The organism is Brevirhabdus pacifica, from assembly GCF_002797755.1.
GTDB lineage: Bacteria > Pseudomonadota > Alphaproteobacteria > Rhodobacterales > Rhodobacteraceae > Brevirhabdus > Brevirhabdus pacifica.
Genome location: NZ_PGFI01000011.1, coordinates 55,324 through 110,646, shown reverse-complemented (window position 1 = coordinate 110,646; position 55,323 = coordinate 55,324). Strand labels below are relative to the sequence as shown.

Sequence of the window (55,323 nt, the reverse complement as noted above, 5' to 3'; positions counted from 1 at the left end):
GCGCGACAGGTTGGAGCAGATCCCCGCGACCGACGCGCGCGCCCCTTCCATCGTTCACGACGCGATCTCTGCTTTCGAGATGTTCCACGACCTTGCCCTGCGCATATCGCGCGAACTGGCCGCCCCCGACGCGCAAGCGGGCAATGCCCAGGCTGATGCCGAAGGCGACGCCATCTTTGCCGGATCTGGCATGGTGGTCGAGGATGACGTCGTCATCGCGCTGGACACCTCGGACCTGCTGGAAAGCATGGGGGCCGGCAAGGTTCATTGCGCCTCCACCGTGCACCAAGCCCGCCAGATCATGGAAAAGGCCGACATCGGTTACGCCGTGCTGGACGTGAACCTGCGGGGCGAAACATCGGCCGCGCTGGCCCATTCGCTGCGCGCGGCGCGGGTGCCTTACGTCCTTGCCTCGGGCGAGGGCGACGGCTCCCAGATCGACGGTTATCCCGATTCGGTGATCGTCGCGAAACCCTACGATGTCTCGACCCTGCGTCGGGGCCTCGAGGCGGCGGTGGGCAAAATGCGCACCTCGGCTGCAACGCCCGCAGACTGACTGCGCAAGCCGCCGCCGATCACGGGGGATTTCGTGGAATCTTCTCCGGGTGTCGGCTAGTCTTTGCCGAAACGATCGGGCTGTCGAAGGTGCGGCCCATGTGGCAGGCAGTCTGTGACAGGCAGGTGGGGTGACTTCAGAATGATCGGTGGAATTTCCCGGACGCGGGCATCGCGGGGCGCGGCACCCATCGGCCTGCCGTGCCAGGCCCGCACGGCTGTCCACGCGGCCGCCCGGACGGCCGCGCGCACGGTGGTCATGCTGACGACCCTTCTATTGGCGGCGCCGGCCTGGGCCTTTTCGGTCGATCTGAACCTGACCCGTGACGATTTCGAAGGCGCCGTCGACCTGCGCGAGGGTCTGCGCGCGGCCTCGCTGTCCTACGCCGCCGAGCGCGACAAGCTCGACACTTCGCAAGAGATCATCGCCGCCGCCCGGGCCGATTACAGCCGCCTGCTGGGCGTGCTTTACGCCGCCGGGCGCTATGGCCCCGTCATCCGCATCAGCGTCGATGGCCGCGAAGCCGCCGGGATCCCGCCCCTGAACCCGCCCACGCAGGTGGAGCGTGTGGACATCCGCGTCGATCCCGGCGCGCTTTTCCGCTTTTCGCGGGCAACCATCGCGCCGCTGGCCCCCGGCACCGAGCTTCCGGACGGCTACCGGGTAGGAGAGCCCGCCCCCAGCGGCACGATCCGCGACGCCGCCGGCGCCGGTGTCGATGGCTGGCGCAACGCGGGCCACGCCAAGGCCGACCTGGCGGGCCAGAAGATCGTGGCCGACCACGCCAAGGCGCGCATCGCCTCTGACATCGCCCTTGCCCCCGGCCCGCGCGTGACCTTCGGAAACCTGGTCGTGAAGACCGGCAGCGCCGTGCGTGAGCGGCGGCTGCGCACCATCGCCCAGATCCCTACGGGCGAGGTCTATGATCCGAAGGCGCTGGAGATGTCCGCGAACCGCCTGCGACGCACCGGGGCCTTCCGCTCGGTCGTCCTGCGCGAGGCCGATGTCCTGGGGCCTGGCAACACGATGGACGTGGGCCTGTCGGTGGTGGACGAAAAGCCCCGCCGCCTTGGGTTCGGGGCCGAGATCGCGTCGACCGAGGGGATCACGCTGTCGACCTTCTGGCTTCATCGCAACCTTCTTGGCGGGGCCGAGCGGCTGCGCCTTGAGGCAGAGGTCAGCGGCTTGGGCGGCGAGACGGCCGGCACCGACTATCACCTGCGTAGCCGGTTCAAGCGGCCCGCCACCTTCAATGTCGACACGGACCTGACGGTCCTGACCGAGATCGAGCAGCTGGACGAGCCGCTGTTCTTCTCGCGGCAGGTCAACCTCGAGGTCGGTGTCAGCCGCATCTACTCCGAGGAAATCACCGCCGAGGCCGCCATCGCCTATCGTTACGCCGACGTGCGCGACGGGCTGGGCGAGCGCGAGTTCCAGCACCTGACCCTTCCTCTACAAGTCATCTGGGACCGGCGTGATGACCGGCTGAACCCCACCGAGGGCACCTACCTCAAGGCCCGGGTGATGCCCTACCTGGGGCTGGACGGCAGCGCCTCGGGCGGGCGGATCACAGGGGACGCGCGCACCTACCTGGGCTTTGGCAAGGACGATCGTTTTGTGGTCGCCGGGCGGCTTCAATTCGGCTCGATCGTAGGATCGGGCATCGCCGAGACCCCGCCGGACCTTCTGTTCCTGTCGGGCGGTGGCGGCACCGTGCGCGGACAGCCCTACCAGTCGCTGGGCGTCAACACCGCCGGCACGCGCACCGGCGGACGTTCGTTCCTGGGCCTTTCGGGGGAATTCCGCGCCGGCGTGACCGAGAAGATCCAGGCCGTCGCCTTCTATGACGCGGGCTTCATCGGGCCGGACAGCTGGATCGGCGATACGGGCAACTGGCACGCCGGGGCCGGGCTTGGCCTGCGCTACAACACCGGCATCGGCCCCGTCCGCCTGGACGTGGCGCGGGCGGTGTCGGGCAATACCGGCGACGGGTTCCAGATCTACGTGGGCATAGGGCAGGCATTCTGATGCGCCGTTTCTTGTATCTTGCGATTTTCGCCCTTCTGCTGGCGGTTCAGGCCCCGCCCCAGGCGCTTGCCCAGACCGAGGCCGAGACAACCTCGGACAAGGGCTGGCTGACCCGCACGCTGGAGGATCTTTTGTCCGGCGCCGGCCGCGAGATCCGCCTTGAGGGGTTTCGCGGCGCACTCAGTTCGCGCGCCACCGTCGACCGGATCACCATCGCCGACGACGAAGGTGTGTGGCTGACCATCAACGACGCGGTGCTTGGGCTGAACCGTTCGGGCCTGCTGACCGGTCGCGTCGACATAACCGAGCTTTCCGCCCGCGAGATCCTGCTGCCGCGCCTTCCGGCGAGCGAGGGGACCTCGCCCGAGGCGCCGACATTCGCCCTGCCCGAGATCCCCGTCAGCGTGGTGATCGAGAAGATCGCCGCCGACCGGGTCGAGCTGGGCGAGGAGGTGGCCGGCATTGCCGCCGCGTTGAGCGTGGCGGGCAAGCTGTCGCTGATCGACGGCGAGGGACAGGCCGATCTGGAGATCCAGCGCCTGGACGGGCCTCAGGGCCGGTTCTCGTTGCAGGCGGGCTATTCCAACAAGACCACGCGGCTTGCACTGGCCCTGGATCTGGAAGAGGCCGCCGACGGTCTGGCCGCGAACCTGCTGGAGCTGCCGGGGCGCCCCTCAGTCCGCCTGTCGATCAATGGCGACGATCCCATCGCCGAGTTCCGCGCCGACCTGGTGCTGGAGACCGACGGCGTCGAGCGGCTGGCCGGTTCGGTCGCGCTGGGGTCTGAACGCGACCCGAACATGCCGGCGCCGGAAAACGGCCTGCAACCGCCGCCCACCCGGACCCTGCGGGCCGACATCTCGGGCGACCTCGCACCGGTCTTCACCCCCGAATACGGCGCCTTCTTCGGTGACCAGGTGTCCCTGAAATTCTTCGCCCGCCGCTTTGCCGACGGGCGGGTCAAGGTCGAGGAACTGGCCGTCGACGCCGCCGCCGTGCGCGTCAAGGGAGAGTTGGGCCTGGCCGCCGACGGCCTGCCCGAGGCGTTCCGTCTGGACCTGCAGCTGGGCAATGCCGATGGCACCCCCGTCCTTTTGCCCCTGCCCGGCGAGATCGAAACGCGGCTGGGCAAGGCCGACCTTCTGGCCACGTTCGACGGCTCCGAAGGGGACCGCTGGTCCCTTGCCGGCACGGTCGAGGGGTTCGACCGCCCCGAGATCCGCGTCGCCCGCATGAAGCTGGACGGCGGCGGCGTGATCCAACGCGGATCGACCCGGCAGGTCACGGCCAAGGTCGACATCTCGGCCCAAGGCGTCAGCCCGACCGATCCCGGCCTTGCCCAGGCCCTGGGCGAGACGGTGGACCTCTCCACGAAGATGACCTGGCGCGACGGCGTGCCCCTGCGGATCGAGGCGCTTCAGGTCCAGACCCAAGGCCTGGACCTGGTCGCCGACGGCACGGTTGACGGTTTCGGCACCAATTTCGCCCTGAAGGGCAAGGCCAAGCTGGATGTTCTGGACCTTGGCCGCCTGTCCACCCTGACCGGCCAGGAACTGGGCGGCCGGATGGAGGCCAACCTGACCGGCGACGCGCAGCTTCTGACCGGTGCCTTCGACCTGATCCTGGACGCGCGGGCGGTGGATCTGAGCATCTCGAACCCGCAGGTCGACCAGCTTCTGGAGGGCAAGAGCGAGCTGCGCATCTCGGCCCTGCGCAACGAAAAGGGCCTGACCCTGCGCTCGGCCACGGTGGTGACCAAGGCGGTGGATGCCTCGGCCACGGGGCGGATTGCCACCAACGACAGCGAGGTTGAATTCGCGGTCAAGCTCGACGATCTGGCGCGCTACCTGCCCGAGCTTTCGGGCCCCGTCGCCCTGACCGGGCGCGGGCGCCAGGACAAGACCGGCTGGACTATCGACCTGGATGCGACCGCGCCCGACGACGCGCGTGCCGACATGCTGATCAGCCTGCCGAAATCCGGCAATCCGATCCGGATCACCGGGCTCGACGCCTCATTCCGCGGGATCGAGCTGAAGGGCGAGGCGACCGTCGATCGCACCGAGACCGACACGCTTGTCACCACCGACGCCCGCCTTGTCATCGCCGATCTGGGCCGCGTCTCGGACATCGCGGGGCGGCCGCTGTCGGGCAGCCTCGATGCACAGCTCGACGCCTCGGGCGCGCTGAAGGCGGGCACCTTCCGGGTAAAGCTGGACGCCGACGGGCAGGACCTGGGCATCGGCATCGACCGGGTGGACGAGCTGATCGGTGGCAGCAGCACCGTGCGCGTGACCGCCCAGCGCACCGAAAAGGGCCTTGAGATCGAGCGCGCGCTGATCGAGACGAAATCCCTGCGCGTTACCGCCAGCGGCGAGTTGACCGACGTCGGCAGCAGCGTCGAGTTCGACGCCCAGCTTGACGACGCCCGGCGGGTGGCCCCCGGCCTTTCGGGACCCGCACGCGTTGCCGGCAAGGCGGTCGAGACCGGCAGCGGATGGCGCCTGGACGTGAATGGCACCGCCCCCGAGGGCGCCCGCGCCGACCTGGTCGTCACCGCGCCCAAGGACGCCAAGCTGATCAAGGTCGAGACGCTGGACGCCAGCTTCAGGGGCATCACCCTGACCGGCAGCGGCACCGTGGACCGGTCGGACGAGAACCTGCGCCTGGCCGGTCAGGCGCGCCTGCGGGCGCCGTCGCTTGCCCCGCTGACGGACATCGTGGGGCGGCCCATCCGCGGCGCGCTGGATGCCGACATCGTGGGTTCGGCCGACCGCAATGCCGGCACGTTCGAGGCCGAGGTTTCGGCCAAGGCCAACTCGGTCGCCGTGGGCATACCCCAGGTGGATCAGCTTCTGCGCGGTCCCGCCACGCTGGAGGTTTCCGCCAGCAAGTCCGAGGCCGGGCTGACCATCCGTCGCGCAGAACTTCAATCCTCGGCTCTGCGCGCGCAGGCCAGTGGCACCTTGACCGAAGAAGGCTCGACCATCGACTTCGACGCGCGGCTCGATGACCTGTCGCGCTTTGTTCCGGGCTTTGGCGGCCCGGCGCAGGTGCAGGGCACCGCTCGCCAGACCCCCGCCGGCATCGTTGTGACGGCCAATGGCACCGGCCCCGACCGCACCGCCGTTCAACTAAGCGCGACCCTGCCCGCGGGCGGCGGCGACATTTCGGCCCGGATCGCCGCCAGCATCGGCGACCTCGGTCGGCTTGTGCCCGACCTGCCCGGCCCGGCCTCGGTCCGCATGGACCTGCGCCAGTCGGGCAAACTTTATGTGCTGGACGGCACCGCCAACGGCCCCTCGGGGACCACCGTGCGGTTCGACGGCAATGTCGCCGCCGATCTCAGCCGGGCGGCGATCGATCTTAACGGCTCTGCGCCGCTGGGCTTGCTGAACCGCCGCCTGGCCCCCCGCTCGATCCGGGGCATCGCGGCCTTCGACCTGCGGCTCGACGGGCCGCTGGCCCTGTCGTCTCTTTCGGGGGGTATCAGCGTCGCGGGCGCCAGCGTGGCGCTGCCGAACCTGCGCAACTCGCTCTCCGGGCTGGACATCACCGCACAGCTATCGGGCTCAACCGCCCGCATCGCGGCCACGGCGGCGGTCGGCAGCGGCGGCTCTCTGGGCGTTGCCGGCACCCTGGGGCTTGAGGGCGGTCTGCCCGCTGACCTGACGGTCAACCTGAACAGCGTCGGCATCGTCGATCCGAACCTCTACACCACCTCGGCCAACGGCACCCTGCGCGTGACCGGGCCGCTGGCGGGGGGCGGGCGGATCGCCGGCACGGTCGTGCTGGACGAGGTGGAGCTTCGCGTGCCCTCCTCGGGCTTTGGCGGGACCGAACCGCTTCCGGACATGGTGCATTTGAACGAACCTGCGGACGTACGTGCGACCCGCGGGCGCGCGGGTCTTCTGAGTGATGGCAACGGCGACGGGAATGGCGGGGGCGGCGGTGCTGCGTCCAGCGCCCTATCGCTGGACGTCCTGATCATCGCCGACAACCGCATCTTCGTGCGCGGACGCGGTCTGGATGCCGAACTCGGTGGCCGGCTGCGGATCACCGGAACCACCAACGATGTGATCCCCGTCGGCCAGTTCGAGCTGGTGCGCGGCCGTCTTGACCTGCTGGGCCAGCGGCTGACCCTGGACACCGGCATCATCCGCCTCGAAGGCAATTTCGAGCCGCGCCTGAGGCTCATTGCCTCCACCAATGTCGAAGGCACGACCGTGCGCATCGTGGTGGAGGGCGCGGTCTCCTCGCCCGAGATCAGCTTCCTCTCCGAGCCCGAGCTGCCCGAGGACGAGGTGCTGTCGCGGCTTCTCTTCGGCAAGGATGTGACATCGCTTTCGGCCATCCAGGCCGCACAGCTGGCCTCGGCCGTGGCGACACTGGCGGGGCGTGGCGGCGTCGGCATCATCAGCCGCATCCGCGACCGGACGGGCCTGGACGATCTTGATGTCACGACGTCCGAGGAGGGGAACGTCGGCGTTCGCGCGGGCAAATACCTGTCCGAGAACGTCTATACCGACGTGACCGTCGACAGCGGTGGCGAGGCCGAAATCAACCTCAACCTCGACATTTCCCCCTCGGTCACGGTGAAAGGCGGCATCGATTCCGAGGGGCAGACCGGCGTCGGCATCTTCTTCGAGCGGGATTACTGACGGAATTACTGACCGGGCCGGTAGGGCGCGCGCAGCATCCGCCATGCACAAAGAAAAACGGATCCCCGAGGGGATCCGCTTTCCGCACCTTAAAACGTGGCCTCCGGCCCGGCAGGTCTGTTAACAGACCTGGTCGTCACCCCCGGCGACAGCACGCTTGGCGTGCTCTTGGGGGCGAAGCTGATGGCGGGGCTCGGTCCGGCCGAACAGCGGAAAGCTGATCACGCCGAGCAGGGCCAAACCTGACAAGATGCCAATGAACGATCCGGCTTCCATTTCCCAAACTCCACTATACTCGATTTCACCGGACCAACCCGGATCAACACGATATGGTTCCATGGAACCGGCCGGAAATTGCGGGCTTTTGTCCCTGGAGGACCCAATCATGATGACACCCATTTCCAAGCTGATCGCCCTTGAGGCGGACGTCGACGGCGAGCGTCTGGCGATTAACGAGATCTTCTTCGACAGCTCCAGCGGCGCGCTGCGCCACTTGGCCCTGCATGTCGATGACTGGATCAGCGGATCCGAGGCGCTGGTGCCCACCGATTTCGTCGAGCGGCCGCGCCCGCAGGACGGTCTGTGGCCCGTGAACGTGGACCGCGACACGGTCGAGCAGGCCCCACGCTGGAGCCACGAGGATACCGAGCAGCACGACGACGCAGGCTCTATCTTCGATCTCAGCAACTGGCCGCCGCTGATTGTCGGTCCATTCGGCGGCACCTATGCGCCGATGCTGCTTCAGGCACAGCTGGCCGACGAAGGTGTCACCAATTCCCCCGGCACGGCCGAGCGGGAGCTGGTCGATCCCGACAGCGACCCCGCCCTTCTGCGCGGGCTGGCCCGGGCCTCGGAATGGCTGGGGCGCGAGGCCTTCGGCGATGACGGGATGCTGGGCACGATCGCCGACCTGCTGGTCGATACCGAGGCGTTCCGGGTGACCCACCTGGTCCTGCGCACCGCCGACGCGGGCGAGCGGGCGGTGCCCCTGTCCCGCTTCCGCTACACCGCCAAGGGCGGCAGCCACGCTGTGTTGAGCGGCGGTATCGCGGGCCTTGCCCAGGAACCCACGCCCGAAAGCCTGACGGGCAGCACCTGAGCCCACGCGCGCGGGCCTGCGGGTTAGCGCGCGTTCGCCCCGGCCAGTCCCGCCTCCATCGCGGCGATCTGGTCGCGCTGGAGGCGGTGGGCGCGTGCGGCCTCCACCAAGGCCGCGAAGATCAGGCGGTGGCGGCGGCGATAGAAGAGGTGCTCGGGGTGCCACTGGACGCCCATGGCGAAGGGGTCGGCGATCCGCTCGACCGCCTGGACCATGCCACGCTCGTCCCGGGCGGCGACCCGAAGGCCACGGCCCAACTCCTCTACCGCTTGGGAATGCAGGGCGTTCACCTGCATCGGCTCCTGCCCCGATATGCGGGCAAGCTGGGTGTCGGCGCAGATCTCGACCCGCTTGCGCGGCAGGATGGTGTAGACCCGTTCCCCGGACCAGTAGGTGCCGTAGGCGTCCTGGTCCAGCGTCCCGCCCAGCGCGATGTTGAGCATCTGTGCCCCACGGCAGATCCCCAGAACCGGCACGTTCAGCGCCAGCGCCTGCTCGATCAGGCCGCGCTCCAGCGTGTCGCGGTCCGGGTCCAGCCGCGCCGAAGTGACAATGTGACCGCCGTAGAGGTCGGGCGAGATGTCGTCGCCACCGCCGATGACCACGCCATCGACCGCCGCCACGTTGGCCGGGCTGCCCGCTTGCCAGCGTAAGGCACGGCCCCCGGCCAGCCAGATGTTGAATGCGATGAGGGGAAAGATCCGCCAGCCCGAACGCTGGGAAACCGTGACCCCGACCACGGGTCGGGAGGATGCTGGCCTCATGCCCGCACACCCCCGGTATCGGACTGGGGACCGGATCCCAGCGGTGCCGCCAGAAGATGCGCCACCGCCTGGGCCCAGTCCTTGCGCCTGTCGAAGACCGAGGCACGATGCGCCTGCCAGGCCGCCGACAGCGCCGAGATCAAGGCAGGGTTCGCGGCGACCCGCTCGACGATGACCCAGCTGTTCCATTCGCGCGCGAGGGTCCAGTCGACCTCGTCCACGCGGCTTTCGGGCAAACGGTAGTGATAGGTGGGGCGGGCGCCGACGTTGTCGGGCAGCTTGTCCTTGAGGCCCATGCCCCCGCCCCCTTCCTCGTCCACGTGCAGAAACAGGGGCAGCATGTCCAATGAATGGTTCCGGCTACGGGTCTCGGCCAGGTAAGCGTCGATCAGCTCGTCCCAACCCCAGGACGCCGCCTCGTCCACGCTCAGCCGGTCGACCAGCCCGGGGGGCCACGGCTCGATAAACGGAAGCAGGCGCCTTGCCTCGGTCAGGTTCTCGTTCTGGCGCAACCAGTCTTCCATCAGGGCGAACGCGCGGACCACGGGCACCACGTCGGCGGCGTCCAGGCTGGGCACCTCAGGATTCAGGTGAAGGCCATAACCATGCATGAACCCCTCGCGCGTGCCGGTGGCGCCCCGTTCGCGCAAAGCATCGAACAGCGCTTCGATCCGGTCGAAATCCTGCGGATCGACCGGGTCGGTCACCAGCTCCAGAGGGATCAGGTCACCCGCCAGCCGCAATCCGGCCTGCATCAGTGCACCACCCTTCTTGCGCAGGGCGACATCGCGGAAAATACGCACCTCGCCCAGCGCCGTGCCCTCGACCCGCCATTCTAGATGGCCCACATCCCGGGCCGTACCACCTAGGCAGGACATGACGCATCGGGCCACACTTTCGGGCTCGAGATCGGCGAACTCGACCTCTATGCCGACCTTGCGGGGCCTGCCGGCACGGGTATCGGGACGGGGCAGCATAAATGTGCCTTCGCCATCCAATATGCCTCGCCAATGGCTCGAGTCGGCTGTATACTTGTCAATATTAATGCTCATGATCGGCCAACGTCAGCCGACCCGGCAGGTTCCGCGCTTTCCTTGGTGGGAAAGATGGAACTTCGGGCGGCACATGCACGTTTATTGCTCAACGGCACCGAGTGAGCGTGCTACAGGACAGGAGTTCCACGTGATACATGCGATCGCCATTCTTATTGCAAGCACGGTACCGTCGGCGGCCAACGCCGTTTCGGTGGCGCAGCTTGACGGGAATGCGCACGGGTATTGCGCCACCTGTCCTGAATCTATTTCCGAAGGCTCTGTCGCGGCACTGACCGCCACGGGCGTCCCGGGGGTTGTTCCCGCCGGGGCCGAGCCTTTCGACCCCGCCATGCCGACCTTCGGCAGCATGACCCCCGAGCAGATCCGCGCCTACGAGGCCGAGATGCACGAGACCGCCTCCCTGCCCCAGGGTGTTGACCTGCGGGGCGCGCCGGTCTTCGACCGCGCCGACGACCCCATCGGCCATATTGCCGAGGTCGAGTCCCGTCAGGACGGCACCATCCTCAGCGCGCTGGTGATGATCGAAGACAGCAGCAAACCCGCCTATACCGTGCGCATGGAGGCCGAGCAGCTGACCATCGTGCTGGGCGAGGAGCCGCAGGCCTTCGAGGTTTTCCTGGACCTGCACCGCGACGCGCTGCTGCAGATCGATCCGCAGCCGCTGCCGCCTGCCCGCTGAACCCCGTGAGGGGCCTCTGACCAAGATTGCAAAAGCCGCCCGCGGGGCGGCTTTTTTCGTTTCCGGGATGTCGGGGCGCCAGGCCCCTCAGACCATTTCTTCCGGCACGCCGGGCAGGGCCCGGCCGAACAAGCGTGCGGGGCGGTCGGCGTAGGGCAGGATGAAGCCCTGGCGTCCGCCGGGACGGCGCACAAGGTTCTCGTTCGCCAGGACACGCCAGGCCTGCACGGCGCCGCTGCCCTTGAAGAACTTCTCGTCCGCATCATCGGGCAGCCACGCGCTCATCACCTTGCGCTTGACCTCGGCCACCTCGTGGGGGGCGGTCAGGCGCACCCCCACCTCAGTATCCCAGTAAAAGCTGCGACCGTTCAGATTGGCGGAGGAGACGATCGCGGCGCGGTCGTCGAATACCGATACCTTGGTATGGACGTAGATCAGCGGCGCCTCGGCCAGCCGGTCGCGGGACAGGTTCTCGCCGTTGGGGTTCTCTCCTTCGACCACGGGCCGGTTCTGGGCGGGCGATCCAACAAAGATGCGGTGCCCGAAGGCCTTGCGCAGCTTCTTCAGGCAGCGGGCCTGAAGGAATTCGCCATAGCGCGCGTCGGCACGGCGCCGGTTCTCGAAGGCGACCTCCTCGGGGGCGGCGGGCAGGACCAGCACAAGGCCCAGGCGCTTGTTGCGCCGGGCGGCATCGGCCAGCTTTCGCGCCAGCTCCCGCTCGCGGAAGAACTGCGTCTCGAGGTAGATGAACTCCTCGGCGCGGGCGACTTCCTCGTGGTGGGCGTCGGCGATCTCGTGGACCAGCCGGCGGGGCGAGAGGAAGGGCAGCGCCAAGCGGCGCGGTGCGGACAGGGTGCGCAAGAGCGGCGGCCGCGGCGGCGGCACCGAGCGTCCCCCGGTTTCGGAAATGAAATGGTGCAGATGCCCCTCGGTCGCGGCGCCCAGCTCGGGATCGTCGACCATAAGCTGCACGTCCTGCCAGGTCAGGTGCGCGGGCTTGCGATGATTGAGGTCATCATACCGCCGGTCGTCCAGGTCCAGCCCGCCGATATAGGTCCGCTTGCCGTCAAAGACGGCGACCTTCTGGTGGTGAGTGGCTGGCACCAGGGGTGGCACCGGGATGCGCCGGGCGCGGTAGCTGCCGTCGCGCACCGCCAGCAGCCAGCGCGAAAAGCCCGGCATCTCCTTGAGCATGTTGCGGCGCAACGCCTCCTCGAGGTCGTTGAGCGACTTGGCGGTGCGCGTGACCTCGCCGGTCACGCGGCTCCAGAGCATCAGGCGCGGCCCCAGGCCGACCCGGGCCGAGTGGAGGGCCGGGATAACCCGAAGGCGGCCAGCACCCTCGCGCGCAAGCTCCCGCGCCGCAGTCAGCCGCCGCAGCGAGGCCCAGGTGTCGCGGTGGATCTCGTGGGCCAGCAGCGGGTCGAAATCGGCGATCGCGATGTCGAACGAAACCCCGCGGTTGAGGGTGTGCACGATCAGGTCCAGCCAGGTCTCGCCAATCTCAAGCGCCTCGGGAGAGTGCAGCTTGGTCATCGGATCGAAGATGCGGAAACCGGCCACGATGCGGTCTTCGGCCTTGAGGAAGGCGCGTTCCAGCACGGGGTAGGCCTCGAAGGCGGTGACAAGCACCTGCACCCGGTCGGGCTTTGCCGTTCCGGGTCGCATGTCCTGGCCAAGGTCGTTGGTCGCCCCGTTGTCCGGGCCGGAGTCGGATTGTGTCACTTTTCCCTCTGGTATTCGTCGAATTCGCGAACGTTGAACCTAAGCACAATGCCGTAGCTTCGTTTACGTTCCTCGACTTGGACCTCTCCGAGCAATTGCTGCGAGAAAGCGGCGATCAGGCGAGCGCCCAATCCACCAGAGGAAACCGGCGCGGGTTCGACCAGCGGCGCCCCGATCGAATTCTCGATCGCGAGGGTCAGATCGCCGTCGTTCCCGACCACCAGTTCGACGCGCAGCCATGGCAGGCCATCGGGCGGTCGGCCGATATATTTCAAGGCGTTGGTGATCGCCTCGGTCGCCAGAAGGGACAGGGGCACCGCTTGGTCGGGATAAAGCTCGAACGGCTCCATCGAGATGGTGACGTCGATCTCTGTGCCGCTGGCGACTGCGGTGTCCAGGCGCTGGTTCACGATCTCTTTCAGGAGCAGGTCGCCGCGGATCTGGGCCAGCGTATCGTTCTGATAGAGATTGCGGTGCACGGTCGCGAGGCTGAGCACGCGCTCCTGCACGCGGCGCAGGACCGAGCGGGCCTCCTCGGATTTCAGCTGGCGCATCTGCATGTTCATGATCGACGCGATCAGCTGAAGGTTGTTCTTCACGCGGTGGTAGACTTCCTTCAACAGGACCTTCTGCTCGCGGACGGCGTTTTCCAGCTCGGCCTCGTCCTTGAGGATCGTGTCGGTCATGTAGATGAAGCTGTCCTCCATCTCCTGCAGCTCGGCAGGCATGCTGACCGGCGCCGGCGGCTGCAGAACGCGGCGCGTCTTGGCAAAGGAGGACATGCGCAGCCGCAGTGAACGGATGTGCCGGATCACCAGCCAGTGCACCGCGAAATAGGCCACGGCGAGGCTGGAGAGCCACATCAGCAGCGGGAAGGCCGCGGGCGGGATGCGGATGGACTCGCTTTCGGTGGCGGCGCTGTAGCCCGCCTCCCACGACCCGATGGCAAAGACCGAATTGGCAAGGATCGGCACGACGGCGAAAGTGCGCTCCCGCCCTTCGACGGTGCGGGCGCTGAAGGCGCTGGCGCGCACCTTGAGAAACTCTGTCAGCTGCTGTTTCGGGGGCAGCCGCTGCTCGGGCGAGACGGAGCCTTCCTGCGAGACAAGCACGTCACCGGCGGCGTTTATTGTGAAGAACTCGGCCTGTTCGGAGGCGATCAGCGGCGAGGATGTCGTCTGGATGGAATCGAGCGGCAGCGCGATCGTCACAAACCCCTCAAGCCCTTCGCGGGTGTAGACGGGGTAGTTGACCGTCACCACCGGCTGGATGTTCTCGTTGTTGCCGTCCTGGTCCAGCAGAAGCACCTTGGCCAGGTCGGTCGCGAAAAGATCCGCCATCTGGCGCCGGTCCGACAGATCCCGGGCGATCCCGTCCGAGGCACAGCTGACCTGACCATCGGCCGGGATGAACCCAGCCCAGACAAAATCGCTTTCCCTAGAGACGTAATCGGACAGGTAGCGGCGGCACTGCTCGGGCGTGGTCAACAGCTCGAACATGCCGCTCATGGCGCGACCGGCGCCCAGCGCCCTCTGGATCAGCTGCCGGTCGTCGGCCGCGGCTTCACGGGTCAGCGCCAGCAGCGTCAGCTGGGTGCGCGTCTCGACCTCCTGGGTGAGCGTGCGCGTCTGCACGACCGCAATCAGCCCAAGCGGCAGTAGCGCCAATGACAGAAACGCCATGACCCGAAAGCCAAGGCGTTTTGTCACCGGGCGAAGATTCAGATGGGGGCGCATCAGCCCGGGGTGTGTGATGCCGAGGAGAGCACTGCCATCGTCGCCTGATCCGTCAGCTCAAGGCGATCCCCTTCCTCGAGGTGAAGGAGTTCCGCAAGCCTTGCGCGTGCCCGGTTCGCCCGGCTCTTGATGGTGCCGACGGCACAACCGCACATTTCCGCCGCCTCTTCATAGGTAAATCCGGATGCCCCCACGAGGATCAGCGCCTCGCGCTGCTCGTCGCGCAGCTGCTCGAACGCCTTGCGGAAGTCCGCGAATTGCAGGCGACCGTCATGCTCGGGCTTTTCGGCCAGGCCGGCGGTGAACACTCCGTCCACGTCCGCAACCTCGCGCTTCAGCTTGCGCCGGCTCGAGTAGAAGGTGTTGCGCAGGATGGTGAACAGCCAGGCCCGAAGGTTGGTGCCGGTCTGGAACTTGTCAAAGTTGGTCCAAGCCTTGACGACCGTGTCCTGGACAAGGTCATCCGCACTGCTGCTGTTTCGGGTGAGGCTGAGCGCGAATGCCCGAAGCGCCGGAAGGTGATCCACCAGTTCGTCGCGCGGTGCCTTCTGTGTTTCGGTCATTTCGCGGCGCTTTGCTGTTTCAATTGCTCCAGCAAGTTCTTGAAGCGGTCCGGCAGTTCCTCTTCGACTTTTTCCTGATACACACGTTTCAGGTTTTCGTCGATTTGGCGACTGACAGCCACTTTCTCTTCGTTTTCGTCCATTCTCTTCACACTGTCCCGCTTTACGATATCAATGATCCCGTGGAACCAAACATCCCTTAGCGCGTTCGGTTCCAAGAAAATACGAAAAAAGGTACTTGCGAACATGACTACCGAAACCGCCGTCGACCTCTCAACCGTAGTGGGGCAGCATCTGCCATACTTGCGGAGATACGCCCGTGCGCTGACGGGGAGTCAGAACAGCGGCGACCTCTATGCCGCGGCGACCTTGGAAGCAATCCTCGAGGATAACGAGGTGTTTTCGCGGGATATTTCCCCAAAAACGGCCCTGTTCAAGGCCTTTCACGTGATCTGGTCCAGCGCCGGCGCCCCGGTGGCCGAGTCGGACGCAGGCATCGAGGCCAAGGCCCAGGCCCATCTCAAGAACCTCACGGCCAACACCCGCGAGGCTCTTTTGCTGCACACCGTCGAGGAGTTCAGCAAGGACGACATCGCCGGCATCATGCAGACCGACCGTGACGAAGTTGACACGCTTCTCGACATCGCCAGCCGCGAGATGGAAAGCAGCGTCACCGGCCGTGTGCTTGTCATCGAGGACGAGGCGATCATCGCCATGGACATCGAAAGCATCGTCGCATCGCTGGGTCATCAGGTCATCGGCGTGGCGCGCACCCGCGACGGCGCCGTCGCCATGGGCAAGAAGGAACAGCCCGACCTGATCCTTGCCGACATCCAGCTTGCCGACAACTCGTCCGGCGTCGATGCGGTCAACGACCTGCTGGCCCACTTCGGCAACATCCCGGTGATCTTCATCACCGCCTACCCCGAGCGGCTTCTGACCGGCGAGCGTCCCGAACCCGCGTTCCTGATCTCCAAGCCCTACAACGAAGAGCAGGTTCGCTCGGCCGTCAGCCAGGCGATGTTCTTCGCATCGACCGAAACGCTTCACGCCAACTGATCGGCGCACCCCGGGGCCGCATCGTCGGCCCCGCGTGACACCGCGAAATGAAAAAACCCGCCTTGGAAACAAGGCGGGTTTCATTTTTTCAACTGTGTTTCACTGGCATTTCGCGCCTTGGGCGCGGATCTCGTACATCTCATCCGTGACGTTCGGCGATCAGACCGGGGGCTTGCCGCGAACGGCGCGGGCGACCAGGGCGATCACGAAAAGCACGACGAAGATGAAGAACAGAACCTGTGCAATGCCGGCAGAGGCCGAGGCGATGCCGCCAAAGCCGAAGACACCAGCAATAAGCGCAACAACCAGGAATATAAGGGCCCAGTAAAGCATGGCGTTATCCTTTCGACAAAGATCGGCTCCGGCCAATCCGGGACCGATTTGAAAACAAACGCGGATTGCTGGCTGTGAGTTCCCGTGACCACATTCTGTGACGTAGGCGTCCGGCGCGGGGCCGAAGGGCGCAAGCGCACCGGCGACTAGCCAGGCAGTCGGCCGGCGGCGTCGATACTGCGCAGGATCGTGGCGATCAGGGCGGACGTCAGGAAACGCTGCACGAAGATCCAGCGAGGGTCATCCTCCGACGGCTCCTCCCGTCCCGAGACGACCACGATATGCCCGCCCCGCTGGAACACCAGCTCGGCAAGCCCCGCGGCCTTGATCTGTTCGGGAGGAAGGTTGGTAATCAGGGCGCGCACGCGCTCTGCCTCACCCACAAGACCGAGACCCTGCGCCATTGTCCGGCACAGGCGCACGCGGGCCTGGGGATCATGCTCCTGGAACATCTCCATCAGATCGTTGGCGATGACGATGTCACGCTCAATGATCACGATGATACCAGTCGATAGATCGGTGTTCGCGGGGGTAGCCATTCTTGTTAGGCGCTTCCAGCCGGGTGCCAATGGGCGGATTACCGGCGCACAATGGAACAGGTCTTCCTGTCGCGCATTAATCTAAGACATAGCATAACAAAAAAGCGCGCATCATGGTCACGAAATGTGTAAATTGCCCACTCGCCCGAAAACCCCTTTTCAAACCCATGAGCCGCGACGAACTTGCCTACATGCAGAGGTTCAAGGTCGGCGAGCTGGTGGTCGACCCCCGCACCTCCCTTCTGATGGAGGGGTCCAACAGCCCTCAGCTATACACAACGCTGCGAGGAATGGGGTTGCGGTACAAGACCTTGCCCTCGGGGCGACGACACGTGATCGGCTTTGTATTTCCCGGTGATTTCATTGGCTTGCAGGCCGGGGTGATGGGCGAGATGGAGCATTCGGTCGAAGCCTCGACCTCGATGACACTCTGTGTCTTCGACCGGGCGGAATTCTGGAATTTCCTCAAGCTCAGAACCGACCGGGCGTTCGACGTGATTTGGCTGTCGGCCGTGGAGGAGCATTTCCTGGGTGAGGCACTGGCAACGGTGGGTCAGCGCACGGCGGTGGAAAAAGTCGCCTGGGCCCTCGTGCGATTCTACCGGCGGGGCAAGATGCTTCACATGGTCGAGCACGGCTCGATGCCCCTTCCCTACAAGCAACAGGACCTGGCCGACGCCCTGGGCCTGTCGCTGGTGCACACGAACAAGACCCTGGCCAAGCTGCGCGACCGCCAGCTTGCCAATTGGAGCGACGGCATCCTCAGCGTCCATGACGTCGACAGGCTGGCCGCGCTGGCCCAGGATGACGGCAGCGAAGTCGTCACCCGGCCGCTGCTCTGAACCAACAATTCCTTATTTAGAGCCTGTTTTCGACTTCAACCGCGCTCCAGAAGCGCGATCAGCGCGCCTTCGCCTGCCCGCAGGCCCGCGATCTCGGCGGGTTTGGCGTAGGCCCGTGCCAGACGTTTGGCGCCGCCCTCTTCGGCCAAGTCGATGACCGCCGGATGAATGTAGCTGTTGCGCGCGATCGTCGGCGTGTTGCTCAACTCGTCCGAGGCCGCTTCGGCCATGATCTTGATCGTCACGGCCTCGTCCCTGTCGCTGGCCGCACGCGCCGCGCGCAGGGCCGCAAGCGTGCCGTTCCAGGTGCGGAAGGATTTCGCCGTCACCCCCGTTCCCGCCATGTCCGAGATGAAGTCGTTGACCTGGCACGAGGTGACGCAGCGCTGCTCGCCGCTCTCGTCGACCCATGTCATCAACTCGCCCCCCGGCAGGTCGTGGATCTGCTCGAGGGCTTTGTGAAGGCTTTTGTGGCGCAGCCGCTTCGTGACCTTTTTCTGGCCTTTTGCCGTGTAAGAGAGCCTGATTTCGCCATCCTTCAGGCGCAGGTGCTTGGCGCGCAGGGTGGTCGCGCCATAGGTGCCGTTCTCCTCGGCGTAGGCCGAGGTTCCGACACGCAGCGATAGCCGGTCCAGCAGCGCCAGCACACTGGCCAAGGCAAGCTCTTCCTCTCCCGTCTCGGCGCGCAGGCCGGCGGTGATCCGTCGGCGCAGGGCCGGAAGCACGCGCCCGAAATCGGCCAGGTGGTCAAATTTCTGCTGCGCCCGGTAAGCGGTCCACTCTTCGTGGTAGCGATATTGCTTGCGTGATTTGACATCCCGCCCGGTGGCCTGAAGATGCCCGTTGCGACGCGGACAGATCCACACGTCCTCATAGGCCGGCGGCACGGCAAGCGCGTGGATGCGCGCCCGCTCGCGCGTGTCGTCGATCCGCGTGCCGTCGGGGGCGAGGTAGGAAAACCCCCGCCCACGCCGCTGACGCCGGATGCCCGGTCGGCTGTCCGGGTAGTAGATCAGGCCCTCAGGCGGCATTTCCCATCGCGTCCTGGATGTGCCGCTCGATCTCGTCCATGGGCTGGCCGGCAAGGTTCTTGTCCAACTCGAAGATGATCCGCTTCTCGACCTCGGCGTGCAGCGCCTTGCGCAGGTTGCCCAGCACCGAGGGGCCGGCGACCAGGACAAGCCGCTCGAACCCCTGCTTCAGGGCCTGTTCGTTGAGGATCTCGGCGAGATCCTCGGCGAAGCGTTCCTTGGCCAGCTCGTGCCAGTCGGTGTCGGCCACGGCAGAGCGCTGGGGCGAGGGGCCGTCGTTGAAACGGCCGGGCCGGTTGGCCGCCTGATCACGGGTGGGCGGGTTGTCCTGGGTTTCCTTGCGCCAGACGTTCAGGTTGGGATACTCGGCGTCACCGTCGTTGACGAGGATCAGGGCCTTTTCGCTGTCCGTCACCACGACCCAGGTTCCATTCTTCATCTCAGGCATGACGCTTCTCCTATGAACTGTTCGCGCCCCGGTTGAGGCTCTGTCTTGGAACGTTCGCGCGCCGGGCCGGGTTCCGCCCGGGATCAGTCATCGACCTCGATATAGCGATCCGCCACCTCGGCGCCGCGCTGCCCCATGGGACGATCGGGGCCGACGGTGGTGTCGGCCCATGTCCGCAGCTCCAGCTCAGCGTTGAGCGTGGCGCCCAGAAGCACCACGTAGGCCGACAGGTAGAACCACAGCAGCATGGAGACGGCCGCCCCGATGGAGCCGTAGACCTCGTTGTAACGGGGGAAGTTGGCCAGGTAGGTCGACAGCAGCCAGCTGACTGCCACCCACAGCACGGCCGCCACGACGGCGCCCGGGGTGACCCAGCCGGCCTTGGCGGCGCGGCGATTGGGCCCCAGCTTGTAGATGATGCCCAGCCCCGCCACCAGCACGGCCCCCGCGATGAACCAACGCAAAATCGCGACCGTCATCGCCGTGTAGGGCCCAAGCGGAATGACCGCGAGAACTGCCGGCACCACCACTATGGCGCCGAGCGCCGCGATTACAAAGGCCCCCGCTGCCGCCGTCATCGACAGGGTGCTCACCAGGCGTGTCACCCCCACCCGGTTGGATTCGCGATAGGTGGCGTTAAGGCCGCGCAGCAGGGCCGAAACCCCGGCCCGCGCCGACCAGATCGCCGCCACGGTCGACACGACCGTCGTCCAACCCAGCGTGCCCTCGCTTGCCATGGCAAGGGTGGACAGCTGGTCGCGCAGCAGATCGTAGATTTGGGGCGGAAAGACCTCTTCCAAGGGCTCAATCAGGTTGCCGACCACCTGCGGGTCGACGCCCAGCCCCAGCAGCGCGATCAGCGCGGCCAGGGCGGGAAACACCGCGAGCATGGCGAAAAAGCCGACGCCCGCGGCGATCAGGCCCAGGTTCTTGCGATCCATGGTGACACGGACCGCCCTCAGCGTTGCCCACCAGACATGCCAATCGTGATCGACAGGCAGTGCCATCGGCGGGATCAGATCTTGGCGGCCGAGGATTTGGGTCCGGCAAGAAGCCAGATGATGAAGCCGATCAGCGGCAGCAGCACCACCAGAAGGACCCACAGCACCTTGCTGCCGGTCGAGGCGCCCGACCCGATGATCGACACGATCGCCCAGATATCCAGCACCAGCAGGATAAGCCCACCAATTCCACCAACTTCTAACATGCCGCGTTCCTTCCAATATTATTTCCGGACGCTCCGGGATCGGGTGGAAGGGGCTTGGCGCGGTGCCGCGTGCAGGGCCCGCCCTGGGGCGGCGCCCGTCCTGCGTGACCCTGATCGCCGGTCCCCGTCCAACCGCGAAGGCGGTCGTCCAGTCTGTGAACGCCGCAACGGCGCGGCGGGTTCCCCCGGCGCCCTGCCTGCGTCAGCCCACGAGGCGGTAGTAAAGCCAGTCGGGCAGGAAGCGGCTGCCACGGAAGAGCCAGGAGAAGGCCGCCGGGAAGGAGCGCGCGAACGCATCGCTCATCATCAGCTCGACGATCTGGCCGGCGGCCTCGTCAGGCTCCATCATGAAGGGCATGGAAAAATTGTTCTTGTCTGTCAGGCGGGTGCGGATGAAGCCGGGGTTGGCCAGTTGCACCCGGATACCGCTGCCGCGCAGGTCGGCGCGCAGCCCCTCGGCAAGGTACATCACCCCCGCCTTGGAGGCGCCGTAGCCCGTGGCGCCGGGCAGACCCCGGAAGCCCGACAGACTGCCGACCAGGACGATATGGCCCGCGTCACGCGCCACCATCGCCGGCAGAGCCTCGGCGACGCAGCGGGCGGCGCCGGTGAAGTTGATGTCGCACATGCTTTCCAGCTGTTCGGCATCGAGTGTTTGCGCGCTCATGGGCCAGTAGACGCCGGCCATGTAGATCAACCCGTCGACAGGCCCGACACGTTTGGCGGCATCGGCGACCGAGGCGCGGTCGCGCACGTCTATCACCTCTGCCCTGGCCCGGCCCGGCAACTCCGCGACCAGCGACTCCAGCCGCTCGGCCGAACGGGCCGAGACCACCAGCCGCGCCCCCATGCGGCTGAGCCTGTGGGCAAGGGCGCGGCCCAGCCCTTCGCTTGCCCCGACGATCCAGTAGGTTCTGTCGACCAGGGCGGTCGGGCCAACGGGCGCTTCGTTTCCGGCTTCGCTCATGGCACTTTCCTCATGGTGGCAACCAGCTCCGCGACCTTGACCCCGAACTTGCGGAACTGGGAGCGGTTCACGATCACCCCGTTCTCCAGCAGGTACATCCAGTCGGTCGCCCGCAGCACGTGACCGCCCGAATCCTCGGGCAGTTGCAACCGGTAACGCAGGCACATGGCCGAACCCGACTGCTGGCCCCAGGCGATGCCCAGGATGTCCGGCGCGGTGGCGGTCATGGTGCCGTCCGGCTGTAGGGTCACATCCCAGGAACGATGCTGCACCTCGCCACCGTCATAGTGAAAGACCTCGTCGATATGGCCGATGTTGCCGTCCCAGGTGCAGATCATCCTGGCCATGAACCGAGAGACGACCTGCCCTGCCGGCCCGTAGATCACGCCGTCGCACTGGATGGTCCCGTCAAACAGCCTGCGAAGGTCGAAGTCGGGCCCAAGATGGGCGTAATCCCCGGCACGCTGCGACCGGAACCCGAAGTTCAGGTGCCAGACCCAGACCGCGAACAGGCCAAGGGCGAATCCGGCTATGAGCGCCAGAAAGAACGTCAAAGATCCAGTCTCCTCCGGCACTTGCGGCCGTCTGGTGGGGTTTCAGGCTTCGACGGGGTCTTGGCTTGATCCGCTCGATCCGGCTGCGGGCCTCCGTCGGAAGGCCAACGCGTAGCGACCCGGGCGGGTTCCGTGTTTGCCATTGATTTTGCTGGGATGTCGACCGGGGCCACGCTCATCGGCTGACCTCGTGTTCCGGGGGCGCCGGCCTTCTGAGGTAGCGCGCGCCCCGCGCCCGCAGCCGCGCCGCCTGCCAGAAGATCAGTGCCAGCACCCGGCGCGAGCCGAAGGGCCGCCGCCACATGGCGGCGAGGATCGCCCGATCCGTCAGGGGCAGGCGCGGTCCGGCCAGCGTCGCCAGGACCCCGCCGGCACCGGTATCGCCCGGCGTGCCCTCCGCCGCCCCCGGATCGCGGAAGTCGATGCTGATCGCCACCCTTTCGGCCCTGATGTCAAAGCGGAACGCATAGTCGCCGGCGATGCGCTGGAAGGGCGAGACATGGAAGATCTTGCGGGCGCGCAACACGTCCTGGCCGGTGATGACGCCCCGGTCCTCGCGCAGGCAGAGGTAGGAATGGCGGTCCCCGAAGGTGTTGTTGACCTCTGCGATCACGGCGCGCAGCCGCTTCTGATTATCGTGCAGCAGCCAGAAGCAGACGGGGTTGAAGACATGGCCAAGAACGCGCGGCTGGGCCAGAAGGTGGACCGGCCCGGCGGTGATCCCGGACAGGCCCTCCGCCTCGGCGACCTCGCGCACCCAAGTGGCGCCGCGCTCCGCGCCACGCCGTCCCCCGTGGTCCACGTCGTGAAGCGAGGTCAGGTTGGCGCGGTTGCGCGAGAAAAGGCGCGGCCCGCCGTGCCGGGGTGCGGGCACCGGCGCCTCGGCGTCCAGCAGGACATAGTCCACCCCGTAGGAGAAGCGGTTGGCGATCGCGCCATGCCGGGCGTGGAAGGTCCGGCCCGGTATGACCTGCGGCGTCAGAGGCATGCCGCCCGCGCATCCTGTGCCCGCCCCGCGTGGCCGGCACCGGCGCCCATCATCCCGTCGATCACATCCATTGCGCTGGCCAGCCCGTCCTCGTGAAATCCGTTGCGCATCCAGGCACCGCAGAACCAGGTGCGCCGGGCGCCGTTGAAGCCCCGGATCGCAGTCTGCGCCTCGATCGCGGCGCGGTCAAAGACCGGATGGCGGAAGATGGTGCGGTCATGGACAAGATCCTCGCGGATCGTGCGCTGGGAGTTGAGGGTGACGAACAGCGGATCGTCCAGTGGGATGGGCTGGAGCGAGTTCATCCAGTAGGTCAGATCAATACGCTCGGCGGTGCGGCCCCGCTCCTCGGTATAGTTCCAGCTGGACCAGCAACTGCGGCGGCGGGGCATGACCGAGCTGTCGGCATGAAGCACCGCCTCGTTCGGCTGATAGCGCACCGCGCCCAGGGCCGCCCGCTCACGCTCGTCGGCATCGGCCAGCATAGCCAGGCTGTCGTCGGAATGGGTGGCCATCACCACCTCGTCGAATATGTCGAGGTTGCCTTCCCGGTCCCGGATGCGGATCACGTCGCCGTCGCGGCTGACGGAACCCACGGGACTGTTCAGACGGATGTGGACACCGGCGCGTAGCAGGGCGGCCTCAAGCCGGCTGACATACTGGATCGAGCCGCCCTTGACCGTCCACCACTGGTGCTGGCCCGTGTGGCTGAGCAGGGCGTGGTTCTGGAAAAACTGCACCAGCGAACGGGCGGGAAATTTCAGGATCCGCTCGGTCGGGGTGGACCAGATCGCGCCCGAAAGTGGCGCCAGGTAATAGTCGCGGAACCAGGGGCCCATGCCCATCTCGTCCAGAAGCTCGCCGATGGTCTTTTCGTCGTCGCGCGCCCGCTCGACCGCCTGGGCGTTGAAGCGGCGCACGTCGTTCACCATCCGCAGGAAGGCGGGGCGCAGCAGGTTGCGGGGCTGGGCACAGAGGGTGGCAAGGCTGCGCAGCCCGTATTCGATGCGCCCCCCGTCGATCGAGGCGGCAAAGCTCATGTCGCTGGGCACTGTGGGGACCTGCAGCGCCTCGAAGAGGCGCACCAGGTGGGGGTAGTTGACGCGGTTGAAGACGATGAAGCCCGTGTCGACGGGCTGGTCGCCATTGCGCCCCGCCAACACCGTGCGCGCATGCCCGCCCAGGCGCGCGCCCGCCTCGTAAAGCACCACGGCGTTGCTTCCCGAAAGGGCATGGGCCGCCCCCAGACCGGATATGCCGCCGCCGATCACCGCAATCCGGCGCGGCGGAATAGTCTGTTTTTCAAAGGGCATGCCTGATCCTGCCTGTTGGGTTCCCCGGGGATACGCCACTGTCGCCCGCCCGGATCACAAAAAGATTGATCCGATCGACCTTTCGGACGGTATCCGTTCCATGATCCAACCTGCGCACACCTATCCTTCGGAAACGGCTGGCCCGCCGCCGCCGGGCAGCTATGCTGTCGCCGAAGCACGCAGAGGCGGACCATCCAGCATGCAGGATGCCAGCAGAGACAAGAGCGACAAGCGCACAGCGCGGGATGGCGCCGCGGCGGGCGGCCAGCCCCGGTCCGCGCCAGCCGACTGGGCCGCGCTGATGGCGCGGGTGGCCCGGGGCGACCGCGCCGCCTTTGCCGAGGTCTTTCGCCACTTCGCCCCCCGGGTGAAGGCCTACCTGGTCAAATCGGGCGCAGTCCCTGCCCTCGCCGAGGATTGCATGCAGGACGTCATGGCGACGGTCTGGCGCAAGGCGGCACAGTTCGACCCGGCGCGCGCCAGCCTTGCCGCCTGGATCTTCACCATCGCCCGCAACCGGCGGATCGACCTGCTTCGGCGCGAACGTCGCCCCGAGGCCGAGGATCTTGCCTGGGGCCCCCAGGCCGCCCCCGAGGCCGCCGAGGCGCTGGCCCTGCAACAGGATGCCGCACGCCTTGCCCGGGCCCTCTCGGACCTGCCCGAGGCCCAACGGCAGGTCATCGTCCAGGCCTATTTCGGCGATCTCAGCCATGCCCAGATCGCGGCCCGCACCGGCCTGCCGCTGGGCACGATCAAATCCCGGACCAAGCTTGCGCTGGACCGCCTGCGCCACGCGATGGGCCGGGAATGAAGGAACGCGCCATGACACCCCGCCCCGCGCCCCGGCATCACCCCGACGCCGCCCTGCTGATGGCCCATGCCGCCGGAACCCTACCCGAGGCCTTCTCGCTGGTGGTCGCAACCCACGTGTCGCTGTGCGACACCTGCCGGGTCGAGCTTGCGGCCCACGAGGAAACTGGCGGCGCCCTTCTGGAGATGATGGCCGAGGGGGGCAGCGGCCGTCACGAGGCGGCCATGGACCAGGACGGGGTACTTGAAAAGGTTCTTGAACGGGCGCAGGCGCTGCCCGAGGCAGCACCGCCCGCGCCCCCGGCCCCCGGCACCGACCTGCCCGAACCGCTTGCGGCCTATGTCGGTGGGGGCATGGACGCGATCCCGTGGCGCCGGGTGGGCGGCGGCATCCGGCAGGCCGTGCTGGAAACCGGCCCCGATGCCTCGGCCCGGCTGCTCTACATCCCCGGCGGGCGCGCCGTGCCCGACCATGGCCACAGGGGGCTGGAACTGACGCTGGTCCTGTCGGGTGCCTTCAGCGACAGCGAGGACCGTTTCGGACCCGGCGACTTGGAGCTTGCCACACCCGAGCTGGAACATACCCCCGTGGCCGAGCCGGGCGCGCCCTGCATCTGCCTCGCGGCCACCGACGCGCCCTTGCGCTTCACCGGCCTGCTGCCGCGCCTGGCACAGCGGTTGATGGGCATCTGATCCAGATCAGCGCGCCCGCCCTTGGTCCTCAGCGCCCGTCCCGCAGGATCAGCGGCGGCGCCCGGCGGACAGGGGCGGGATCCGCCCGGTCGCCGTCATCTGGCTCAGGGGCCGAGGCCGGCGCGGTCCGCATTTCTGCTTCCTCTCCCTGCGTTTCCGCCGCCGCCTCTCCCATCGGTGGCATCTGACGGGGCGCCGGGGTCTGCGGTGCTGCAACGGCCTCGACCGACAATTCCTCGAAATCGAAATTGTCCAGCTTCTGCGCCCGTTTGCCGGCCCGCTCGGCCGCCGTCCCGATCCCGTCGAGATCGGCGCGCGCCTGGCGGAAATGGGTATCGAGCTTGCCCACCCGCTCGACGATCAACTCCACGTCGCGGTGCAAATGCTTGAGGGTGGCACGTATCGCGCCCGCCTGTTCGCGCATCCGCGCGTCCTTCAGGATCGCCCGCATCGTGTTCAGCGTCGCCATGCAGGTGGTGGGCGAAACGATCCAGACCCGCGCCGCGAACCCCTCTCGCACAACCTCGGGCAGGCGGGAATGAAGCTCGGCATAGACCGCCTCGGACGGCAGGAACATCAGGGCGCCGTCAGCGGTCTCGCCCTCGACCAGGTACCGCTCGGCGATGGCGCGGATATGGACGCGCACGGCCTGGCGCAGGGCGGCCAGCGCCCGCGCCACCTCCTCGCGCCCCTCGGCGCGGACCAGCGCCTCGTAGGCCTCAAGCGGAAATTTCGCGTCGATGACGATCGGCCCCGGAGGGTTCGGCAGGTGGATCAGACAGTCGGCCCGGCGCCCGTTCGACAGCGTCGCCTGCATGGTGAAGCTGTCGGCTGGCAGCGCCTTTGCCACGATGTCGTTCAACTGGATCTCGCCGAAGGCACCCCGGGTCTGCTTGTTGGACAGGATGTCCTGCAGGCTGAGGACATCGCCCGACAGCTTCTCGATATTGGTCTGGGCCCGGTCGATCGTGGCCAGGCGCTCCTGCAGCTGGGTCAATGACTTGGTGGTCTTCTCGGAACTGCCCGAAAGACTCGCGTTCATCCGTTCCTGCATCTCGCTCAGCGCATGGGCCGAGCGCATGGCGTTGGCATGCAGCGTCTCGTTCATGCGGCTCTGCACCTCGGACAGGCGCCGCTCCATCACCTGGATGGTCTGGGCCTGGATCGTCGATTGCGCATCCGAAACGGTCTGAAGGCTGCCGGCAAGCTGTTGCTGACCGGCGCCCAGGTGCTGCACCGCGCGGCCCAGATCCTCGACCGAGCGCAGGACAGGCCGGCTGTCGCGCGCCGCCCGCCCCGCCGCCCGAAGCGAGGCCAGCAGAAGCACAAGGATCAGCAACAGCCCGCCGCCCATCACCAGCACGGCCAGCGCCGCGGGATCCGAAGGATCCAGCTCGATCGACCCGAGGCGGATCATGTGCGCCCGAACAGCCGCTCGATGTCGGCCAGGCGCAGCTCGACATAGGTGGGACGGCCGTGGTTGCACTGTCCCGAGTGGGGCGTCGCCTCCATCTCGCGCAGCAGGGCGTTCATCTCCTCGCCGCGCATCCGCCGGCCCGACCGGATGGAGCCGTGGCAGGCCATGCGGCTGAGGATGGCGTCGATCTTCTCCTGGACCGAGGCGCTGGATCCCTGGTCGGCCAGTTCGTCCACCACGTCGCGCACCAGGCGCGCGGGATCGGCCTGACCCAGGATCGCGGGCGTCTCGCGCACGGCGACGGCACCGCCGCCGAACGGTTCGATCACCAGGCCCAGCCCGGCCAGGGCCTCCGCCTCGTCCAGAAGGCGGGCCGCGTCGGCCTCGTCCAGCTCGACGATCTCGGGGATCAGCAGCGCCTGAGAGGGGACACGGGCATCGGCCCGCTGGGCCTTCAGCTTCTCATAGACCAGCCGTTCGTGGGCGGCGTGCTGGTCGACGATGACGATGCCAGTGGCGGTCTGGGCGATGATGTAATTCTCATGAACCTGCCCGCGCGCCGCGCCCAGGGGCAGGTCGCGCGCGGCCTCGTCCGCCTCTGCCCGGGCAACATCATGCCCCGGCTCATCGGTGGCCAACCGCCCCGACAGGGCCACGCCCATCTCGGCAAAGCCCGGGGCCTGCGCCGCGTGGGCCGCCTCCAGCACCCCGCGCGACGGCTGTCCCGCGTAGCCGCTGGTTCCGTATCCGCGCGGCCGGTCCATCTGATAGACCCGGGGCGCGCCCTCAAGGGCCGATCCCTCCGCCGCCTGATCGCGCGCCGCGGCCGGGTTCCAGCCCCCCGCCATCGGCCCGTCACCGGGGCGCAACGCCCCCAACGTAGCCGCTGCCACCGTGGTCGAGGCCCGGTGCCCCGCCCCCGCGAGCGCGTGTTTCAACCCCGAGACGACCAACCCCCGCGCAAGCGCCGGGTCGCGGAACCGGACCTCGGATTTCGCCGGGTGCACGTTGACGTCCACCAGCTCCGGATGACAGCCGATGTTCAACACAGCCACCGGGTGGCGGTCACGGGACAGGAAATCCGAATAGGCGGCGCGCAGCGCGCCCACCAGAAGCTTGTCACGCACCGGCCGCGTGTTGACGAACAGGAACTGCCCCACCGCCGAGCCGCGCGAAAAGGTCGGCAGCGCGGCGAAACCCGTCAGGCTCAGGTCTTCGCGCTCCGCCTCGATCGGCAGGGCGTTCTCGGCAAACTCGCGCCCCAGAATGGCGCGCAGCCGCTCCAGCAGCGCGTCGAACAGATCGCCGTTGCAGGGATCCAGCCGCAAGAGCACCCGCCCCTCGCCCCCGCCCGAGACATCGCGCAGGGTAAAGCCGACCGATGGTTCGGCCATGGCGAGGCGCTTGACCACGTCGCCGATGGCCTGGGCCTCGGCCCGGTCGCTGCGCAGGAACTTCAACCGCGCCGGCGTGGCGTGGAACAGGTCACGCAGCGCCACCACCGTCCCCCGGCCCAGCGCCGCCGGCCGCAGAACCGGCGCGCTGCCGCCCGAAACCAGAATCTCCGCCGCCTCGTCATGGCCCGACGCGCGCGATGTCAGCGACAACCGCCCCACCGCCGCCAGCGACGGCAGCGCCTCGCCGCGAAACCCGAATGTGTGAATGTTCAGAAGGTCGGAGCCGTCGATCTTCGAGGTTGCGTGCCGCTGCAACGCCAGCGGCAACGCCTCGGCAGGGATACCGTGCCCGTCGTCGGTGACCCGGATCAGCGTCTTGCCCCCGTCGGCGTAATCGACCTCGATCCGCCGCGCCCCGGCATCAAGCGCATTCTCCACCAGTTCCTTGACCGCCGAGGCGGGTCTCTCGACCACCTCGCCAGCGGCGATCCGGTTGACCGCGGCATCGTCCAACTGCCGGATTACCGGCAATTCAGCAGTTATCTTGGGGCTAAGCTCATTCATGCCACCAAATCTAGCATGGGCAATCAGATTCGCCTATGGGTGTCTGAAGGCCCCACGGGAAATCCGCCGCCCTCTCCGGGCCCTCGCCCGCACCCCTTCAGTGTCGTCCAAATATCCCCGCCGGAGGCCCGCCCGGAAGGGCGGAAACGACGTAAGACGCCGCGTGGGTCAGCCCCCGCTTTCCAGCCCGTCGGGCTTGCCCACGACCACGAAATGCAGCTCCTCGGGCCGCAGCAACCGCTGCGCCACCCGCTTTACGTCCGCGAGGGTGACCGCGTTGATCTCGTCGTTGCGCGTGTCGATGTAGCTGGCCGGCAGGCCGGTCATCTGCATCCCCGACAGGATCCCAGCGATCCGCCCGTTGCCGTCAAAGCGCAGCGGGTAGGCCCCCGTCAGATAAGTCTGCGCCTCCTCCAGTTCCTCGGCGCTGACACCGTCGGCGGCCAGGGCGCCCCATTGCTGGCGGATGACCTCCACCGCCTCGGCCATGCGCGCGTTGGACGAGGCCACCTGCCCGATATAGAGCGCGCCCAGGTCCTTCGGCACCAGGTAGGAGCCGATGCCGTAGGTCAGACCGCGCTTCTCGCGCACTTCCGTCATCAGCCGCGATTCGAAGCCGCCGCCGCCCAGGATGTGGTTCATCACATAGGCCGCGAAGAAGTCGGGGTCATGCCGGTCCAGCCCCTCGTGACCGAAGATCGCGACCGACTGGGGCGTGTCGTAGGACACGACCGTCACCCCCGGTTTCAACAGGTAGTCGGCGCGGGGCGGCATCGGTGCGCCCTTGGCGGGCAGATCCCCCAGTAGCCGGTCCAGCAGCGGGCCCAGCTCCTCGGCGGTGATGTCGCCGGCGACGCCGATGAATATACGGTCCCGCGCCATGACCGCCTCGTGGGCCGCAACCAGATCCTCGCGCGTCAGCGCCGCGACCGAATCCGCCGTCCCGTTCGAGGAGGATCCGTAGGGATGTTCCCCGAAGGCCAGCGCGTCGAAGGTGCGGCTGGCGATGTCGTTGGGATCCTTGGCGTCGGAGGCGATGATCGACAGCACCTGCGCGCGAACCCGTTCGATCGCGTCGGCGTCGAAGCGGGGATCGACCAGCGCCTGGCGCAGCAGTTCGACCGCCTCGTCGCGGTTCTCGGTCAGGAAGCGGGCCGAGACCGACAGGCTGTCGTCGCCCGAATCGAAGGAATAGCTGGCCGCGAGGGTCTCGCGTGCCTCGGCGAAAGCGCGGGCATCCATCTCGCCGGCCCCTTCCTCGAGAAGGCCGGTCATCAGGTTCACGGCCCCGCGTTTACCTTCGGCATCCAGCGAGGTGCCGCCCTGGAACTGGATATCCATGGCGACGAAGGGGATCGAATGCTCCTCGACCAGCCAGGCCTTGATCCCGCCGGGCGAGGTCACCTCCTGGATCTCGATTGCGGCGGCGGCGGCCGGAAGGCTCAGCGCAAGCCAGAGCGTCAGCAAAAGCCGGACCGGGGCGAAACGGATCATTGGGCAGCCTCCTGGGCGGATGGGTCGGCGGGGGCGGGGTCGTCGGCGTTGAGCGGCTCGGCCGGGCGATCGGGCGGTGGCGCGCCCGGGGTGCTGGCGGCACTGCCGGCCGATGCGGCGGGTGCGGGCGGTGCGGCGGCGGCCTCATCGAGTGCCGTGCCCTCTCCGGCCTCCGCCATGGTGGTGAAGTGGCCGGTGACGGCTCGACCACGATCAAAGACCTCGCGTGCGGCGGACAGGATATCCGCCTCGGTCACGGCGGCCAGGACAGCGGGCCAGGCCTGCACATCCTCGACCGTCAGACCCGAGGTCAGGGCGCTGCCGTAGCGCTGTGCCTGCCCCTGAAGGCTGTCGCGGCCATAGATCTCCGAGGCCAGAAGCTGACGCTTGATCCGGTCCAGCGCGTCGGGATCGACCCCCTCGCTCATGAACTCGGCGATGGCGCCGTCCATGGCGGCCTCGGCCTCGTCCAGACTGACACCGTCGGCGGGCACCACGACCAGGCCGAAACTCGTCTGATCCAGGCTCAGCGCGTCGTAGAAGGCCGAGGTATAGATGGCGCGCGGATCCTCGAACTGCAGCTTGCGGCCCAGGTAGGACGTCGCGGGATCGCCGCCCAGCAGCTCGGCCAGGACGGTCAGGGCGGCGGCCTTCTCCTGGGCGCCGGCGTCCCGCTCGGGCGCGAGGTATAGGCGTGAAACATTGGGTTGTGCCACACGTGGGTCGGAGTAGGTCAGCCGCCGCTCGGCCAGCTGCGGGGGCTCTTGCGGGCGGGTCCGCTCGGGCAGGTCCGGATTGGCGGGGATGGGGCCGAAATGGGTTTCGGCCATGCGCCGTACCTCGTCGGGATCGACATCGCCTGCGACCACCAGGATGGCGTTGTTGGGGGCGTAGTAGGTCCTGTAGAACGACAGCGCATCCTCAAGGCTCAGCGCCTCGGCCTCGTGGCGCCAGCCGATGACCGGGATGCCGTAGGGATGGTTGAGGTAAAGCGCCGCGCGCCGCTGCTCGCTGAAAAGGGCGGCGGGGTTGTTGTCGGTGCGCTGGTTGCGCTCTTCCAGGACCACGTCCCGCTCGGTCAGGGCGTCGGCTTCGGTCAGTTGCAGGTCGACCATGCGGTCGGCCTCCATCTTCATCATCAGCTCCAGCCGGTCGGAGGCGACGCGCTGGAAGTAACCCGTGTAGTCGTAGGAGGTGAAGGCGTTGTCCGAACCGCCGTTGGCCGCGACGATCTTCGAGAATTCGCCCGCCGCCAGCTCATCCGTGCCCTTGAAAAGCAGGTGTTCGAGAAAATGGGCGATGCCCGATTTGCCCTTCGGCTCGTCGGCCGAACCGATCCGGTACCAGACCATGTTCACCACCACCGGCGCGCGATGGTCCTGGATCACCACGGCCTCCATCCCGTTGTCGAGGCGGAAGGTGGTGACATTGTCGGACAGGGCTGCGGGGTCGGGTGTCGAGGCTGCGGCCTCGGCCGCGGCGGGGCTGTCCCCGTGGCTGGCGGCCAAGGCGGGTTGCGCAGCGGACACGAGGCCCAGGGCCAAGGCAAAGGACAGGCTCAGGCCGGAGGATAGGATGGTCAGGGCGCGCAGCATGTCTGCTCCTTCTGGAAGGTGCGGGAGGCCTGGCCGCGCGGGATGCGGGGGCCCCGGCGACCTTCGGGCGGTTCGGAGATGTCGGCGCCCGCTGCCGGGCCCCGACGCAAGGGTCGGATGGAACTTACGCCGTCCCGGCCGCGGATCAAGATGGTCAACGGGGATGTGAGGGGCGACAGGCAGACAAACCGGTGTCTTTCGCCGCGCCAAGCCGCCGGGCGGGCTACTCGGTTCCTGCGGGCGGGGCGCCCACGGTGCGCACACCGGCGCGGCGGAACCGCTCCAACTCGCGATGTTGATCGAGGGACTGGCGGCGGTAGGCGCGGAAATAGACGTTCACGTCGAAGATCCGCTCCAGCAGACGGCCGTCATTGCGGCGGCGGAATTCCAGATCCTCGGCGGCGAGTTGGGTGCGGATGCCCGGGCTGACGCCGTAGCGCGCGGCGCGGGCGACCAGCGCCTGGTCCGAGGCGGGGATGCCACCGCGCGACAGGGTCGCGGCATTGCCACCCAGGGCGGCCACGGCATCGGCGGCGGGGGTCGGATCGACACGGTTGCTGCCACCCGGGGTCGGCGCGGGCAGAGAGGCCAGGTCGCGGGGAATCTCGATCGGCTTGGTCGGCAGGATCGCGAATTCATCCGGGGTGCCGTCGGACGAGATGTTCATGAGGATCGGCTGATCGGCGCCACAGGCGGACAGTGCAGCCACCATCACCAGAGCCAGTCCAGTTCCCGCCTTCGCCATTGCCATCGAAAGATCCCGTTTGCCTGTTCGCCCTTGGTTTAGCCTATCTGAAATGCCGCGTCACGGGGTCTTCTTTTCCCCGCCCCACAGCACCAGCGCGAAGGCCCCGGCGAAGATGAAGACATCGGCCAGGTTGAACGTGTAGGGGTTGGAGATACCGCAACAGGACATGTTCAGAAAATCGGCGACCGCGCCATAGGCGACCCGGTCGACCGCGTTGCCAAGCGCGCCGCCGACGATCAATCCGGCGGCCGCGAATTCAATCCGCCGGGTGAAACTGCGCCGCGCCCAGACGATCAGGGCGGTGCTCAGCACCAGGGCCAGGGCGACCAGCGCCCAGCGCATGACCTCGGCCTCGCCACCGAAAAGGCCGAAGTTGATGCCGGTGTTCCAGCCCATCCGAAAGTTCAGATAAGGCGGGAGCACGTCTATCGACAGCCGCGAGATCAGGTTCATCCCGAAGACCACGGCGAACTTGCTGCCCTGGTCGAGAGCGAATCCGATCAGTGCGAAAAGAGCGAGAAGCCGCATCCTAGTGCCTGAAGTGACGCATGCCGGTGAAGACCATCGCCAGACCCGCCTTGTCGGCGGCGGCGATCACCTCGTCGTCGCGCATCGAGCCACCGGGCTGGATGACGGCGCGGGCCCCGGCGTCGGCTGCGGTCAGAAGGCCGTCGGGGAAGGGGAAGAAGGCGTCCGAGGCGACGACCGACCCTTCTGCGGGGCTTTTCGACAGGCCCAGCGCCTCGGCCATGTCCTGGGCCTTGCGGGCGGCGATCCGGGTGCTGTCGACGCGGCTCATCTGGCCTGCGCCGACACCGACGGTGGCACCGCCCGAGGCATAGATGATGGCGTTGGATTTCACATGCTTGGCCACGGTCCAGGCGAAAAGAAGATCGCGCATCTGTTCCTCGGTGGGCGCGCGCTTGGTCACGACCTTCAGGTCGTCCAGCGTGATGCGGCCCACGTCGCGGTCCTGTACCAGCATGCCGCCCGGCACGTCGCGGAAAGACAGCGCGGCGGCGGTCACATCCGGCAGGCCGTCGGTGGTCAGCAGGCGCAGGTTCTTCTTGGCGGCAAAGATCTCCATCGCGTCGGCGTCGGCGCCGGGGGCGATGACAACCTCGGTGAAGATCTGGGTGATCTCCTCGGCGGTGGCGGCGTCCAGCGGCTGGTTCAGCGCGACGATGCCGCCGAAGGCCGAGGTGCGGTCGCAATCATAGGCGGCGCGGTAGGCGTCGAGCAGGCTGTCGCCCCGGGCCACGCCGCAGGGGTTGGCGTGCTTGATGATAGCGCAGGCCGGACCCTCGGCGGGGTCGAACTCTGCCACCAGCTCGTAGGCGGCGGCGGTATCGTTGATGTTGTTGTAGCTCAACTCCTTGCCCTGGTGCTGGCGGGCGGTGCCGATGCTGGGCCGGTCGCGGCCGTCGACGTAGAAGGCGGCGGACTGGTGGGGGTTCTCGCCATAGCGCAGGGTCTGCGACAACTCGCCCGCGACCACGCGGCGGCGGGGCGCGGCCAGCTCAAGCGCGCCGGCCATCCAGTTCGAGACAGCCGCGTCGTAAGCCCCGGTGCGGGCATAGGCGTTCTGGGCCAGCCGGCGGCGGAAGTTCAGCGAGGTGGCGCCGTCGTTGGCGGCCATCTCGGCCAGCAGGGGCTCGTAATCCTCGACATCCACGACGACGTTGACGAAGCCGTGGTTCTTGGCGGCAGCACGGATCATGGCCGGGCCGCCGATGTCGATATTCTCGATGCATTCATCGTAAAGCGCGCCGCGGGCGACGGTCTGCTCGAACGGGTAGAGGTTGACGACCAGAAGGTCGATGGCGCCGATGCCGTGCTCGTCCATGGCGGCAACGTGGGAGGGATCGTCGCGAAGGGCCAGCAGGCCGCCGTGAACCATGGGGTGCAAGGTCTTGACCCGACCGTCCATCATCTCGGGAAAGCCCGTCACCTCCGACACGTCGCGCACGTCAAGGCCGGCGTCGCGCAAGGCAGCGGCGGTGCCGCCCGTGGACAGCAGTTCCACCCCCCGCTCGGCCAGGGCGCGGCCCAGGTCGATCAGACCGGTCTTGTCGGAAACGGAAAGCAGGGCGCGGCGCACCGGCACAAGATCGGTCATGGTGGTCATCCTCAGCAGCAGGCGGTCAAATCGGTGTCATCTCGTCGCGTTCAAGGTCGCGAATGTGCGAGGGTGTATCCTGCGCCTTGGCCAGCGTCCAGCCAACGCGGGTGGCGTATTCTGTCACGGCGGCGCGAAGGACGACCTGCCGGGTCTCGCGCGGTTTCAGCCGCCCCCGCTCAAGGTAGACGCTGCCCTCCAGGCCCAGGCGCGCGCCGTCGCCCGTCTGCCGGAACACCCAGACCTCGCCCGAGCGCAGGGCGATCGAGATGGCCCGCCCCCCGAGGTCAAGCTCGGCCTCGGCGTCGGGATGGATGTGAAAGCGGATGGCAAAGCCCACCTTGTCCAGCCCGTTGCGGTTGAGATGCAGGTCGAACCGCCGCCGGTCGGCATCATTCATCGCGCCCAGCGTGTCCTCCCCCTCCAGCGTGCGGCCGTCGACCGACAGCTCCAGCCGCCGCACATGGCTGAGCCCGTGGGTGCGGCCGTAGCCGTTATGGGCCAGCATCAGCGCGTGGCCTTCGTCGCCCCGGGTCATGCGGGCGCGAACATCCGTCGGCGCATCCAGCAGCAGCTCCCGCTCAATCCCGCGGATCAGGCGGCGGGCCCCCAGCCGGGACGAGGAGAAGCCGTCGATCGACAGGGTCGAGTGCAGCGGCGTCGCCCGTCCCGCCTGTCGCCAGCGCCCGCCGAAGCTGAGGCCCGAGCCGCAGCTGACGATCACCGGGCGGCGGCCCGACGTTAGCTCGAACGCCAGGGTGCTGGCATGGGCGTTGTAGGAGACGGCCGGCGCGGGCGGCGGCGCGGCATCCACGATGACGCTGGTGCGGGCGGCAGATATCCGCGCATACCCCATGGAAAGACCCGCATTGGCGGCGATCTTGACCCCTGATGCTGCCAGAGCATGATCCAGCCGGCCGGTGACACCCCGCCCGCCCCCGTGGAATCGGGCCAGACCCCCGTCGGCGTGACGCAGGGCCCGCAGGGTGGGTGCGATCCGCTCGATCGCCAGCACGTGGTCGCGGGCGGCCATTTGCCCGGCCTCGCTCAGCCCCGCCGCCGACCAGGTCAGCATGGTGAAGACCTCAAGCAGCTCCTCGGGATTGCGGGTGGGAATGCCGCCCTCGGCGTCGATCTGCTCGCGGCACTCGGCGGCGATGGCGCGCATGGCGGGGCGCACATGGCGGTCCATGCCCTGAAGCGACAGCCCGGCATAAAGCAGCCCGGTCAGCGCCTCGAAGCGCGGCAGGCCGGGCGAGGCGCTTTTCCAGCGGCGCGACAGGAACACGCTTTGATGCCCGAGCGAGGAGAAATAGGCGGCAGAGGCCTCACGGCTCTGGCTGTGCAGCAGGAAAATCGCGTGGTTTATCCAGCGGATCATGCGCCGCCCGGTCAGGTCGGGGGTCCAGGCCGGCCCACGTCCGCGCCCGTACCGGCGGACCCAGTCGTTCAGCCACATCTGCGCCTTGCGCCGGGCCGCCGCGTCGCCCACTGCCGCCAGATCATCCAGCCAGCCGAAGCCGTGAAGCTCCTGCTCGAAGGCCAGCGAGGGCATTGGCACATCCCAGAGCGAAGGCGCCTCGGACTCGACCAGATGACCGGCGAACATGTAGTTGCCGGCCAGGATCTGACGCCCCCGCGCGACAGATCCGATGGTGCGCGGTTCGGGTTGCGAGACGAAGGCCACCGCCGGCGGTGCAAGGCCGGACAGGCGGGCATGCAGCCGGTTCAACAGCCGCGCCCCACGGCCCGACCATCCGTCTGAGGGGGTCAAACCTGCGGTCGTCTCAAAAGACATCTAAATCCGGATTGCTGACACTGCTCGGGGTGGGTGGTGTTTGGAACAGTCTACCGCGCCCCGGATAAGCTGTCATCGCTGAAAACGGACCATGTAGAAACCGTCCATCCCGCCGCGCTCTTCCCACAGGTCGGGGCGCAGGCGAAGGCCGCCTTCGGCGCTGCGCCAAGCGGGGTCGATCCCGTCCAGAGACCAGCCCTCGTCGACCCTGAGCCCGGGGTGGCGCGCCAGCGCCGCCACGGTCTGCGCCTCGCCCTCCTCGGGCAACAGCGAGCAGGTGCAGAAGACCAGCCGCCCGCCGGGTGCCAGCAGGCTCAGCGCGTGATCCAGCAGACGCGCCTGCAACTCGGTGACCGCTGAAAGGTCGCGGGTGGCCTTCGCGTGGGGCAGGTCGGGGTGGCGCCGGATGGTGCCGGTGGCCGAACAGGGCGCGTCCAACAGGATCGCGTCGAAGGGCCCCTCGGCAAAGGCCAGGGCGTCGCCGGCGACGACCCGGGCCTCAAGCCCGGTGCGTTCGAGGTTCTGGCGCAGCCGCTCCAGGCGCGCGGGCGACAGATCCAGCGCCGTCACCTCGGCGCCGGCGGCGGCAAGCTGCATGGTCTTGCCACCCGGTGCCGCACAAAGGTCCAGCACCTTTTCGCCCGGGCGCACATCAAGCATCCGCGCGGCCAGGGCGGCGGCGGCATCCTGGACCCACCATTCCCCCTCGGCATAGCCCGGCAGGGACGAGATGCGGCCCGGCTCGGCCAGACGCAGGCTGCCTGTGGGCAGAACCTCGACCGCCGCGCCATCGCCTTCTGCACCGTCACTCCCGGCGGGCAATGCCTCGGCGAGCGCCTCGGCCCGGGAGGGGTCGCGCAGGGTCAGGTCCACGGGCGGGTGGCTGGCGTGGACCCGTTCCATCCGCGCCACGGCGGCGTCGCCCCAGGCACGGCGGAGGGGCTGTCGCAGCCATTTGGGCAAGCGGTCGGGCGGCTGGGCGGCCCAGCGCGCGGGGCCCTCCTCGGCCACTTTCCGAAGGATGGCGTTGACCAGGCCCGACATACGGTTCTGCCGCGCATGGCCGCGCACCAGCGCCACGGCGCTGTCGACGACGCCATGGGGGGCGGCCCCCTCGTGACAGATCTCGACCGTGGCAAGGCGCAGCACCGCCAGGGTGAAGGCGGGCGGACGCTTGCGCATGTGGGGGGCCAGGACCCTGTCGGTGCGGCCCAGGTGGCGCAGGGCGGTGGTCGCCAGACGGCCGGCCCGGGCGCGGTCCGCCGGCTCCAGCCGCTCCAGCACATCCTGCAGCTCCATCAGGCTGCGGCCGTCGGCGGTGACGCCCACGACGATCTCTGCCGCGGCCTTGCGCGCCGCCAGTCCCGCCTTTGCCATGCGATGCTTCCCGGTTGTCCTGCGATCGCGCTTGCCTATATCAACTGTGTCCAGGCCTCAAGGAAACCGCAGCAGCCACCGTCAGGAAAGCGCATGACCACCCCGGACCATCCCGAACGCCAGAACGTCAGTTCCGAAGCCGCATCGCGCGACCTGCCCCCCGCAGCCCGCCGCGCCCTGGCGGAGGCCGAGGAACGCCGCCGTCTGGCAGAGGCCGGCGAAAAGGACCGGCCGGTCGAACTGGGGGGCCGCGAAGGGCCGGAGCCCGTGCGCTACGGCGACTGGGAAAAGAAGGGACTGGCCATCGATTTCTGACCGGGCTGCCGAGTTTGCGAGGTTGCGAACTCAGTCGCGGCGCAGGCCCAGCACGTCGATCATGTCATACTGCCCCGGGCCCTTGTCCTGACCCCAGAGTGCCGCGCGCAGTGCGCCCCGGGCAAAGATCGCCCGGTCGGTGGCCACGTGGCGCAGGATGATCCGCTCCCCCTCGCCCGCGAAAAGCACGTCGTGTTCGCCCACGATGTCCCCGCCGCGGACGGCAACAAAGCCGATATCGCCCGGCTTGCGCGCGCCGGTGATCCCGTCGCGCCCCCGGTCCGAGACATCTTCAAGCGCGACGCCCCGCCCTTCGGCGGCGGCCTCGCCCAGCATCAATGCGGTGCCCGAGGGGGCATCGACCTTGTGGCGGTGATGGGCCTCGATCACCTCGATATCGAATTCCTCGCCCAGGGCGGCGGCGACCTGCCGGGTCAACTGGGTCAGCAGGTTGACGCCCAGGCTCATGTTGCCGGCGCGCACGATGGGCGCGTGGCGCGCGGCGGGTTCGAGCTTGGCAATCTGCTCATCGCTCATGCCGGTGGTACCGATCACGTGCACGGCCCGGGCCTGCGCCGCCAGTTTCGCGAATTCCAGCGTCGCTTCGGGGGCGGTGAAGTCGATCACCGCCTGCGCCTTGGCAAAAGCCTCGAGCGGTTCGTCGGTGACGATGACGCCGCAATCGGCGCCGCCCATGGCCCGGCCCACGTCCTGGCCGACCCATTCATGTCCCGACCGCTCGATCGCACCGACAAGCCTTGCCCGGTCGCTTTCCCGGATGATCCGGATCAGCATCTGGCCCATGCGGCCCGACGCCCCTGTCACGACGATTCCCGGCAATTCGCTCATTTCGGCACTCCTGCTTGGTTCGGTTCCGTTTAGCCAATGCGCCCGCCCTTGGCAAAGGCTCGGTTGCCTGCCGGGCGAATGCGGATTATGTCGGCGTTCATGGCGAAAAAACGTTTCAACAGCGATGAAGGTCCCTCACAGCGTCAGCTGCGCGTGGGCGAACTTATCCGGCGCACGCTGGCCGATGTCCTGAACCGTGGCGATATCCACGATCCGGACTTGAACCGCATGTCCATCACCGTGGGCGAGGTCCGCACATCGCCGGACCTGAAGGTGGCGACTGCCTTCGTGTTGCCCCTGGGCGGCCAGGGCCGCGAGGAGGCCCTTCTTGCCCTGCGCAACAACCGCCACGAGCTGCGCCACCAGGTCGCCAAGAACCTGACCCTGAAATACGCGCCCGAGCTGCGGTTCCGCATCGACGAGACCTTCGACCGTATGGACGACACCCGTCGCCTGCTGGAAGACGACAAGGTCCGGCGCGACGTGGCCCGCGCCGATGAAGACGATCAGGGCGAAGATGGCTACGACGATATTGCCGGGTCGGACACTCCCGACGGGACCCGGCAGGAGGATTGAGACGATGAGCGTCCGGATCCGCACAGCCCTTGCCCTGCTTGCCCTTCTGCTGCCGATGCTGGGCGCCCTGCCCGCCGGCGCCGTCGAATGCGGCAAGCGCAATTTCGAGGGGGTGCGATTCTCGGTCTGCGAGGTGGCCCTGCCGGAAGAGGACCTGCGCCTTTTCCAGACCGACGCCGATGGGCGCCCATGGGGTCAGTTCGACCGCCTGGACGAGGCCCTGGCCGAAGACGACAAGCGTCTGGCCTTCGCCATGAACGGCGGGATGTATCACACCAACCGTGCCCCCGTGGGGCACCTGGTCGTGGATGGTGACGAGCGCATGCGCCTTATCACCAACCCCGGCCCCGGCAACTTCGGGATGCTGCCCAACGGCGTCTTCTGCCTGGGCGACGCCCGGGCCTGGGTGATGGAGACGCTGCGTTTCGAGAAGGCGGCGCTGGAGTGTCGCCAGGCCTCGCAATCCGGCCCCATGCTGGTGATCGAGGGAAAGCTTCATCCCAAGTTCAACCGCGACAGCAGCTCGCGCCTGATCCGCAACGGCGTCGGCGTCAGCCCCGACGGGCGCCGCGCCGTCTTCGTCATGTCCGACAGCTCGGTCAATTTTCACCAGTTCGCCCGCCTCTTCCGGGACGAGCTGGGAACGCCCAACGCGCTTTACATCGACGGCAACGTCTCGCGCCTCTATGCGCCCTCGATGGGTCGCTATGATCTGGGCCCCGAGATGGGGCCGATCGTCGGCGTGGTTGAGCAGGCAGGCCAGGAAACCGCCGCCTCCGACTGACGGCCTGCCGGACCTCAAACAGGCGGGTTCGCATTGACCCGCGCCCCCGCTTTGGGTAGCAGGCCGGTCTTTCGCAATCTTCCGCAAGCAGATGGATCTGGACACATGGGCCGCAGACGCAAGGGACGCGACATTTCGGGCTGGGTGGTGATCGACAAGCCCGCCGGCATCAGCTCGACCGCCGTGGTGAACAAGCTGCGCTGGGCCTTTGATGCCAAGAAGGCCGGCCATGCCGGCACCTTGGACCCCGAGGCGACCGGAGTGCTGGCCGTGGCGTTGGGCGAGGCGACCAAGACCGTTCCCTACGTGACCGATGCGCTCAAGGCCTATCGCTTCACCGTGCGTCTGGGCCAGACCACCAACACCGACGACGCCGAGGGCGAGGTCATCGCCGAAAGCGACCTGCGCCCCAGCGACGCCGAGATCGACGCTGCCCTGCCCGCCTTTCGCGGCCATATCATGCAGGTCCCGCCCCAGTTCTCGGCCGTGAAGGTCGACGGCGAGAGGGCCTATGCCCTTGCCCGCGGCGGCGAGGAGCTGGAGCTGGCCGCCCGCCCCCTTTGGGTCGAGGAGCTGAGTTTGGTCGAGCGGCCCGATGCAGATCACGTCACCCTCGAGATGGTCTGCGGCAAGGGCGGCTATGTCCGGTCGATCGCACGGGACCTGGGCCAGGCGCTGGGTTGCGGCGGCCACGTCCGCGAGCTGCGCCGAACCTGGTCCGGCCCCTTCGATGCCGAGGACGGCCTGAGCATGGACCAGGTCGAGGAACTGGCGCGCACGCCCGCGCTGGACGACCACCTGCTGCCGCTGGAACTGGGCCTAGCCGACCTGCCGGAATTGCCTACCACTGCCGAGGGTGCGACGCGCCTGCGCAACGGCAATCCGGGCATGGTCCTGACCTCGGACGCCGAGTATGGCGACGAGGCATGGGCCTCGTTCGAGGGGCGCGCCATCGCCGTCGGCACCTACCGCGCCGGAGAGCTGCACCCCAGCCGCGTCTTCGTCGGCTGAGCGGGCGGGCGCGCTGCCCGCTTGCCAAGCCCCGGCCCATTGGCGACAACCACCCCATGATCATCCGCAGCCACCAGAAGGGCGACGCGCCCTCGACCGCCGTCTATTCGCCTTGCGAACGATACCGCTATTCGCTGACCCGGGTCTGGGATCCGGCGGGGCCGAAGGTGTTCTTCGTGATGCTGAACCCCTCGACCGCGACCGAGGTCCAGAACGACCCCACGGTCGAACGGTGCGAGCGGCGGGCGCGGGCGCTGGGCTTCGGGGCGTTCCGTGTCGGCAACATCTTCGCCTGGCGCGATACCGACCCGCGCGCCATGCGCCGGGCCGAGGATCCGGTGGGCCCCGCCAATGACGAGGCCATCCGTGAGGGCTGTGCCTGGGCAGACGAGGTGATCGCCGCCTGGGGCACCCACGGCGCCCACCTGGAGCGTGGCCCCGAGGTCGAGCGGCTTCTGAGGGGTTGCGGTAAGCCGGTGCGGCACCTGGGACTGTCCAAGGCCGGCCACCCGCGCCACCCGCTTTACATTTCCTACGAAACGACGCCGCAGCCCTGGGACTGACGGCGACCTGCCGGGACGGCAGTTGGAACGCAGCGACCTGCTGGCGCGGCGCCGGGCCCTAGAACGCGTCGAGGGCCTGGGCAAAGACAACGATATCCTCGGCCTCGGTGGGACCATCCACTTGCGCGAGCTCCGCGCCGTCGCCGTAGATGTGGGAGACGCCGGTGTCGGGGTCGGTCTGGACCGTGATCTCGGGCGGCGGGCCTGTTTCGGGATCGTAGACGACGACGATCTGGTCTTCCTGATCATCATAGTCGGTGACATGGGCCGGCTCCCCGGGTTCGGCGTACCAGCTTCCCAGGATGAAGGTGTCTGCGCCTTCGCCGCCGGTGGCCGTGTCGTTCTGGCCGGCATAGATCCAGTCGTCATCCTCGCCGCCGTTCAGCAAATCGGCACCGTCGCCGCCGACCAGCACGTCGTTGCCGGCGCCGCCGCTGAGCTCATCATCCCCGCCGCCGCCGAACAGGACATCCATGCCCGCGCTGCCCTCCAGCACGTCATCGCCGCCCAGCCCTGCCAGGTAGCTGACCTGCCCGAACGAGCTTGACCCGCCGTCCATGCGCAGGACATCGGCGCCGTCGGTGCCCGTCATCGCGCCATCGAACGCGTCGGGAAGCTCGGCCGAACCGGCCTCGGCCTCCGATGCATAGGCGGCAAATTCGAGGATGGTGGCCATGGAGGCCCCGCCCTCGACGGTGCCGGCGCCCGCGTCGGGGTCGTCGGCCATCATCGAATGGGCCTGAGCGCCCTCGCCCGTGCCGTGATCACGGAGGTTGTCGGAATCATCATGCCCGGACTGCGCCTCGTCATCCTCGTTGCCAAAGATGTCGAGCACCATGCCCATGGTCATCATCAGCAGAAAGCTTCCCGCTGCGAACATTTTCAACCCTCCGCGTCCACGCGCCTTCTGGCCCGCGACGCCATCGGGCCCCCACCCGTTGGTTAATCAACAATGACTCTGTCTCGTGGCGTCTGGCAAGTTTTCCCCCCTGATTGTCGCGCGTTCGCGAACAATCTCAGGGGCATGGCAGATGGTAAGGCAGGACTGAGGACGAAGGGACAAGGTTAGGCCACAATCGGACAGGAAGGCCGCACCGATCCGGCCTCTTGCGGGAATCACCTTTCCATCGTCAAGGAATTCTCCTATACGCGCCCATCCCCCGATTCCGGGAGGTGCCTCCAAGGGCCTGTGCTGGACGACATCCCGGCCTGCGCCATCCACTCAACCTCGAAGGAGACCCCGATGTCGATCACCGTCGAAGACAAGCAGCGCCTGATGAAGGAATTCGCAACCAAGGAAGGCGACACCGGTTCGCCCGAAGTCCAGGTTGCCATCCTGTCCAGCCGCATCGCCACCCTGACCGAGCATTTCAAGACCCACAAGAAGGACAACCACGGCCGCCGTGGTCTTCTGAAGATGGTCGCCCAGCGCCGCAAGCTGCTGGACTACACCCGCGCCAAGGACGAGGCCCGTTACCAGGACCTCATCAAGCGCCTGGGCCTGCGCCGCTGATTTCAGCCGCAGAGACACCAATCAGGAAAGGCCGCCTTCGGGGCGGCCTTTTTCTTTGCTGCGACCGGATCGACCGCGGGCAGTGCCGCCCCGAGGCCCGCCAGCGCTCTCCGGGAAATGATCGCCAGGGGGAATCGTGCCCATGGCCACGCGGAGCGTTTTGCTGTAAGGGCCTCGCATCTGCGACGTGACGCCTGGCCCCGGCGCATGGAAACGATACAGGGGCGGCGGCAATGGGGCCGCCATTCAATCGGGGCGACCGGAACGCCGGACGCGCCCCAGACAGGATACGAGATGTTCAAAGTTTCAAAGAAATCGATGGAGTGGGGCGAAGACACCCTGACTCTGGAAACGGGCAAGATTGCCCGTCAGGCCGACGGCTGCGTCATCGCCACCTATGGCGAGACCTCGGTCATGGCCGCAGTGACCTTCGCGAAGGAACAAAAGCCCGGTCAGGACTTTTTCCCGCTGACGGTTCACTATCAGGAAAAATACTATGCTGCCGGTAAAGTGCCCGGCGGCTTCTTCAAGCGCGAGGCGCGCCCGTCCGAAAAAGAGACGCTGACCGCCCGCCTGATCGACCGCCCGATCCGCCCGCTGTTCGTCCCCGGCTTCAAGAACGAAGTTCTGGTGATGTGCACCGTCCTGTCCCACGATCTGGTCAACGACCCGGACATGGTTGCGATGATCGCCGCCTCGGCCGCGCTGACCCTGTCGGGCGCGCCCTTCATGGGTCCGATCGCCGGTTGCCGCGTGGGTTACGAGGATGGCGAATACATCCTGAACCCCGAAGTCAGCGACATGGACGGCCTGCGCAACAACCCCGATCAGCGCCTTGATCTGGTTGTCGCCGGCACCCAGGACGCCGTGATGATGGTCGAGTCCGAGGCATACGAGCTTTCCGAAGCCGAGATGCTGGGAGCGGTCAAGTTCGGCCACGAGCAGATCCAGCCCGTGATCGACCTGATCATCGATCTGGCCGAGGAAGCCGCGAAAGAGCCCTTCGACTTCACGCCCCCCGACTACAGCGCGCTTTACGACGCTGTGAAGAAGGCCGGCGAGAAGGACATGCGCGCCGCGTTCGCCCTGACCGACAAGCAAGAGCGGACCAACGCCATCTCGGCGGCCCGTGAAACCGTCAAGGCCTCGCTCAGCGAAGAGCAGCTTTCCGACGCCAACCTCGGCTCGGCCTTCAAGAAGCTGGAATCGTCGATCCTGCGCGGTGACGTGGTCAAGGGTGGCAAGCGTATCGACGGCCGCGCCCTCGACACCGTGCGCCCGATCGTCTCCGAAGTGGGCATCCTGCCCCGGACCCACGGCTCGTCGCTGTTCACCCGCGGCGAGACCCAGGCGCTGGTCGTGACCACGCTGGGCACCGGCGAGGACGAGCAGATCATCGACGCGCTGCACGGCAACTCGCGCTCGAACTTCCTGCTGCACTACAACTTCCCCCCCTACTCGGTGGGCGAGGTTGGTCGCGTTGGCCCTCCGGGCCGTCGTGAAATCGGCCACGGCAAGCTGGCCTGGCGCGCGCTTCAGGCCGTGCTGCCCGCCGCCACCGATTTCCCCTACACCATCCGCCTGGTCTCCGAGATCACCGAGTCCAACGGCTCGTCCTCGATGGCCACCGTCTGCGGCAGCTCGCTTGCCATGATGGACGCCGCCGTTCCGCTGAAGGCCCCCGTGGCCGGCGTTGCGATGGGTCTGATCCTGGAAGACGACGGCTCCTACGCGGTCCTGACCGACATCCTGGGTGACGAAGACCACCTGGGCGACATGGACTTCAAGGTTGCCGGTACCGAAGAGGGCATCACCAGCCTTCAGATGGACATCAAGGTCGCGGGCATCACGCCCGAGATCATGGAAAAGGCGCTGGAGCAGGCCCGTGCAGGTCGCCTGCACATCCTTGGCGAAATGTCCAAGGCCCTGTCCGAAGGTCGTCAGGAATTCTCGGCCCACGCGCCGCGGATCGAGACCATGACCGTGCCCACCGACAAGATCCGTGAAGTGATCGGTTCGGGCGGCAAGGTCATCCGCGAGATCGTGGAAACCTCGGGTGCCAAGGTCGACATCAACGACGACGGTGTCATCAAGATCGCCAGCCCGAACAACGAGTCGATCCAGAAGGCCTATGACATGATCTATTCGATCGTGGCCGAGCCCGAGGAAGGCAAGGTCTACAAGGGCAAGGTCGTGAAGATCGTCGATTTCGGCGCCTTCGTGAACTTCTTCGGCAAGCGCGACGGCTTGGTGCACGTCAGCCAGATCGAGAATCGCCGCCTGAACCATCCCTCGGATGTTCTGAAGGAAGGCCAGGAAGTCTGGGTCAAGCTGCTGGGCTTTGACGATCGCGGCAAGGTTCGCCTGTCCATGAAGATGGTCAACCAGGAGACCGGCGAAGAGGAAACGAAGGCCGGCGAAGAGGCCTGAGCCCTTCGCGACCCCACGTAACCTGAAAAAATGCGAGGCCCCGGCGGAACAAGCCGGGGCCTTTTGCATTGTGCCGCCGACAGAAGGGCAACCAGCCCCGTCCCGCTCGCCACCGGCTGCCACTGCCCGGTGACATTAATACATCACGAAAGTGCGACCGAACCGAAGCATTGGAACCATCCTCCTAGTGAGGGGGGTTGAGCCTCGGGGCATATGGAGAGCAGACAAATGAAGAGCTACGCGAATATTGCGGGATCCCGGGGGTCTCGCCCCTGTGAAATCGCAACCCCGCAAAAGCCCTCGCTCCGCGCCAAGCGCATCTTCGTGGCAGAGGACGAGATGCTGGTTGCGCTGGATATCGAGACAGCCTTCGGCGCGGCAGGTGCAATCCTGCTGGGCCCCGTGGGCCACCTGGACGAGGGGCTCCGCTCCCTCGAGGGGCTGGAAGAGATCGACGCCGCCGTCCTCGACGTGGACCTGCACGGCGACGAGGTCTTTCCCCTGGCGAAGATCCTGGCGGAGCGGCACGTGCCGTTCCTCTTTCACACCGGCCGCTCGGACCTGAGCGCGATCACCCAGCTGTTTCCGGGTGTGAAGATCTGCGCCAAGCCGGGCAAGGTCGAAGACCTGGTGACCGAGGTGGGCCGGCTGGTCCACTGACGTCCAAGCCTGCGCCACGGCCCTGCGGGGCCGTGACGACGATAGCCAATATCCGGCGGGCGCTGGCTAGATGATCTCATCCTCATCGAACATCGGATCCTCGGTCAGCTGACGGGCCAGCCCGTCCACTGCCGCGTCCGCCGCATCGGCCGAGGGGATCGCCGCCACGTGGAAGAGCGCGTCGCCCTCGTTGACGACCGGGAAGGTCGCGCGACCCACCACCACCCCCGAAGAGGCCGCCCGCACCTCGGTGTCGATGTCGCCGAACGGGTCCGAGACAACCCCCATCACATCGCCCGCGACGACCGTTTCCCCGGTCGAGCGGAAGGCCCGGAAAAGGCCGCCCACGGGCGCGCGGGTCCAGCTTGAGCCGCTGCACATCACGGGCGCGACCCGGGGCTTTGACACACCCTTGGCGGGGATCATCTCAAGCTCCCGCATCACACGCAGGATGCCCGAGACACCGGCCCGCACCGCCGCCTCGTCGAAACGCAACCCCTCGCCCGCCTCGTAAAGCAGCATGTCGACGCCGATCTCGGCGGCGGCCCCGCGCAGCGATCCGTCCCGCAACGGCGAGGTCAGGACCACCGGCGCGCCGAAGGCCTTGGCAAAGGCCGGCAGCCGTGGCCGGCCGGGCGAGATCCGCACCTGGGGCAGGTTCTCGCGGTGGATGGCCGCGCTGTGCAGGTCGATCCCGAAATCCGAGCGGCTGACCACCTCGGTCAGGAATTTCTGCGCCAGCCGCGCGGCGAGCGAGCCGCGCGCGCTGCCGGGGAAACAGCGGTTCAGGTCACGCCGGTCGGGCAGGTAGCGCGAGTGCAACAGGAAGCCGAAGGTATTGACGATGGGAATGGCCAGCAGCGTGCCGCGCAGTCGCGAAAGCTGGGGGGCGCGCAGCAGGCGGCGCACGATCTCGACCCCGATGATCTCGTCGCCATGAACGGCGGCGCTGACGAACAGGGTCGGCCCCGGCTGCTTGCCATGCAGCGCATGCACCGACAGGGCCACGGGGGTGTGGTCGCTCATCACGCTGACGGGGATGTCGATCGTCATGCGCTCGCCAGGGGCGACGGTCTTGCCCCCCAGCTCCAGCGGTAACCGCGATGGCATCAGCCGCGGCCCCTCGTTCTGGTCCGCCCCGGCTTGGCCCGCTTCTCGATGGTCTCGATGATCTTGCCGGCGATGTCGATGCCGGTGGCCTTCTCGACCCCTTCAAGACCGGGGGAGGAGTTGACCTCCATCACCACGGGGCCGTGGTTGGCGCGCAGCATGTCGACACCGCAGACGTTCAGCCCCATCGACTTGGCCGCCCGCACCGCGCAGGCGCGTTCCTCGGGGCTGATCTTGATCGACTTGGCGCTGCCGCCCCGATGCAGGTTCGAGCGGAACTCCCCCTCGGCGCCGGTGCGCTGCATGGCGGCCACGACCTTGCCATCGACCACCAGCGCGCGGATGTCGGTGCCGCCGGCTTCCTTGATGAATTCCTGAACGAGGATGTTGACGTTGGCGCCCCGGAACGCCTCGATCACCGACTTGGCCGAACGGTCCGTATCGGCCAGGACGACGCCGATGCCCTGGGTGCCTTCCAGCAGCTTGACCACCAACGGCGCGCCGCCCGCCAGGCGCACGACCTCCTCGGTCTGCTTGGAATCGTGGGCGAAGGTCGTCACCGGCAGGCCGATCCCGTCCCGCGCCAGAAGCTGCATCGAACGCAGCTTGTCGCGCGATCGCCCGATGGCCACGGATTCGTTCAGCGGATAGACGCCCTGCATCTCGAACTGCCTCAGTACCGCGAGGCCGTAAAAGGTGATCGAGGCGCCGATGCGGGGAATGACCGCGTCATACTGAGGCAGCTTCTCGCCCTCGTAATAGATCTCGGGCCGGCGCGAGGCGATGTTCATGTAGCAGCGCAGCGTGTTGATGATCTTCAACTCGTGCCCACGAGCCTCGGCCGCCTCCTTGAGACGACGGTGGGAATAGAGCTCGGCGTTCCTTGCCAGCATCGCGATCTTCATTCGTCGTCCCTTTCCATGGTCTGGGTTTTGGCCGCCCGGGGCTTTCCGGCCGCCCGCTTCGTCTTTTCGGCACCTCCCCTGCCGGCGGGCGGACCCGCCAGGAAGGAGCGTCCGGCATCCACCAGCACCCGGTGCCGCCGGATCGCCGTGCGCCCCAGGATCAGCGGCATCGCCATGCCGGCCCGGTCGGCCAGCGAGATCTCGATCGTCCAGCGCCGCCCGCCGATCAGCAGGGCGGTCGCGATCACGTGCCGCTCCTCGCCGATACCGCTGGTGTTGCGAATCTCGCGGCGGTCGACCAGCCGGGCCTCGCAATCGGCGGCCCGGGTCAGCCCCGCGTGAGGGATGTGGAACCGCACCCAGCTTTCGCCGTCACGCTCGAAAGGTCGGATGCGGGTGGCATGCAGCGCCGAGGTCCGCGCACCGGTATCTATCTTCGCGTGAATCAGCGGCAGCCCCAGGTCCGGCAGCGCGATCTTTTCGCGCCATCCTATCACCGTGACCGGACGGCTGCTGGGTTTCGTGTCTTTCATCCGGCCTCTCGCCCCTGGAATTGCCCTTTCTCCATGTATGGGGAACGGGGCCAAGGGCAACAGAAAAAGATCGCGGCGGATGTTGGGGAAAGGGGTCAGGGCGAAGTTCAGGGCCGGGTCGGGGGCGGGTCCGAAATCTTCTTGATGCCCCCTCCCGGCAATGAGACTGTGATCGCGGATCTGCCCTGGAGGATGACATGATCGACCATCGGAAATTCTACATCGACGGCGCCTGGGTAGACCCCGCCGCACCGCGCGACCACGAGGTGATCGACCCCTCCAGCGAAGAGGCCTGCGCGGTGATCTCGCTGGGCGACCGGGCCGACACCGACGCCGCGGTTGCCGCCGCGCGCCGGGCTTTCGAGGGCTGGTCGCAAAGCCCGCTCGAGACCCGGATCGGCCACCTGGAAAAGCTGTTGGAGCTTTACAAGGCCCGTGCCGACGACATGGCCCGCGCCATCAGCACCGAAATGGGCGCGCCCGTGGATCTGGCCCGCTCGGCCCAGGTCGGGGCCGGGTCCTTCCACCTGGACGGCTTCATCAAGGCGCTGCGCGATTTCCGCTTCGAGGCCCCTCTCGGCCCCCAGGCCCCGACCGAGATGATCCTGCGTGAGCCGATCGGCGTCTGCGCCCTCATCACTCCGTGGAACTGGCCGATGAACCAGATCATGCTGAAGGTCGCGCCGGCGGCGGGCGTCGGCTGCACCGTCGTTCTGAAACCGTCCGAGGTGGCGCCCCTGTCGGCCATGCTCTTTGCCGAGCTGATGGACGAGGCGGGCTTCCCCGCCGGCGTCTTCAACCTGGTGAACGGCGACGGCCCCGGCGTCGGCAGCCAGCTGTCTTCGCATCCCGATATCGACATGGTCAGCTTCACCGGCTCGACCCGGGCGGGCACCGCGATCTCGAAGGCGGCGGCGGATACGCTCAAGCGCGTGTCGCTGGAACTGGGCGGCAAGGGCGCCAACATCATCTTCGCCGACGCCCATGAGAAGGCAGTGAAACAGGGCGTCATCAGATGCTTCCGCAACAGCGGTCAGTCGTGCAACGCCCCGACCCGGATGCTGGTCCAGCGCGACCGCTACGAGCAGGCCCTGGAAGAGGCCCGCGCCGCCGCCGAGGCGACCGCCACCGGCCCCGCCAGCGCCGAGGGGCGCCATATCGGTCCGGTCGTCAACGAGACCCAGTTCAACAAGATCCAGGACTTGATCCAGAAGGGCATCGACGAGGGCGCGCGCCTGCTGGCCGGCGGACCCGGCCGCCCAGAGGGGACCAACCGGGGGTATTTCGTGCGCCCGACGGTCTTTGCCGACGCGACCGCCGACATGACCATTTTCCGCGAGGAGATCTTCGGCCCCGTGCTGACGATGATGCCCTTCGACAGCGAGGAGGACGCGATCGCCATCGCCAATGACACCGCCTACGGCCTGACCAACTATATCCAGTCCTCGGACCCCGAGACCTGCCAGCGCGTCGCGCGGCGCCTGCGCTCGGGCATGGTCGAGATGAACTACCAGGCCTTCGGCCAGGGCTCGCCCTTCGGGGGCTACAAGCAGTCGGGCAACGGCCGGGAGGGAGGGCGCTTCGGGCTGGAGGAGTTTCTTGAGACCAAGGCCGTCAGCGGCTGGTCGGCCGGCTGAGCCAGCCCTGACCCGGGGGGCACCCCCCGGGCAGACCGCCGTTTGCAGTCCCCTGTCGCGCCCTATGTGATAGGATGGGAACAGGCCCACCGGGGCCTGTCCCGCCCCAATTCGCCGGAGGACGCGCCATGCTCAAGCAGATCAAAGGGCTTCACCACGTCACCTCGCTTGCCAGCAGCGCCAGCGCCAACAACCGCTTCTTCACCGACACGTTGGGCCTGCGGCGGGTGAAGAAGACGGTCAATTTCGACGCGCCGGATGTCTACCACCTTTATTACGGGGACGAGGTGGGCACGCCGGGCACAGTGATGACCTATTTCCCCTTCCCCGACGCGGCCCCCGGCAAACCGGGCGTGGGCGAGGTGGGCACCACCGCCTTTGCCGTGCCCGTGGGAAGCCTGCCTGCCTGGGCCGAGCGGCTGTCCGGCGCCGGGGTCCACGAGTTGGAGCGGACAGCCTCGTTCGGCGAGGAGCGTCTGGAATTCGACGGGCCCGACGGAGAGCGCCTCGCCCTGGTCGAGACGGCCGACCAGCGCACCCCCTGGACCGGCAGCGGCCTGTCCGAGGACATGGCGATCCGCGGCTTCCACTCGGCCAGCATGCGCCTGCGCGACGAAGGGGGCACGGCCGAGCTGCTGCGTTTCATGGGGTATGAGGAGCAGGAGCGCCAGGGCAACACCCGCCGCCTCGTGGTGCCGGGCGGCAATGCGGCCAATGTCATCGACCTCGAGACCTTGCCCGCCGCCGGCCGTGCCGACCAGGGGGCGGGTTCGGTCCACCACATCGCGTTTTCGGTCGAGAACCGGGAAAAGCAACTGGAGGTGCGCCAGGCGCTTTTGGACACGGGCTACCAGGTGACGCCCGTGATCGACCGGGATTATTTCTGGGCGATCTACTTCCGCACGCCGGGCGGGATCCTCTTCGAGGTGGCGACCAACGAGCCGGGGTTCGACCGGGACGAGGATGTCGCCCACCTCGGCGAGGCCCTGCGCCTGCCCAGCCAGCACGAGCACCTGCGCGCGCGCCTCGGCGAGCTGCTGGAGCCGATCGAGGGATAAGGGCGGCCCTGCCGGGCGCGGTTCAGGTCAGAACGGGCATTTGGCCGAGTAACTCTGCCATTCGCCGCCGTCCGGGTGGCGCAGCTTCAGCTTTTCGGCATGGAGCATCATGCGCGGCGCCCTCAAGGCGGCACCGCTGGCGTAAAGCGGATCGCCCAGGATCGGGTGGCCGATCTCAAGCATATGCACCCGCAGTTGATGCGAGCGGCCCGTGTGCGGCGTCAGGCGGACCCGCGTTGCGCCCTCGGGCAGATCCTCGTCCGCCTCCTCGTAACGGACCACCCGCCAGTCGGTGACGGCCGCGCGCCCGTTCTCGTGATCCACATGCTGGCGCGGCCGGTTGGGCCAGTCCACGCCCAGTGGCAGATCGACGGTGCCCCGACGCTCCTCCAGCCGGCCGGTCAGGCGGGCGACATAGGTCTTCCGGGTCTGGCGCTTTTCGAACTGAAGCCCCAGATGCCGCTGGGCGGAATGGGTCAGCGCGAAGACCATGATCCCCGAGGTGTCCCTGTCCAGCCGATGCACCAGCAGCGCCTCGGGGAAGACCGCCTGCACCCGCGCGATCAGGCAATCGGCCAGGTGCGCGCCCTTGCCGGGCACCGACAGCAGTCCGGCGGGCTTGTCGACCAGAAGAATCTGATGGTCGTGATGAACGACCGCCAGCGGATCCTGCGGTGGATCGTAGTCGGCGCCGTGCAGGACGGGCGCGGGGGCAGTTCCGGCGCCGGTCTCGGGATCTTTGTCAGATCCTTTGCCGGGGCTGGTTTCTGCGTTGGCATTTGCGCTGGCGTCAGGCCCGGTCACTGTCACGGTGGGCATCCTTCAAGGCGGGGGCACTGGCGCCCGTTCCTGCCAGAGACGGGCGCGATCCGCAAGCTGACGTCCAGGCGGGCCGCTACGGATCTCGCCCGCCAGGGGCCGGCGCTACTTGCCCAGGCGGCGCGCGATCTCGGCGATATGGGGCACGCCGATCTCGCAGCAGCCGCCGACGATGGTGGCGCCCTGATCGACCCAGCGCATGACGTGGTCGGCGTAGACCTCGGGCGTCATGTCGGTGCGGGCGGACAAGGCATCGACCGTGGGCCGGTCGGTCAGGAAGGCGTCGGTGATCCCGGTGAAGCCGTTGGCATAGGCCCCGAACCGGATGCCGAACTCAGCCAGCACCTCCAGCCCGGCGGGTACCACCTCGGGCGGGGAGCAGTTGATCAGGACCGCCTCGGGCAGGTAGACGTCGATCAGCGGCGCGAGGTCGGCCAGCGCCTCGCCCGAGCGCAGACGCGTGCCGTCCTTCTCGTCCACCGCCATCGACAGCCACATGGGCCGCCCGCCCTCGCGCGCGGCCATCAGCGCGCCGCGCGCCTGCTCGACCGAGGACATCGTCTCGATCAGGAACTTGTCGACGTGCCGCGCCAGGATGGCGACACTTGGGGCATATTCCTTGGCGGCCTCGGTCGCGGCCGGGCACAGCTCGGGCCGGTAGGAGGCGCGCAGCGGCCCCAGCGATCCGGCGATCAGCCGGTCGGGGTAATTGGCGCGGGCCGCCTGGGCCTCGTGGATGGCCTCGTTGATCAGGCGCTCGAACATGTCCTCGTGCCCGGTGCCGGCAAGCCGGTCGGGCAGCAGGGCGTAGGTGTTGGTCGTCGCCACATCGGCGCCGGCGGCGTAATAATCCTCGTGCACGTGGCGCACCATGCCGGGGTGTTCCAGCATGACCGAGGTCGCCCAGAGCGGTGTCGGCGTGCCGCCCGACCGCTTCAGCAATTCCTGCCCCATGCCGCCGTCCAGAAGTGTCACATCGCTCATCGCATCCTCCATTCCGGTGCTTGCACGCGAAGATCTAGCGCCGCGGAGGGGGCCTGCCAGCCCCGGGACCGGCGCTCAGGAAAAGGCGGCCGCCAGGATCTTCTCCAACCGTTCGGCATCCTGGGCGGTGAAGGCGTCGGGCCGGTCGCTGTCGATGTCGAAGACCGCGATCACCTCTCCGGCCTTGTCGAACACCGGCAGGACCAGCTCGGACCGGGTCGAGGAGGCGCAGGCGATATGCCCTTCGAACGCCTCGACATCGGGGACAAGCTGCACCTGGCCGCTGCGCGCCGCCGCGCCGCAGACCCCTCGCGTGAAGGGGATGCTCAGGCAGCCATGGCCACCCTGATAGGGGCCGATCTTCAGCAGCCCGGGCGCGACGACCCGGTAGAAGCCGGTCCAGTCGAAACGGGGATCGGCATGATGCACCTCGCAGGCGATGGTGGCCATCAGGGCGACGGCGTCGGTCTCCCCCTCGGTCAGGCTGGCGATGGTTTTTTCCAGCAGGTCGTAATCGACCGTCACGGGTTCTGTGGTATCGGCCATGGGCATCGGGTGGGACATGGAAAGGGATCCTTCGGGAATTGGGGGAAGAGGGGTGGCGCGGGTCAGTCCCGCTCGATCGCGATGGCCGTGCCCTCGCCTCCGCCGATGCAGATGGCCGCGACGCCGCGGCGCGCGCCACGCCGCTCCATCGCGTTGAGAAGGGTGACGATGATCCGCGCCCCCGAGGCCCCGATCGGGTGGCCCAGCGCGCAGGCGCCGCCGTTGACGTTCAGCCGGTCCCGGGGGATCCCCATCTCCTTCATGAAGGCCATGGGCACGACGGCGAAGGCCTCGTTGACCTCCCACAGGTCGACATCGCCCACCTGCCAGCCCGCCCGCTCCAGCACCTTGCGGGCGGCGGGGACCGGGGCGGTGGTGAACCATCCCGGCTCTTGCGCGTGGGAGGCGTGGGCGACGATGCGCGCCCGGCTTGCATAGCCGCGTTCGCCCGCCACCCGTTCGGGGGTCAGCACCAGCGCCGCCGCCCCGTCCGAGATCGACGAGGAATTGGCCGCCGTCACCGTTCCCTCGGCCCGGAAGGCGGGTTTCAGATGAGGGATGCGGTCGGGGCGGGCCTTGGCGGGCTGTTCATCCTGTCGGACCTCGACCGCGCCCTTGCGGCTTTCGACCGTAACGGGAACAATCTCGTCGTCGAAGGCGCCGCTGCGCTGCGCCTCGAGGGCGTTTTCCAGCGATTGCAGCGCGAAGGCGTCCTGATGCTCGCGGCTGAAGGCGAACTTGCCGGCGCAATCCTCGGCGAAGGTGCCCATCAGGCGGCCGCTCTCATAGGCATCCTCAAGCCCGTCGAGGAACATGTGATCCACGACCTTGTCATGGCCGAGGCGTGCACCGCAGCGCATCCGCGGCAGGATGT

The 55,323-nt window shown here is 67.6% G+C and carries 54 protein-coding genes (2 of these 54 cut by a window edge); 19 read left to right on the top strand and 35 right to left on the bottom strand.

Annotated elements, in window-relative coordinates; all coding sequences use genetic code 11:
• From CLV77_RS00730 to CLV77_RS00720, 3 genes are all read left to right on the top strand, one after another.
• Positions 1-556, top strand: the 3' portion of a protein-coding gene (locus CLV77_RS00730; protein WP_114351061.1) for a biliverdin-producing heme oxygenase. The gene continues 461 nt to the left of window position 1, outside the view; the window shows 556 of its 1,017 coding nt (coding positions 462-1,017); its start codon lies beyond the left edge, outside the window; the stop codon is at positions 554-556.
• Positions 557-697: 141 nt separating this feature from the next.
• Positions 698-2,584, top strand: coding sequence for an autotransporter assembly complex protein TamA (locus CLV77_RS00725; RefSeq protein WP_236860981.1), 1,887 nt, complete (start codon positions 698-700; stop codon positions 2,582-2,584).
• Positions 2,584-7,242, top strand: coding sequence for a translocation/assembly module TamB domain-containing protein (locus tag CLV77_RS00720; RefSeq protein WP_076979703.1), 4,659 nt, complete (start codon positions 2,584-2,586; stop codon positions 7,240-7,242). Before CLV77_RS00725 ends, CLV77_RS00720 begins: the two co-directional genes overlap by 1 nt.
• A 120-nt stretch (positions 7,243-7,362) precedes the next feature.
• On the opposite strand, the gene CLV77_RS16475 is transcribed toward CLV77_RS00720, so the two are convergent.
• The gene (locus CLV77_RS16475) at positions 7,363-7,641 is read right to left on the bottom strand and encodes a hypothetical protein (RefSeq protein ID WP_158086731.1); all 279 of its coding nucleotides are present in this window, start codon (positions 7,639-7,641) and stop codon (positions 7,363-7,365) included.
• Here CLV77_RS16475 and CLV77_RS00715 point away from each other — a divergent pair.
• Entirely contained in the window at positions 7,631-8,341 is a 711-nt protein-coding gene (locus CLV77_RS00715; protein WP_158086732.1) for a PRC-barrel domain-containing protein, read from the top strand. The two genes, CLV77_RS16475 and CLV77_RS00715, sit on opposite strands and share 11 nt — an antisense overlap.
• Positions 8,342-8,364: 23 nt before the next feature.
• Here the strand turns inward: CLV77_RS00715 and CLV77_RS00710 are convergent, their stop codons facing one another.
• Positions 8,365-9,105: a gamma-glutamyl-gamma-aminobutyrate hydrolase family protein gene (locus tag CLV77_RS00710; protein WP_076979705.1), complete on the bottom strand. Its 741-nt coding sequence runs from the start codon at positions 9,103-9,105 to the stop codon at positions 8,365-8,367.
• Positions 9,102-10,082, bottom strand: coding sequence for an amidoligase family protein (locus tag CLV77_RS00705; RefSeq protein ID WP_076979706.1), 981 nt, complete (start codon positions 10,080-10,082; stop codon positions 9,102-9,104). Before CLV77_RS00705 ends, CLV77_RS00710 begins: the two co-directional genes overlap by 4 nt.
• Before the next feature lie 205 nt (positions 10,083-10,287).
• Between CLV77_RS00705 and CLV77_RS00700 the strand changes: the two genes are divergently transcribed.
• On the top strand, positions 10,288-10,839 hold the full coding sequence (locus tag CLV77_RS00700) for a hypothetical protein (RefSeq protein ID WP_076979707.1): 552 nt from the start codon (positions 10,288-10,290) through the stop codon (positions 10,837-10,839).
• An 87-nt stretch (positions 10,840-10,926) separates the two neighbouring features.
• Here the strand turns inward: CLV77_RS00700 and CLV77_RS00695 are convergent, their stop codons facing one another.
• Genes CLV77_RS00695 through CLV77_RS00680 form a run of 4 tightly spaced genes read right to left on the bottom strand, consistent with a single transcriptional unit; the run spans position 10,927 to position 15,006 of the window.
• Entirely contained in the window at positions 10,927-12,564 is a 1,638-nt protein-coding gene (locus tag CLV77_RS00695) for a phospholipase D-like domain-containing protein (RefSeq protein WP_083707757.1), read from the bottom strand.
• Positions 12,561-14,273, bottom strand: a complete 1,713-nt coding sequence (locus CLV77_RS00690) for a sensor histidine kinase (protein ID WP_157801985.1) — start codon at positions 14,271-14,273, stop codon at positions 12,561-12,563. Before CLV77_RS00690 ends, CLV77_RS00695 begins: the two co-directional genes overlap by 4 nt.
• 26 nt (positions 14,274-14,299) lie before the next feature.
• Positions 14,300-14,863, bottom strand: a complete 564-nt coding sequence (locus tag CLV77_RS00685) for an RNA polymerase sigma factor (protein ID WP_076979709.1) — start codon at positions 14,861-14,863, stop codon at positions 14,300-14,302.
• A complete protein-coding gene (locus tag CLV77_RS00680; RefSeq protein WP_076979710.1) occupies positions 14,860-15,006 on the bottom strand; it encodes a NepR family anti-sigma factor in 147 nt (48 codons plus the stop codon). The genes CLV77_RS00685 and CLV77_RS00680 overlap by 4 nt, the downstream gene beginning before the upstream one ends.
• Before the next feature lie 103 nt (positions 15,007-15,109).
• Here CLV77_RS00680 and CLV77_RS00675 point away from each other — a divergent pair, with 103 nt between their 5' ends.
• Positions 15,110-15,922, top strand: a complete 813-nt coding sequence (locus tag CLV77_RS00675; RefSeq protein WP_076979711.1) for a response regulator — start codon at positions 15,110-15,112, stop codon at positions 15,920-15,922.
• Positions 15,923-16,081: 159 nt separating this feature from the next.
• Here CLV77_RS00675 and CLV77_RS00670 read toward each other — a convergent pair whose 3' ends face one another.
• Positions 16,082-16,255: a DUF1328 domain-containing protein gene (locus CLV77_RS00670; RefSeq protein WP_076979712.1), complete on the bottom strand. Its 174-nt coding sequence runs from the start codon at positions 16,253-16,255 to the stop codon at positions 16,082-16,084.
• A gap of 146 nt (positions 16,256-16,401) precedes the next feature.
• A complete protein-coding gene (locus CLV77_RS00665; RefSeq protein ID WP_076979713.1) occupies positions 16,402-16,794 on the bottom strand; it encodes a hypothetical protein in 393 nt (130 codons plus the stop codon).
• Positions 16,795-16,907: 113 nt separating this feature from the next.
• On the opposite strand from CLV77_RS00665, the gene CLV77_RS00660 reads away from it, so the two are divergent.
• Complete coding sequence (locus CLV77_RS00660) at positions 16,908-17,636, top strand: Crp/Fnr family transcriptional regulator (RefSeq protein WP_076979714.1); 729 nt, start codon at positions 16,908-16,910, stop codon at positions 17,634-17,636.
• Positions 17,637-17,671: 35 nt separating this feature from the next.
• Here the strand turns inward: CLV77_RS00660 and CLV77_RS00655 are convergent, their stop codons facing one another.
• The 8 genes from CLV77_RS00655 to CLV77_RS00620 all read right to left on the bottom strand — a co-directional run bounded on the left by CLV77_RS00655 (position 17,672) and on the right by CLV77_RS00620 (position 24,144).
• Positions 17,672-18,667 carry a DNA topoisomerase IB gene (locus CLV77_RS00655; protein ID WP_076979715.1) on the bottom strand — a complete coding sequence of 332 codons (996 nt, stop codon included), beginning with the start codon at positions 18,665-18,667 and terminating at the stop codon, positions 17,672-17,674.
• Positions 18,657-19,115: a host attachment family protein gene (locus CLV77_RS00650; protein WP_076979716.1), complete on the bottom strand. Its 459-nt coding sequence runs from the start codon at positions 19,113-19,115 to the stop codon at positions 18,657-18,659. Before CLV77_RS00650 ends, CLV77_RS00655 begins: the two co-directional genes overlap by 11 nt.
• An 83-nt stretch (positions 19,116-19,198) precedes the next feature.
• Complete coding sequence (locus tag CLV77_RS00645; protein WP_076979717.1) at positions 19,199-20,122, bottom strand: YihY/virulence factor BrkB family protein; 924 nt, start codon at positions 20,120-20,122, stop codon at positions 19,199-19,201.
• Positions 20,123-20,130: 8 nt separating this feature from the next.
• A complete protein-coding gene (locus tag CLV77_RS00640; RefSeq protein WP_076979718.1) occupies positions 20,131-20,322 on the bottom strand; it encodes a PLDc N-terminal domain-containing protein in 192 nt (63 codons plus the stop codon).
• 202 nt (positions 20,323-20,524) lie between these two features.
• Positions 20,525-21,289: an SDR family NAD(P)-dependent oxidoreductase gene (locus tag CLV77_RS00635; RefSeq protein ID WP_076979719.1), complete on the bottom strand. Its 765-nt coding sequence runs from the start codon at positions 21,287-21,289 to the stop codon at positions 20,525-20,527.
• Entirely contained in the window at positions 21,286-21,843 is a 558-nt protein-coding gene (locus tag CLV77_RS00630; protein ID WP_076979720.1) for a DUF3833 family protein, read from the bottom strand. The genes CLV77_RS00635 and CLV77_RS00630 overlap by 4 nt, the downstream gene beginning before the upstream one ends.
• Positions 21,844-22,018: 175 nt before the next feature.
• The gene (locus CLV77_RS00625; protein WP_076979721.1) at positions 22,019-22,831 is read right to left on the bottom strand and encodes a DUF1365 domain-containing protein; all 813 of its coding nucleotides are present in this window, start codon (positions 22,829-22,831) and stop codon (positions 22,019-22,021) included.
• Positions 22,822-24,144: an NAD(P)/FAD-dependent oxidoreductase gene (locus tag CLV77_RS00620; RefSeq protein ID WP_076979722.1), complete on the bottom strand. Its 1,323-nt coding sequence runs from the start codon at positions 24,142-24,144 to the stop codon at positions 22,822-22,824. The genes CLV77_RS00625 and CLV77_RS00620 overlap by 10 nt, the downstream gene beginning before the upstream one ends.
• A gap of 301 nt (positions 24,145-24,445) precedes the next feature.
• Between CLV77_RS00620 and CLV77_RS00615 the strand changes: the two genes are divergently transcribed.
• Both CLV77_RS00615 and CLV77_RS00610 read left to right on the top strand, forming a co-directional pair.
• Positions 24,446-24,955, top strand: coding sequence for a sigma-70 family RNA polymerase sigma factor (locus CLV77_RS00615; protein WP_076981069.1), 510 nt, complete (start codon positions 24,446-24,448; stop codon positions 24,953-24,955).
• An 11-nt stretch (positions 24,956-24,966) separates the two neighbouring features.
• On the top strand, positions 24,967-25,647 hold the full coding sequence (locus CLV77_RS00610; RefSeq protein WP_076979723.1) for a ChrR family anti-sigma-E factor: 681 nt from the start codon (positions 24,967-24,969) through the stop codon (positions 25,645-25,647).
• Between the two features lie 28 nt (positions 25,648-25,675).
• On the opposite strand, the gene CLV77_RS00605 is transcribed toward CLV77_RS00610, so the two are convergent.
• The 9 genes from CLV77_RS00605 to CLV77_RS00565 form a co-directional block, all read right to left on the bottom strand.
• Positions 25,676-27,064 (bottom strand): DNA recombination protein RmuC, encoded by a 1,389-nt coding sequence (locus tag CLV77_RS00605; protein WP_083707758.1) that lies wholly within the window; start codon positions 27,062-27,064, stop codon positions 25,676-25,678.
• Positions 27,061-29,025: a DNA mismatch repair endonuclease MutL gene (gene mutL / locus CLV77_RS00600; protein ID WP_076979724.1), complete on the bottom strand. Its 1,965-nt coding sequence runs from the start codon at positions 29,023-29,025 to the stop codon at positions 27,061-27,063. The genes CLV77_RS00605 and mutL overlap by 4 nt, the downstream gene beginning before the upstream one ends.
• A 168-nt stretch (positions 29,026-29,193) precedes the next feature.
• Positions 29,194-30,519, bottom strand: coding sequence for a M16 family metallopeptidase (locus CLV77_RS00595; protein ID WP_076979725.1), 1,326 nt, complete (start codon positions 30,517-30,519; stop codon positions 29,194-29,196).
• On the bottom strand, positions 30,516-32,114 hold the full coding sequence (locus tag CLV77_RS00590) for a M16 family metallopeptidase (protein WP_083707759.1): 1,599 nt from the start codon (positions 32,112-32,114) through the stop codon (positions 30,516-30,518). Before CLV77_RS00590 ends, CLV77_RS00595 begins: the two co-directional genes overlap by 4 nt.
• Before the next feature lie 223 nt (positions 32,115-32,337).
• Complete coding sequence (locus tag CLV77_RS00585) at positions 32,338-32,826, bottom strand: DUF3035 domain-containing protein (protein ID WP_244901594.1); 489 nt, start codon at positions 32,824-32,826, stop codon at positions 32,338-32,340.
• Between the two features lie 93 nt (positions 32,827-32,919).
• Entirely contained in the window at positions 32,920-33,390 is a 471-nt protein-coding gene (gene lspA, locus CLV77_RS00580) for a signal peptidase II (RefSeq protein ID WP_076979727.1), read from the bottom strand.
• Between the two features lies 1 nt (position 33,391).
• Positions 33,392-34,981: a bifunctional phosphoribosylaminoimidazolecarboxamide formyltransferase/IMP cyclohydrolase gene (gene purH / locus CLV77_RS00575; protein WP_076981070.1), complete on the bottom strand. Its 1,590-nt coding sequence runs from the start codon at positions 34,979-34,981 to the stop codon at positions 33,392-33,394.
• A 25-nt stretch (positions 34,982-35,006) separates the two neighbouring features.
• Positions 35,007-36,755: a heparinase II/III family protein gene (locus tag CLV77_RS00570; RefSeq protein ID WP_076981071.1), complete on the bottom strand. Its 1,749-nt coding sequence runs from the start codon at positions 36,753-36,755 to the stop codon at positions 35,007-35,009.
• Between the two features lie 96 nt (positions 36,756-36,851).
• Complete coding sequence (locus tag CLV77_RS00565; RefSeq protein ID WP_076979728.1) at positions 36,852-38,156, bottom strand: RsmB/NOP family class I SAM-dependent RNA methyltransferase; 1,305 nt, start codon at positions 38,154-38,156, stop codon at positions 36,852-36,854.
• A gap of 93 nt (positions 38,157-38,249) precedes the next feature.
• Between CLV77_RS00565 and CLV77_RS00560 the strand changes: the two genes are divergently transcribed.
• Positions 38,250-38,471 (top strand): DUF1674 domain-containing protein, encoded by a 222-nt coding sequence (locus CLV77_RS00560; protein ID WP_076979729.1) that lies wholly within the window; start codon positions 38,250-38,252, stop codon positions 38,469-38,471.
• A gap of 30 nt (positions 38,472-38,501) precedes the next feature.
• Here the strand turns inward: CLV77_RS00560 and dapB are convergent, their stop codons facing one another.
• On the bottom strand, positions 38,502-39,320 hold the full coding sequence (dapB, locus tag CLV77_RS00555) for a 4-hydroxy-tetrahydrodipicolinate reductase (protein ID WP_076979730.1): 819 nt from the start codon (positions 39,318-39,320) through the stop codon (positions 38,502-38,504).
• A gap of 99 nt (positions 39,321-39,419) precedes the next feature.
• Here dapB and rbfA point away from each other — a divergent pair, with 99 nt between their 5' ends.
• The 4 genes from rbfA (at position 39,420) to CLV77_RS00535 (ending at position 42,254) form a co-directional block, all read left to right on the top strand.
• Complete coding sequence (rbfA, locus tag CLV77_RS00550) at positions 39,420-39,896, top strand: 30S ribosome-binding factor RbfA (protein WP_076981072.1); 477 nt, start codon at positions 39,420-39,422, stop codon at positions 39,894-39,896.
• A 4-nt stretch (positions 39,897-39,900) separates the two neighbouring features.
• The gene (locus CLV77_RS00545; protein ID WP_076979731.1) at positions 39,901-40,680 is read left to right on the top strand and encodes a phosphodiester glycosidase family protein; all 780 of its coding nucleotides are present in this window, start codon (positions 39,901-39,903) and stop codon (positions 40,678-40,680) included.
• A 105-nt stretch (positions 40,681-40,785) separates the two neighbouring features.
• Entirely contained in the window at positions 40,786-41,691 is a 906-nt protein-coding gene (truB, locus tag CLV77_RS00540; RefSeq protein ID WP_076979732.1) for a tRNA pseudouridine(55) synthase TruB, read from the top strand.
• A gap of 56 nt (positions 41,692-41,747) precedes the next feature.
• On the top strand, positions 41,748-42,254 hold the full coding sequence (locus CLV77_RS00535; RefSeq protein ID WP_076979733.1) for a DUF1643 domain-containing protein: 507 nt from the start codon (positions 41,748-41,750) through the stop codon (positions 42,252-42,254).
• A gap of 58 nt (positions 42,255-42,312) precedes the next feature.
• Here the strand turns inward: CLV77_RS00535 and CLV77_RS00530 are convergent, their stop codons facing one another.
• Entirely contained in the window at positions 42,313-43,134 is an 822-nt protein-coding gene (locus CLV77_RS00530) for a calcium-binding protein (protein WP_076979734.1), read from the bottom strand.
• A gap of 363 nt (positions 43,135-43,497) precedes the next feature.
• Here CLV77_RS00530 and rpsO point away from each other — a divergent pair, with 363 nt between their 5' ends.
• From rpsO to CLV77_RS00515, 3 genes are all read left to right on the top strand, one after another.
• On the top strand, positions 43,498-43,767 hold the full coding sequence (rpsO, locus tag CLV77_RS00525; protein ID WP_076979735.1) for a 30S ribosomal protein S15: 270 nt from the start codon (positions 43,498-43,500) through the stop codon (positions 43,765-43,767).
• Between the two features lie 294 nt (positions 43,768-44,061).
• The gene (gene pnp / locus CLV77_RS00520) at positions 44,062-46,197 is read left to right on the top strand and encodes a polyribonucleotide nucleotidyltransferase (RefSeq protein WP_076979736.1); all 2,136 of its coding nucleotides are present in this window, start codon (positions 44,062-44,064) and stop codon (positions 46,195-46,197) included.
• Positions 46,198-46,425: 228 nt separating this feature from the next.
• The gene (locus CLV77_RS00515) at positions 46,426-46,857 is read left to right on the top strand and encodes a response regulator (RefSeq protein WP_085047300.1); all 432 of its coding nucleotides are present in this window, start codon (positions 46,426-46,428) and stop codon (positions 46,855-46,857) included.
• Between the two features lie 66 nt (positions 46,858-46,923).
• Here the strand turns inward: CLV77_RS00515 and CLV77_RS00510 are convergent, their stop codons facing one another.
• Genes CLV77_RS00510 through CLV77_RS00500 form a run of 3 tightly spaced genes read right to left on the bottom strand, consistent with a single transcriptional unit; the run spans position 46,924 to position 49,405 of the window.
• Positions 46,924-47,967, bottom strand: coding sequence for a succinylglutamate desuccinylase/aspartoacylase family protein (locus CLV77_RS00510; protein ID WP_076979738.1), 1,044 nt, complete (start codon positions 47,965-47,967; stop codon positions 46,924-46,926).
• Positions 47,967-48,872, bottom strand: coding sequence for a 30S ribosomal protein S6--L-glutamate ligase (gene rimK / locus CLV77_RS00505; protein WP_076979739.1), 906 nt, complete (start codon positions 48,870-48,872; stop codon positions 47,967-47,969). Before rimK ends, CLV77_RS00510 begins: the two co-directional genes overlap by 1 nt.
• Positions 48,869-49,405 carry an ATP-dependent zinc protease family protein gene (locus CLV77_RS00500; protein ID WP_076979740.1) on the bottom strand — a complete coding sequence of 179 codons (537 nt, stop codon included), beginning with the start codon at positions 49,403-49,405 and terminating at the stop codon, positions 48,869-48,871. The genes rimK and CLV77_RS00500 overlap by 4 nt, the downstream gene beginning before the upstream one ends.
• Before the next feature lie 197 nt (positions 49,406-49,602).
• On the opposite strand from CLV77_RS00500, the gene CLV77_RS00495 reads away from it, so the two are divergent.
• Positions 49,603-51,042 (top strand): aldehyde dehydrogenase family protein, encoded by a 1,440-nt coding sequence (locus CLV77_RS00495; protein ID WP_076979741.1) that lies wholly within the window; start codon positions 49,603-49,605, stop codon positions 51,040-51,042.
• Positions 51,043-51,170: 128 nt separating this feature from the next.
• On the top strand, positions 51,171-52,100 hold the full coding sequence (locus CLV77_RS00490; RefSeq protein WP_076979742.1) for a VOC family protein: 930 nt from the start codon (positions 51,171-51,173) through the stop codon (positions 52,098-52,100).
• Positions 52,101-52,127: 27 nt separating this feature from the next.
• Here CLV77_RS00490 and CLV77_RS00485 read toward each other — a convergent pair whose 3' ends face one another.
• The 4 genes from CLV77_RS00485 to CLV77_RS00470 all read right to left on the bottom strand — a co-directional run.
• Positions 52,128-52,799 (bottom strand): pseudouridine synthase, encoded by a 672-nt coding sequence (locus CLV77_RS00485; RefSeq protein WP_076981073.1) that lies wholly within the window; start codon positions 52,797-52,799, stop codon positions 52,128-52,130.
• A 225-nt stretch (positions 52,800-53,024) separates the two neighbouring features.
• A complete protein-coding gene (locus CLV77_RS00480) occupies positions 53,025-53,903 on the bottom strand; it encodes a homocysteine S-methyltransferase family protein (RefSeq protein WP_076981074.1) in 879 nt (292 codons plus the stop codon).
• Positions 53,904-53,978: 75 nt separating this feature from the next.
• Entirely contained in the window at positions 53,979-54,467 is a 489-nt protein-coding gene (locus tag CLV77_RS00475) for a GAF domain-containing protein (protein WP_083707762.1), read from the bottom strand.
• Positions 54,468-54,511: 44 nt separating this feature from the next.
• Positions 54,512-55,323, bottom strand: partial view of a thiolase family protein gene (locus CLV77_RS00470; RefSeq protein WP_076979743.1) — the 3' portion only. It continues 367 nt past the right edge of the window; only the last 812 of its 1,179 coding nucleotides appear in the window; its start codon lies off the right edge, out of view — the gene reads right to left on this strand; the stop codon is at positions 54,512-54,514.

Coding starts and splice junctions, on each gene's coding strand:
- CLV77_RS00725 (WP_236860981.1), top strand. CDS start 698: ATGATCGGTGGAATTTCCCGGACGCGGGCATCGCGGGGCGCGGCACCC.
- CLV77_RS00720 (WP_076979703.1), top strand. CDS start 2,584: ATGCGCCGTTTCTTGTATCTTGCGATTTTCGCCCTTCTGCTGGCGGTT.
- CLV77_RS00715 (WP_158086732.1), top strand. CDS start 7,631: ATGACACCCATTTCCAAGCTGATCGCCCTTGAGGCGGACGTCGACGGC.
- CLV77_RS16475 (WP_158086731.1), bottom strand. CDS start 7,641: ATGGGTGTCATCATGATTGGGTCCTCCAGGGACAAAAGCCCGCAATTT.
- CLV77_RS00710 (WP_076979705.1), bottom strand. CDS start 9,105: ATGAGGCCAGCATCCTCCCGACCCGTGGTCGGGGTCACGGTTTCCCAG.
- CLV77_RS00705 (WP_076979706.1), bottom strand. CDS start 10,082: ATGCTGCCCCGTCCCGATACCCGTGCCGGCAGGCCCCGCAAGGTCGGC.
- CLV77_RS00685 (WP_076979709.1), bottom strand. CDS start 14,863: ATGACCGAAACACAGAAGGCACCGCGCGACGAACTGGTGGATCACCTT.
- CLV77_RS00680 (WP_076979710.1), bottom strand. CDS start 15,006: ATGGACGAAAACGAAGAGAAAGTGGCTGTCAGTCGCCAAATCGACGAA.
- CLV77_RS00675 (WP_076979711.1), top strand. CDS start 15,110: ATGACTACCGAAACCGCCGTCGACCTCTCAACCGTAGTGGGGCAGCAT.
- CLV77_RS00670 (WP_076979712.1), bottom strand. CDS start 16,255: ATGCTTTACTGGGCCCTTATATTCCTGGTTGTTGCGCTTATTGCTGGT.
- CLV77_RS00665 (WP_076979713.1), bottom strand. CDS start 16,794: ATGGCTACCCCCGCGAACACCGATCTATCGACTGGTATCATCGTGATC.
- CLV77_RS00660 (WP_076979714.1), top strand. CDS start 16,908: ATGGTCACGAAATGTGTAAATTGCCCACTCGCCCGAAAACCCCTTTTC.
- CLV77_RS00655 (WP_076979715.1), bottom strand. CDS start 18,667: ATGCCGCCTGAGGGCCTGATCTACTACCCGGACAGCCGACCGGGCATC.
- CLV77_RS00650 (WP_076979716.1), bottom strand. CDS start 19,115: ATGCCTGAGATGAAGAATGGAACCTGGGTCGTGGTGACGGACAGCGAA.
- CLV77_RS00645 (WP_076979717.1), bottom strand. CDS start 20,122: ATGGCACTGCCTGTCGATCACGATTGGCATGTCTGGTGGGCAACGCTG.
- CLV77_RS00640 (WP_076979718.1), bottom strand. CDS start 20,322: ATGTTAGAAGTTGGTGGAATTGGTGGGCTTATCCTGCTGGTGCTGGAT.
- CLV77_RS00635 (WP_076979719.1), bottom strand. CDS start 21,289: ATGAGCGAAGCCGGAAACGAAGCGCCCGTTGGCCCGACCGCCCTGGTC.
- CLV77_RS00625 (WP_076979721.1), bottom strand. CDS start 22,831: ATGCCTCTGACGCCGCAGGTCATACCGGGCCGGACCTTCCACGCCCGG.
- CLV77_RS00620 (WP_076979722.1), bottom strand. CDS start 24,144: ATGCCCTTTGAAAAACAGACTATTCCGCCGCGCCGGATTGCGGTGATC.
- CLV77_RS00615 (WP_076981069.1), top strand. CDS start 24,446: ATGGCGCGGGTGGCCCGGGGCGACCGCGCCGCCTTTGCCGAGGTCTTT.
- CLV77_RS00610 (WP_076979723.1), top strand. CDS start 24,967: ATGACACCCCGCCCCGCGCCCCGGCATCACCCCGACGCCGCCCTGCTG.
- CLV77_RS00605 (WP_083707758.1), bottom strand. CDS start 27,064: ATGATCCGCCTCGGGTCGATCGAGCTGGATCCTTCGGATCCCGCGGCG.
- mutL (WP_076979724.1), bottom strand. CDS start 29,025: ATGAATGAGCTTAGCCCCAAGATAACTGCTGAATTGCCGGTAATCCGG.
- CLV77_RS00595 (WP_076979725.1), bottom strand. CDS start 30,519: ATGATCCGTTTCGCCCCGGTCCGGCTTTTGCTGACGCTCTGGCTTGCG.
- CLV77_RS00590 (WP_083707759.1), bottom strand. CDS start 32,114: ATGCTGCGCGCCCTGACCATCCTATCCTCCGGCCTGAGCCTGTCCTTT.
- CLV77_RS00585 (WP_244901594.1), bottom strand. CDS start 32,826: ATGGTGGCTGCACTGTCCGCCTGTGGCGCCGATCAGCCGATCCTCATG.
- lspA (WP_076979727.1), bottom strand. CDS start 33,390: ATGCGGCTTCTCGCTCTTTTCGCACTGATCGGATTCGCTCTCGACCAG.
- purH (WP_076981070.1), bottom strand. CDS start 34,981: ATGACCGATCTTGTGCCGGTGCGCCGCGCCCTGCTTTCCGTTTCCGAC.
- CLV77_RS00565 (WP_076979728.1), bottom strand. CDS start 38,156: ATGGCAAAGGCGGGACTGGCGGCGCGCAAGGCCGCGGCAGAGATCGTC.
- CLV77_RS00560 (WP_076979729.1), top strand. CDS start 38,250: ATGACCACCCCGGACCATCCCGAACGCCAGAACGTCAGTTCCGAAGCC.
- dapB (WP_076979730.1), bottom strand. CDS start 39,320: ATGAGCGAATTGCCGGGAATCGTCGTGACAGGGGCGTCGGGCCGCATG.
- rbfA (WP_076981072.1), top strand. CDS start 39,420: ATGGCGAAAAAACGTTTCAACAGCGATGAAGGTCCCTCACAGCGTCAG.
- CLV77_RS00545 (WP_076979731.1), top strand. CDS start 39,901: ATGAGCGTCCGGATCCGCACAGCCCTTGCCCTGCTTGCCCTTCTGCTG.
- truB (WP_076979732.1), top strand. CDS start 40,786: ATGGGCCGCAGACGCAAGGGACGCGACATTTCGGGCTGGGTGGTGATC.
- CLV77_RS00535 (WP_076979733.1), top strand. CDS start 41,748: ATGATCATCCGCAGCCACCAGAAGGGCGACGCGCCCTCGACCGCCGTC.
- CLV77_RS00530 (WP_076979734.1), bottom strand. CDS start 43,134: ATGTTCGCAGCGGGAAGCTTTCTGCTGATGATGACCATGGGCATGGTG.
- rpsO (WP_076979735.1), top strand. CDS start 43,498: ATGTCGATCACCGTCGAAGACAAGCAGCGCCTGATGAAGGAATTCGCA.
- pnp (WP_076979736.1), top strand. CDS start 44,062: ATGTTCAAAGTTTCAAAGAAATCGATGGAGTGGGGCGAAGACACCCTG.
- CLV77_RS00515 (WP_085047300.1), top strand. CDS start 46,426: ATGAAGAGCTACGCGAATATTGCGGGATCCCGGGGGTCTCGCCCCTGT.
- CLV77_RS00510 (WP_076979738.1), bottom strand. CDS start 47,967: ATGCCATCGCGGTTACCGCTGGAGCTGGGGGGCAAGACCGTCGCCCCT.
- rimK (WP_076979739.1), bottom strand. CDS start 48,872: ATGAAGATCGCGATGCTGGCAAGGAACGCCGAGCTCTATTCCCACCGT.
- CLV77_RS00500 (WP_076979740.1), bottom strand. CDS start 49,405: ATGAAAGACACGAAACCCAGCAGCCGTCCGGTCACGGTGATAGGATGG.
- CLV77_RS00495 (WP_076979741.1), top strand. CDS start 49,603: ATGATCGACCATCGGAAATTCTACATCGACGGCGCCTGGGTAGACCCC.
- CLV77_RS00490 (WP_076979742.1), top strand. CDS start 51,171: ATGCTCAAGCAGATCAAAGGGCTTCACCACGTCACCTCGCTTGCCAGC.
- CLV77_RS00480 (WP_076981074.1), bottom strand. CDS start 53,903: ATGAGCGATGTGACACTTCTGGACGGCGGCATGGGGCAGGAATTGCTG.
- CLV77_RS00475 (WP_083707762.1), bottom strand. CDS start 54,467: ATGTCCCACCCGATGCCCATGGCCGATACCACAGAACCCGTGACGGTC.